50 protein-coding genes (2 of these 50 only partly in view) are annotated in these 56,390 nt (G+C 71.8%); 25 read left to right on the top strand and 25 right to left on the bottom strand.

Going from position 1 to position 56,390, the window contains the following annotated elements; translation table 11 throughout:
• The 4 genes from OG607_RS37245 to OG607_RS37230 form a co-directional block, all read right to left on the bottom strand.
• A protein-coding gene (locus tag OG607_RS37245; RefSeq protein WP_405733239.1) for a pirin family protein crosses the window boundary here: on the bottom strand, positions 1-933 show its 5' portion. The gene continues 36 nt to the left of window position 1, outside the view; 933 of the gene's 969 nt are visible here — the first part of the coding sequence; its start codon is at positions 931-933; its stop codon lies beyond the left edge, outside the window.
• A 41-nt stretch (positions 934-974) separates the two neighbouring features.
• A complete protein-coding gene (locus tag OG607_RS37240) occupies positions 975-1,151 on the bottom strand; it encodes a hypothetical protein (RefSeq protein WP_329319791.1) in 177 nt (58 codons plus the stop codon).
• A gap of 88 nt (positions 1,152-1,239) precedes the next feature.
• Complete coding sequence (locus OG607_RS37235) at positions 1,240-2,991, bottom strand: acyclic terpene utilization AtuA family protein (protein ID WP_405733235.1); 1,752 nt, start codon at positions 2,989-2,991, stop codon at positions 1,240-1,242.
• Between the two features lie 75 nt (positions 2,992-3,066).
• Positions 3,067-4,422, bottom strand: coding sequence for an NAD(P)/FAD-dependent oxidoreductase (locus OG607_RS37230; RefSeq protein ID WP_405733232.1), 1,356 nt, complete (start codon positions 4,420-4,422; stop codon positions 3,067-3,069).
• Positions 4,423-4,579: 157 nt separating this feature from the next.
• Here OG607_RS37230 and OG607_RS37225 point away from each other — a divergent pair, with 157 nt between their 5' ends.
• From OG607_RS37225 to OG607_RS37210, 4 genes are read left to right on the top strand one after another with little or no spacing between them, the layout of a single operon-like run.
• A complete protein-coding gene (locus tag OG607_RS37225; RefSeq protein WP_405733229.1) occupies positions 4,580-5,629 on the top strand; it encodes a DUF3533 domain-containing protein in 1,050 nt (349 codons plus the stop codon).
• Between the two features lie 23 nt (positions 5,630-5,652).
• Positions 5,653-6,177, top strand: a complete 525-nt coding sequence (locus OG607_RS37220) for an NUDIX hydrolase (protein ID WP_405733227.1) — start codon at positions 5,653-5,655, stop codon at positions 6,175-6,177.
• A complete protein-coding gene (locus OG607_RS37215) occupies positions 6,174-6,566 on the top strand; it encodes a YidH family protein (RefSeq protein ID WP_405733224.1) in 393 nt (130 codons plus the stop codon). The genes OG607_RS37220 and OG607_RS37215 overlap by 4 nt, the downstream gene beginning before the upstream one ends.
• Positions 6,566-6,889, top strand: a complete 324-nt coding sequence (locus OG607_RS37210) for a DUF202 domain-containing protein (protein WP_405733222.1) — start codon at positions 6,566-6,568, stop codon at positions 6,887-6,889. The genes OG607_RS37215 and OG607_RS37210 overlap by 1 nt, the downstream gene beginning before the upstream one ends.
• Here the strand turns inward: OG607_RS37210 and OG607_RS37205 are convergent.
• The 3 genes from OG607_RS37205 to OG607_RS37195 all read right to left on the bottom strand — a co-directional run bounded on the left by OG607_RS37205 (position 6,878) and on the right by OG607_RS37195 (position 10,520).
• Positions 6,878-7,918 carry a HoxN/HupN/NixA family nickel/cobalt transporter gene (locus OG607_RS37205; protein ID WP_405737300.1) on the bottom strand — a complete coding sequence of 347 codons (1,041 nt, stop codon included), beginning with the start codon at positions 7,916-7,918 and terminating at the stop codon, positions 6,878-6,880. The two genes, OG607_RS37210 and OG607_RS37205, sit on opposite strands and share 12 nt — an antisense overlap.
• Before the next feature lie 147 nt (positions 7,919-8,065).
• The gene (locus tag OG607_RS37200; RefSeq protein ID WP_405733219.1) at positions 8,066-8,992 is read right to left on the bottom strand and encodes an NADP-dependent oxidoreductase; all 927 of its coding nucleotides are present in this window, start codon (positions 8,990-8,992) and stop codon (positions 8,066-8,068) included.
• A 10-nt stretch (positions 8,993-9,002) separates the two neighbouring features.
• Entirely contained in the window at positions 9,003-10,520 is a 1,518-nt protein-coding gene (locus tag OG607_RS37195) for an MFS transporter (RefSeq protein WP_405733216.1), read from the bottom strand.
• Positions 10,521-10,651: 131 nt separating this feature from the next.
• On the opposite strand from OG607_RS37195, the gene OG607_RS37190 reads away from it, so the two are divergent.
• The 3 genes from OG607_RS37190 (at position 10,652) to OG607_RS37180 (ending at position 13,049) form a co-directional block, all read left to right on the top strand.
• Positions 10,652-11,116, top strand: coding sequence for a MarR family winged helix-turn-helix transcriptional regulator (locus OG607_RS37190; RefSeq protein ID WP_405733213.1), 465 nt, complete (start codon positions 10,652-10,654; stop codon positions 11,114-11,116).
• Positions 11,117-11,591: 475 nt separating this feature from the next.
• Positions 11,592-12,098: an AAA family ATPase gene (locus OG607_RS37185; RefSeq protein WP_405733211.1), complete on the top strand. Its 507-nt coding sequence runs from the start codon at positions 11,592-11,594 to the stop codon at positions 12,096-12,098.
• Positions 12,099-12,131: 33 nt separating this feature from the next.
• The gene (locus OG607_RS37180; RefSeq protein WP_405733208.1) at positions 12,132-13,049 is read left to right on the top strand and encodes an MBL fold metallo-hydrolase; all 918 of its coding nucleotides are present in this window, start codon (positions 12,132-12,134) and stop codon (positions 13,047-13,049) included.
• Positions 13,050-13,069: 20 nt separating this feature from the next.
• On the opposite strand, the gene OG607_RS37175 is transcribed toward OG607_RS37180, so the two are convergent.
• Positions 13,070-14,377 carry a glucarate dehydratase family protein gene (locus OG607_RS37175; RefSeq protein WP_405733206.1) on the bottom strand — a complete coding sequence of 436 codons (1,308 nt, stop codon included), beginning with the start codon at positions 14,375-14,377 and terminating at the stop codon, positions 13,070-13,072.
• A 151-nt stretch (positions 14,378-14,528) separates the two neighbouring features.
• Between OG607_RS37175 and OG607_RS37170 the strand changes: the two genes are divergently transcribed.
• The 3 genes from OG607_RS37170 to OG607_RS37160 all read left to right on the top strand — a co-directional run bounded on the left by OG607_RS37170 (position 14,529) and on the right by OG607_RS37160 (position 18,011).
• Positions 14,529-15,584 (top strand): phosphotransferase family protein, encoded by a 1,056-nt coding sequence (locus tag OG607_RS37170; protein WP_405733203.1) that lies wholly within the window; start codon positions 14,529-14,531, stop codon positions 15,582-15,584.
• Between the two features lie 7 nt (positions 15,585-15,591).
• A complete protein-coding gene (locus OG607_RS37165; protein WP_405733200.1) occupies positions 15,592-16,803 on the top strand; it encodes an acyl-CoA dehydrogenase family protein in 1,212 nt (403 codons plus the stop codon).
• Positions 16,804-17,186: 383 nt separating this feature from the next.
• A complete protein-coding gene (locus tag OG607_RS37160; protein ID WP_405733197.1) occupies positions 17,187-18,011 on the top strand; it encodes an SAM-dependent methyltransferase in 825 nt (274 codons plus the stop codon).
• A 7-nt stretch (positions 18,012-18,018) separates the two neighbouring features.
• Here OG607_RS37160 and OG607_RS37155 read toward each other — a convergent pair whose 3' ends face one another.
• From OG607_RS37155 to OG607_RS37145, 3 genes are all read right to left on the bottom strand, one after another.
• Entirely contained in the window at positions 18,019-19,005 is a 987-nt protein-coding gene (locus OG607_RS37155; RefSeq protein ID WP_405733194.1) for an NADPH:quinone oxidoreductase family protein, read from the bottom strand.
• Between the two features lie 19 nt (positions 19,006-19,024).
• Positions 19,025-19,624, bottom strand: coding sequence for a TetR/AcrR family transcriptional regulator (locus OG607_RS37150; protein ID WP_405733191.1), 600 nt, complete (start codon positions 19,622-19,624; stop codon positions 19,025-19,027).
• A 393-nt stretch (positions 19,625-20,017) separates the two neighbouring features.
• On the bottom strand, positions 20,018-20,776 hold the full coding sequence (locus OG607_RS37145; protein ID WP_405733188.1) for an SDR family oxidoreductase: 759 nt from the start codon (positions 20,774-20,776) through the stop codon (positions 20,018-20,020).
• A 190-nt stretch (positions 20,777-20,966) separates the two neighbouring features.
• Here OG607_RS37145 and OG607_RS37140 point away from each other — a divergent pair, with 190 nt between their 5' ends.
• Positions 20,967-22,226: a serine-threonine protein kinase gene (locus OG607_RS37140; RefSeq protein WP_405733185.1), complete on the top strand. Its 1,260-nt coding sequence runs from the start codon at positions 20,967-20,969 to the stop codon at positions 22,224-22,226.
• 12 nt (positions 22,227-22,238) lie between these two features.
• Here OG607_RS37140 and OG607_RS37135 read toward each other — a convergent pair whose 3' ends face one another.
• Both OG607_RS37135 and OG607_RS37130 read right to left on the bottom strand, forming a co-directional pair.
• Entirely contained in the window at positions 22,239-23,804 is a 1,566-nt protein-coding gene (locus OG607_RS37135) for a DUF4132 domain-containing protein (protein WP_405733182.1), read from the bottom strand.
• 136 nt (positions 23,805-23,940) lie between these two features.
• Positions 23,941-26,709, bottom strand: coding sequence for a penicillin acylase family protein (locus tag OG607_RS37130; protein WP_405733179.1), 2,769 nt, complete (start codon positions 26,707-26,709; stop codon positions 23,941-23,943).
• Between the two features lie 189 nt (positions 26,710-26,898).
• Between OG607_RS37130 and OG607_RS37125 the strand changes: the two genes are divergently transcribed.
• Positions 26,899-27,504: a hypothetical protein gene (locus OG607_RS37125; protein WP_405733176.1), complete on the top strand. Its 606-nt coding sequence runs from the start codon at positions 26,899-26,901 to the stop codon at positions 27,502-27,504.
• Between the two features lie 89 nt (positions 27,505-27,593).
• Complete coding sequence (locus tag OG607_RS37120; RefSeq protein WP_405733173.1) at positions 27,594-29,033, top strand: amidase; 1,440 nt, start codon at positions 27,594-27,596, stop codon at positions 29,031-29,033.
• Here OG607_RS37120 and soxR read toward each other — a convergent pair.
• Positions 29,022-29,492, bottom strand: coding sequence for a redox-sensitive transcriptional activator SoxR (gene soxR, locus OG607_RS37115; protein WP_405733170.1), 471 nt, complete (start codon positions 29,490-29,492; stop codon positions 29,022-29,024). The genes OG607_RS37120 and soxR overlap by 12 nt on opposite strands.
• 82 nt (positions 29,493-29,574) lie before the next feature.
• On the opposite strand from soxR, the gene OG607_RS37110 reads away from it, so the two are divergent.
• On the top strand, positions 29,575-30,036 hold the full coding sequence (locus OG607_RS37110) for a MaoC family dehydratase (protein WP_405733167.1): 462 nt from the start codon (positions 29,575-29,577) through the stop codon (positions 30,034-30,036).
• A gap of 29 nt (positions 30,037-30,065) precedes the next feature.
• On the opposite strand, the gene OG607_RS37105 is transcribed toward OG607_RS37110, so the two are convergent.
• Complete coding sequence (locus OG607_RS37105) at positions 30,066-30,695, bottom strand: TetR/AcrR family transcriptional regulator (RefSeq protein WP_405733164.1); 630 nt, start codon at positions 30,693-30,695, stop codon at positions 30,066-30,068.
• 51 nt (positions 30,696-30,746) lie between these two features.
• Positions 30,747-31,901, bottom strand: a complete 1,155-nt coding sequence (locus tag OG607_RS37100) for an acyl-CoA dehydrogenase family protein (protein ID WP_405733161.1) — start codon at positions 31,899-31,901, stop codon at positions 30,747-30,749.
• 69 nt (positions 31,902-31,970) lie between these two features.
• Here OG607_RS37100 and OG607_RS37095 point away from each other — a divergent pair, with 69 nt between their 5' ends.
• Positions 31,971-32,615 carry a TetR/AcrR family transcriptional regulator gene (locus OG607_RS37095; protein ID WP_405733158.1) on the top strand — a complete coding sequence of 215 codons (645 nt, stop codon included), beginning with the start codon at positions 31,971-31,973 and terminating at the stop codon, positions 32,613-32,615.
• Between the two features lie 596 nt (positions 32,616-33,211).
• Here OG607_RS37095 and OG607_RS37090 read toward each other — a convergent pair.
• The 5 genes from OG607_RS37090 to OG607_RS37070 all read right to left on the bottom strand — a co-directional run bounded on the left by OG607_RS37090 (position 33,212) and on the right by OG607_RS37070 (position 40,407).
• Positions 33,212-34,294 carry a Zn-dependent alcohol dehydrogenase gene (locus tag OG607_RS37090; RefSeq protein ID WP_405733155.1) on the bottom strand — a complete coding sequence of 361 codons (1,083 nt, stop codon included), beginning with the start codon at positions 34,292-34,294 and terminating at the stop codon, positions 33,212-33,214.
• A 126-nt stretch (positions 34,295-34,420) separates the two neighbouring features.
• Positions 34,421-35,815, bottom strand: coding sequence for an aldehyde dehydrogenase family protein (locus OG607_RS37085; protein WP_405733152.1), 1,395 nt, complete (start codon positions 35,813-35,815; stop codon positions 34,421-34,423).
• Between the two features lie 69 nt (positions 35,816-35,884).
• On the bottom strand, positions 35,885-37,348 hold the full coding sequence (locus OG607_RS37080) for a phosphatidylinositol-specific phospholipase C domain-containing protein (protein WP_405733149.1): 1,464 nt from the start codon (positions 37,346-37,348) through the stop codon (positions 35,885-35,887).
• Between the two features lie 104 nt (positions 37,349-37,452).
• Positions 37,453-39,684: a molybdopterin oxidoreductase family protein gene (locus tag OG607_RS37075; RefSeq protein WP_405733147.1), complete on the bottom strand. Its 2,232-nt coding sequence runs from the start codon at positions 39,682-39,684 to the stop codon at positions 37,453-37,455.
• 66 nt (positions 39,685-39,750) lie between these two features.
• Complete coding sequence (locus OG607_RS37070; RefSeq protein WP_405733144.1) at positions 39,751-40,407, bottom strand: TetR/AcrR family transcriptional regulator; 657 nt, start codon at positions 40,405-40,407, stop codon at positions 39,751-39,753.
• A 42-nt stretch (positions 40,408-40,449) separates the two neighbouring features.
• On the opposite strand from OG607_RS37070, the gene hmgA reads away from it, so the two are divergent.
• Genes hmgA through OG607_RS37055 form a run of 3 tightly spaced genes read left to right on the top strand, consistent with a single transcriptional unit; the run spans position 40,450 to position 43,619 of the window.
• Positions 40,450-41,733, top strand: coding sequence for a homogentisate 1,2-dioxygenase (gene hmgA, locus OG607_RS37065; RefSeq protein WP_405733141.1), 1,284 nt, complete (start codon positions 40,450-40,452; stop codon positions 41,731-41,733).
• Entirely contained in the window at positions 41,711-42,469 is a 759-nt protein-coding gene (locus OG607_RS37060) for a GntR family transcriptional regulator (RefSeq protein ID WP_405733138.1), read from the top strand. The genes hmgA and OG607_RS37060 overlap by 23 nt, the downstream gene beginning before the upstream one ends.
• Positions 42,470-42,482: 13 nt before the next feature.
• The gene (locus tag OG607_RS37055; protein WP_405733135.1) at positions 42,483-43,619 is read left to right on the top strand and encodes a type ISP restriction/modification enzyme; all 1,137 of its coding nucleotides are present in this window, start codon (positions 42,483-42,485) and stop codon (positions 43,617-43,619) included.
• 623 nt (positions 43,620-44,242) lie between these two features.
• Here OG607_RS37055 and OG607_RS37050 read toward each other — a convergent pair.
• The 3 genes from OG607_RS37050 to OG607_RS37040 all read right to left on the bottom strand — a co-directional run bounded on the left by OG607_RS37050 (position 44,243) and on the right by OG607_RS37040 (position 45,968).
• Positions 44,243-44,506, bottom strand: coding sequence for a hypothetical protein (locus OG607_RS37050; RefSeq protein WP_405733132.1), 264 nt, complete (start codon positions 44,504-44,506; stop codon positions 44,243-44,245).
• An 89-nt stretch (positions 44,507-44,595) separates the two neighbouring features.
• On the bottom strand, positions 44,596-45,417 hold the full coding sequence (locus tag OG607_RS37045; protein WP_405733129.1) for an anti-sigma factor: 822 nt from the start codon (positions 45,415-45,417) through the stop codon (positions 44,596-44,598).
• On the bottom strand, positions 45,414-45,968 hold the full coding sequence (locus OG607_RS37040) for a sigma-70 family RNA polymerase sigma factor (protein ID WP_329322335.1): 555 nt from the start codon (positions 45,966-45,968) through the stop codon (positions 45,414-45,416). Before OG607_RS37040 ends, OG607_RS37045 begins: the two co-directional genes overlap by 4 nt.
• A 198-nt stretch (positions 45,969-46,166) precedes the next feature.
• Between OG607_RS37040 and OG607_RS37035 the strand changes: the two genes are divergently transcribed.
• The 4 genes from OG607_RS37035 (at position 46,167) to OG607_RS37020 (ending at position 52,865) form a co-directional block, all read left to right on the top strand.
• Positions 46,167-47,720 (top strand): DUF4331 domain-containing protein, encoded by a 1,554-nt coding sequence (locus OG607_RS37035; protein ID WP_405733126.1) that lies wholly within the window; start codon positions 46,167-46,169, stop codon positions 47,718-47,720.
• Positions 47,721-47,994: 274 nt separating this feature from the next.
• On the top strand, positions 47,995-49,293 hold the full coding sequence (locus tag OG607_RS37030; RefSeq protein WP_405737298.1) for a tetratricopeptide repeat protein: 1,299 nt from the start codon (positions 47,995-47,997) through the stop codon (positions 49,291-49,293).
• 160 nt (positions 49,294-49,453) lie between these two features.
• Positions 49,454-51,124, top strand: coding sequence for a nickel transporter (locus OG607_RS37025; protein WP_405733124.1), 1,671 nt, complete (start codon positions 49,454-49,456; stop codon positions 51,122-51,124).
• Positions 51,125-51,236: 112 nt separating this feature from the next.
• Positions 51,237-52,865, top strand: a complete 1,629-nt coding sequence (locus OG607_RS37020) for a serine/threonine-protein kinase (protein WP_405733121.1) — start codon at positions 51,237-51,239, stop codon at positions 52,863-52,865.
• 28 nt (positions 52,866-52,893) lie between these two features.
• Here OG607_RS37020 and OG607_RS37015 read toward each other — a convergent pair whose 3' ends face one another.
• Positions 52,894-53,685: an SGNH/GDSL hydrolase family protein gene (locus OG607_RS37015; protein ID WP_405733118.1), complete on the bottom strand. Its 792-nt coding sequence runs from the start codon at positions 53,683-53,685 to the stop codon at positions 52,894-52,896.
• A gap of 278 nt (positions 53,686-53,963) precedes the next feature.
• Here OG607_RS37015 and OG607_RS37010 point away from each other — a divergent pair, with 278 nt between their 5' ends.
• The 3 genes from OG607_RS37010 to OG607_RS37000 all read left to right on the top strand — a co-directional run.
• Positions 53,964-55,172: a S8 family peptidase gene (locus OG607_RS37010; protein ID WP_405733116.1), complete on the top strand. Its 1,209-nt coding sequence runs from the start codon at positions 53,964-53,966 to the stop codon at positions 55,170-55,172.
• 222 nt (positions 55,173-55,394) lie between these two features.
• Entirely contained in the window at positions 55,395-55,715 is a 321-nt protein-coding gene (locus tag OG607_RS37005) for a hypothetical protein (protein ID WP_405733113.1), read from the top strand.
• Between the two features lie 50 nt (positions 55,716-55,765).
• Positions 55,766-56,390, top strand: partial view of a GNAT family N-acetyltransferase gene (locus tag OG607_RS37000; RefSeq protein WP_405737295.1) — the 5' portion only. It continues 473 nt past the right edge of the window; only the first 625 of its 1,098 coding nucleotides appear in the window; the start codon lies at positions 55,766-55,768; its stop codon lies beyond the right edge, outside the window.

Raw genomic sequence — 56,390 nt, 5'->3', positions numbered from 1 at the left:
CGGGAGTTCGGGAGCGGGGATCGGCGGGCCGTCGTAGCCGTGCACCTCACCGAAGCGGTCGCCGGTCATCCAGGCTTCGCGGGCCTGGGCGATGTCCTCGTTGGTGCGGCCGACGAAGTTCCACCACATGACGATGCGCTCCTCGAAGGGCTCGCCGCCGAGCAGCATCAGCCCGCTGTCGACGTCGGCCCGCAGCGGCAGCTCGGTGCGCCCGCAGCCGAGGTAGAGCATGGAGCCGGCCTCTACGGGCACGCCGTCGACGACGGTGGTGCCGGACATGGCGAGGACCGCGTACTCGAAGTCGCGGTCGAGGGGCAGGCGGGTGTCGGTGCCGGCGGCGAGGGCGAGGTCGGCGCCGACGAGGGGGGTGTAGGCGGTGCCCGGGGAGGCGGCGCCGTCGAGGGAGCCGAGGATGACGGTGGCGCGCAGGCCGTTGCCGCCGTTGAGGACGGGGAGATCGGCGTGGTGCTCGAAGGCGGGGGCGACGTGGCGGTGGGCGTCGGGGAGCGCGACCCAGAGCTGGGCTCCGTGGAGGAGGCGGGCGTGGGGGCGCGGGGATTCCTCGGAGTGCGAGATGGCACGGCCGGAGGTCATGAGGCCGAGCTCCCGGGGCCGTACGGTCTGGAGGCTGCCGAGGCTGTCGCGGTGCAGCACTTCGCCGTCGTGGAGCCAGCTGACGGTCTGCAGGCCCATGTGGGGGTGCGGGGCGACCTGCATGCCGGGCTGGTCGGCGATGTCGTCGGGGCCGTAGTGGTCGACGAAGCACCAGGCGCCGACCATGCGACGGCCGAGGTTGGGCAGGAGGCGGCGTACGACGGTGCTCTCGCCGAGCGGGACGACGCGGCCGGTGAGGAGCTCGTGGACGGGCTGCGCGGAGATGTCGCCGCGACCGCCGCAGACGGTCGGCGTGGGCTTGAGGTCGAGGTTGCTCATAGGCCCGACGGTACGCCTGCGGTGCGCGGACGCGCCTGTGCTCAGGAGACGGCCGGGTGGACTCCGTGGATCATGTCGCAGGCCTCGCTGACGTAGCGCTCACGGTCGCCGAGGTGCAGGTCGGGGAAATACTTCTTGAGGCCTTCGACGGCCTGCTGCTCGGATTCGTGGCAGTCGCGCACGAGGAATATCGCCTTGCGGAGAATGTCGTTGTCCATGAATTCAGGTTAGGCAGCCGGGAGGTCACTTAAGCCTGCTCCAGGGCCTCATGACCGAAGTAGGGACGGCTTTTTGCCGACCCGATACTCACCGCGCTTTTACCGCGCTCAATAGCGTCGCGGGTATCTCAACAGAGCGTGCCCGGAGGAATTCACCGAGGCTCTTGGCCTGGGGATCGGGCCGGGTCGAGGAGGCCACGCCCTCGCCCAGCAGGCCGTGCACGACGAAGTTCAGCGCCCGCAGATTCGGCAGCTCGTAGCGGCTGACGGACAGTTTGGCGGCCTCGGGCAGCAGCTCGCGCAGCATCGCGACGTCCAGGCTGTCCCGGAGCCAGGCGTACGCGTCGTCGGTGCGGGCCCACAGGCCGACGTTGGCGTCACCGCCCTTGTCGCCGGAGCGGGCGCCGATGAGGCGGCCGAGCGGGGCCCGGACGGTGGGCCCCGCGAACGGCCCCGCGAAGGGACCGGCGAAGGGACCGTCCTGCGGTGCGGGGGAAGGCTGGGCCGGGATCACCGGCGGCCGGGGAGGCGACGACGGCCGGAGGACGGCGAGGCGCTCGCCGTCCGGGAGTACGGCCTCGGCCGGGACGGCGTCCGCCGGGACCAGCGTGTGCCGGTAGACCCCGTACTCCTCCGCCTTCGGCGAGAAGTGCTCCAGATACAGCCCGGGGTAGCCGGAGAGCCCGGTGCCGACGACGGTGGTGAAGAAGGCACGGCCGACCTTGTGGGGGTCGGGGTCCTTGACGGTGAGGGTGAGGCGGGCGGCGGTGTCGTTCCAGCGCTCCAGGCGGGTCTCGTACGCCGCGAAGCGGGCGGGGCCGCCGGTGGCGTCCAGCAGGGCCGCCTCCGCGAAGGCGGCCTTGGCCTCGATGTCGAGCCCGGTGAGCATGAAGGTGGCGGAATTGCGGTGGCCGCCGGGGTAGTTGAGGCAGACCTTGAGCGTCTCCGGGGCGGGCTCGCCCCGGGTGCCGCTGACCAGGACCCGGTCGGGGCCGTCCGAGGTCAGTCGTACGGTGTCGAAGCGGGCCACGACATCCGGATTGAGGTAGGCGGGGCTGTCCGTCTCGTACAGCAGCTGGGCGGTGACGGTGTCCACGGTGACGGCGCCGCCGGTGCCCTCGTGCTTGGTGATCACGCAGGAGCCGTCGGCGCGCAGCTCGGCGATGGGGAAGCCGGGGTGGACGGGCCGGTCGAGCTCGGTGAAGAAGGCGTAGTTGCCGCCGGTGGCCTGGGCGCCGCACTCGATGATGTGCCCGGCGGCGACGGCTCCGGCGAGCCGGTCCCAGTCGTCGGCCGCCCAGCCGAAGGCCCAGGCGGCCGGGCCGACGACGAGCGAGGCGTCGGTGACCCGCCCGCAGATCACCACGTCGGCCCCGGCGCCGAGGGCCTGCGCGATGCCCCAGCCGCCGAGGTAGGCGTTGGCGGTGACGGGCTGAGCGCCGTCGGAGGCCGGGAAGTCGCCGATGAGGTCGTGCCCGAGCAGGTTGTCGCCTTCGATGTACGCGATCCGTGGCGACAGCCCCGCGGCGGCCGCGAGTCCGCCCAGTTTGCCCGCCAGCCCGGCCGGGTTGAGCCCGCCCGCGTTGACGACGACCTTGATGCCGCGTTCCAGGCAGGTGCCGAGGACCTCGCGCATCTGGGCGAGGAAGGAGACGGCGTATCCGGCCTCCGGGTCGCGCTGCCTGGCCTTCCAGAGCAGGTACATGGTGAGTTCGGCCAGATAGTCGCCGGTCAGGACGTCGATCGGGCCGCCCTCGACCATCTCGCGGGCGGCGGCGAGGCGGTCGCCGTAGAAGCCGGAGCAGTTGGCGATCCGCAGCACGTCACGCACGACATGCACGTCATGTACGTCACGCCCCGGCCGCCCTGGAGCTGTTCCCACGCCGTCCCACTCCCCCGTCTTCACGTGCCGGTGTCATTCCGACCGTAGCGCCTCGACCCGCTCGCGGGCCTCCTCGGGCTTGAGGTAGATGTCGGTGACCTCGAAGTCCCGTAGCCGGGCGGGGCGCCGGGCCTGGAATCCGGTGCGTACGAAATCGTCCCCGGCGATCGAGTTGAGCATCCAGCCCGCCGCCGTACGGAACCGGGCGGGGAAGGTCCGCAGCGCGCCCAGGTGGTAGCCGCGGGCCACGAGCTGGGCGGGCGGGCCGCTGAGCGGGATGCCCAGCGGCTTGGAGACCGCCTGGGCGCCGCCGAGGTCGACGACCAGACCCAGGTCCTTGTGGACATACGGCTTGAGCGGCTTGCCGCGCAGCGCCGCGACGACGTTCTCGGCGGCGGCCTTGCCCTGGCGCATGGCGTGCTGGGCGGTGGGCGGGCAGAAAGCGCCACCGCCCTTGGCCACGTCGGGGACGGCGGCGGAGTCGCCGAGGGCGTAGACCCCGTCGGCGCCGGCCACGCGCATCTCGGCGTCGACCAGGAGCCGGCCCCGCACGGTCTCGCTGCCGAGGGTGGCGACCAGCGGGCTGGCGGCCACACCGGCGGTCCAGATCAGCGTGCGGGAGGGCACCTTGCGCCCGTCGGTGAAGGTGACCAGGTCCTCCGCCACCTCCGCCACCGAGACCCCGAGGGAGACCTCGACGCCGCGCTTGCGGACGATCTCCAGGGCCTTGAGGCCGAGCTTGTCGCCGAGTTCGGGCATCAGCTTGGGCGCGATGTCGATCAGGTGCCACTTGATGAGCCCCGGGTCCAGCCTCGGGTAGCGCTTGACGGCGGCTGCGGTGAGCCGCTGCAGGCAGGCGGCGGTCTCGGTGCCCGCATAGCCGCCGCCGACCACCACGAACTGCAGCCGCGAGGCGCGCTCGGCCTCGTCGGTGCTGGCGGCGGCGAGGTCGAGCTGCATGATGACGTGGTCGCGGATGTACGCGGCCTCGGCGAGGGTCTTCATGCCCCGGCCGAAGTCCGTCAGGCCCGGGATGTCGAAGGTGCGGGTGACGCTGCCGGGGGTGAGGACGAGGTAGTCGTAGGACTCCGCGTACTCCTCATCGGTGATCTTCTTGACGACCACCGCCTTCGCGTCCACGTCCACCCCGATCGCCCGGCCGGGGATCACATGCGTACGGCGCAGCATCCGGCGCAGCGGCACGGCCACCGCCTGCGGGGTGAGCACCCCCGCCGCGACATGTGGCAGCAGCGGCAGATAGAGCTGATGGCTCCACGGTGAAACAAGGGTGATCTCGGCCTCGTCAGCCGAGAGCCGCCGCTCCAGACGGTGCGCGCATTCCATGCCCGCGAAGCCGCCGCCCACCACAAGGATCCTGGGTCGATTCATGGCTCGCCTCTCCCATGGGACGTCTGGGGACGCCCTTCGGTCACGCTCGCACACACCGCCGAGCGCCGCGAACGGACCACTACCCCGTGCCGCCGCACCGTATCCGGCCTAGCGTGCGAAGAAGTGGAGCTCGGAAGTGGAGCTCGGGAGGAGACGGATGAGTCACGCCAAGCCTGAGGTGCCCCCGCACGGCTTCGGGGCCGAGTTGCGCGACGCGATCACCTTCCGTGCGTTGGCGCTGGTGCTGGGCGGCCTGCTGATCCAGCTGGCGTTCATCGTCTCCTACCTGGGCGCCTTCCACTCCCCCACCCCGCACCGGATCTCGGTGGCCGTGGTCGCCCCCCAGCCGGCCCGCGCCCAGATCGTGGCCAAGCTCAACGCCCTGTCCGGCGACCCGGTCCGGGCCACCCCGGCGGCCGACGAGGCCACGGCCCGGCGGCAGATCCTGGACCGCACGGTGTACGCGGGCTTCCTCTACAACGCCACCGGTGCGACGGACACCCTGCTGGTGGCCTCGGCGGGCGGCCCGTCGGTCTCCCAGACCGCCTCGCAGATCGCCGTCACGCTGGAGACGGCCCAGTCCCGGAAGGTCACCGTCACCGACATCCGGCCCCCGAACAAGGGCGACGGGCGCGGCATGACCTCGTTCTACCTGGTCCTGGGCTGGGTCATCGGCGGCTACCTCACCGCCACCATCCTCGGCATGGCCGCGGGCGCCCGCCCCGCCAACCGGCACCGCACCTTCATCCGGCTCGCCGTCCTCGCCCTGTACGCCGTCGTCTCCGGCATCGCCGGCGCCGCCATCGTCGGCCCGGTCTTCGACGCCCTGTCCGGCCACTTCTGGCCGCTGGCGGGCATCGGCGCCCTGGTCGTCTTCGCCTCGGCCGCCGTCGCCGTCGCCCTCCAGACCCTCTTCGGCCTCCTCGGCACCGGCCTGTGCATCATCCTCTTCGTGGTCCTGGGCAACCCCAGCTCCGGCGGCGTCTACCCCGCCGCCCTCCTCCCCCGCTTCTGGAGCGCCATCGGCCAGGCCCTCCCCCCGGGCGCGGGCACCACCCTGGTCCGCAACACCGTCTACTTCCACGGCCACGCCACCACCCACGCCTGGTGGGTGCTCGGCGCCTACGCCGTCGGCGGCGCCGTTGTCAGCCTGGTGACGGTGCTGTGGACCGGGCGGCGCCGGGACGGTGCGGCAGTCACGGCCTGACGACGCCGCAATAGTGTGTGCCCATGAACGAGGACGAGGTGCTGGACATCGTCGACGAGCACGACCGGGTCATCGGGCAGTCGCCGCGCGGCGAGGCATACGCCCGCGGGCTGCGGCACCGGTGCGTGTTCATCCACGTACGGGACGGGGCCGGGCGGGTCTTCGTCCACCGGCGCACGGCGGACAAGCTGGTCTTCCCCTCCCTGTACGACATGTTCGTCGGCGGTGTCGTCGGCGCGGGCGAGTCCTACGACGACGCGGCGCTGCGCGAGGCCGAGGAGGAGCTCGGCGTCTCCGGGCTGCCGCAGCCGGTGCCGCTGTTCAGCTTCCTGTACGAGGGCGGGGGCGAGGGGGCCGGGACGTGGTGGTCGCGGGTCTACGAGGTCCGCTGCGAACTGCCCGTGTCCCCGCAGGCGGAGGAGGTCGCCTGGCACGACTTCCTCCCCCAGGAGGAGCTCGACCGGGTCCTGCCGCTGTGGGAGTGGGTCCCGGACGGCCTGGAGGCCTACCGCCGCCTCAGGTCACGGGACAGGGCCCAGGGGCTGTGATCGACATCGCCGGCAGACTGCGGCTCTGGCTCGCGCCTGAGGACGTGCACGCCGAGGGCAGGACCCCCGACTACCGCTTCTCCCTCGCCAACGAGCGCACCTTCCTCGCCTGGCTCCGCACCGCCCTCGCACTGGTCGGCGGCGGCTTCGCCGTCGACCAGTTCCTGCCCCACCTCCACCAGCCGGTCCGGGTCACGCTGGCCGTCCTGCTCCTGGTCGGCGGGGCGATGTGCGCCTTCCGTGCCGTCAACCACTGGGTGCGCTGCGAGCGCGCCATGCGGCGCGGCGAGGATCTGCCGGTGTCCCGGTTCCCGACGCTGCTCGCGCTGCTCGTCGCGGTCATCGCCCTTCTCATGGTCCTCGTCGCCACCCTCGGCTGGGCCGGCTGATGACCTCGCCCACGCCCTCCCCCTCCCGCGACCCCGGGCTCCAGCCCGAGCGCACCCGTCTCGCCTGGCGCCGCACCACGCTCGCGTGCGCGGTGGCGGCGGTGCTGGCCGGACGCGCCGCCCTCCACCGTGGGCTCTCGCCCGGTGCTCTGGTGGCCGTCGCCCTCTGCGCTCTGGCGTGGCTGGGCTTCCTGCTGGTCACGCAGGCACGGATCTCCGGCCTCGGGACGGGGCGGCCCTCCCCCCTGGCCGGTCGTACGGCCGTCGCGGCGGCGGCGTGCGTGGTCGCCCTCGCGGTGTGCGGCGCGGCGCTACTCGCCTAGGGCCTGCGCGCCGCGCAGGCCGGCGTCCCACTTCTCCTCGATGCGGGCGAACTTCCAGACGGCGAGGGCGACGGCCCAGGTCGCGACGAAGAGGCCGACGATCCAGAAGCCGACGGCGTTGAGGTCGACGGAGGACACGGAGTCCCAGAAGGCGCCGGTGAGGGAGAGCTTGTCGGCGAGGATGGAGAGCAGCTCGATGCCGCCGATGATGAGGGCGACGGCGATCGAGAGGCCGGTGATGGTGAGGTTGTAGTAGACCTTCCGCACCGGCTTGGAGAAGGCCCAGCCGTAGGCGAAGTTCATGAAGGAACCGTCGATCGTGTCGAGCAGGGACATGCCGGCGGCGAAGAGGACGGGCAGGCAGAGGATCGCGTACCAGGGCAGGCCGGAGGCGACGGAGCCGGCGGCCAGCACCAGGAGGCTGATCTCGGTGACGGTGTCGAAGCCTAGGCCGAAGAGGAAGCCGAGGGGGTACATCTGCCAGGGCTTGCGGATGGCGCGGGTGGCGCGGCCGAGGATGCGGTTCATGAAGCCGCGGTTGTTGAGGTGCTGTTCGAGCTGGGCCTCGTCGTAGTTGCCGCGGCGCATGTCGCGGAAGACCTTGGTGAGGCCGACGAGGATCACGGCGTTGATGGCGGCGATCAGCAGCAGGAAGGCCCCGGAGACGGCGGTGCCGATGAGGCCGCCGACCTGGTGGAGGCGGGAGTCGTCGTCGGACAGGCCGGTGCCGACGGACTTGATGCCCAGCGCGAGGAGGAAGGTGAGCCCGAAGACCACCGACGAGTGGCCGAGGGAGAACCAGAAGCCCACGGAGAGCGGACGCTTGCCGTCCCCCATGAGCTTGCGGGTGGTGTTGTCGATGGCGGCGATGTGGTCGGCGTCGAAGGCGTGGCGCAGACCGAGGGTGTAGGCGGTGAGGCCGGTGCCGAAGCCGAAGGCGCCGGACGCGGTGCGGTAGTGGCCGGGCACGACGAGGAGGGTGAGGATGCCGAAGCCGACGACGTGCAGCAGCAGGACGAAGCCGGCCATGCCGCCGAGGCCGGTCCATTCGCGGCGGGTGAGGGCGGCGGCTCGTGTGGAGCGTTCTGCGGTCAGGGCCACGGGTGGGGTCCTCGATGAGCTAGGGGGTCGTTATTGCATATCGTACGCAATAACGCCCCCCTGGCAGGTCAATGGTTAGTCAACGGTGACGATGATCTTGCCCCGGGTGTGGCCATCGGCGCTGAGCCGCTGCGCGTCGGCCGCCTTCTCCAGCGGGAAGGTCGCCGCCACCTCCACCCCTATTACGCCGCGCTCGGCGAGTTCACTCAGCGCGGCGAGGTCGGACGCGTCCGGGCGGACCCAGAAGTAGCGGCCGCCGAGGCCCAGGACGGCCGGGTCGGCGATGGAGACCAGGCGGCCGCCGCTGGCGAGCAGGTCGGGCGAGACGGTGAGGGCATCGCCGCCGACGAGGTCCAGGACGGCGTCCACACCGTCGGGGGCGAGCGCGGCGACCCGGTCGGCGAGGCCTTCGCCGTACGTGACGGGCTCGGCGCCCAGCGAGCGCAGGTAGCCGTGATTGCGCTCGCTCGCGGTGCCGATGACTCGGGCACCGAGATGCGCGGCGATCTGGACGGCCAGCGAACCGACCCCGCCGGCGGCGGCGTGCACCAGGACGGTCTCGCCCTCGCCGAGGCGGATGGCCTTGACCAGGGCCTGGTAGGCGGTCAGCCCCGCGAGGGGAAGGCCTGCGGCCTGCTCGAAGGTGAGGTTGGCGGGCTTGCGCGCCATCGTGCGGACGGGGGCGGCCACGTACTCGGCGAAGGTGCCCCGGGACAGGAAGTCCTCGCGGACGTAGGCGATGACCTCGTCGCCCTCCTGGTACTCCACGGCGTCCACACCGGGGCGTACGACCACACCGGAGACGTCCCAGCCCGGGATGACGGGGAACACGGACTCCAGCAGCCCGTCGAGATAGCCGAGCTGGGCCTTCCAGTCCACGGGGTTGACGGCGGCCGCCCTGACCTTGATCAGGACCGCGTCCGGGCCGACCTTGGGCTCGGGCAGGTCCCCGTACTCCAGGACCTCGGGTCCACCGTATGTGCGGTAGCTGACTGCCTTCATGTCACTTTCCTTAAGCGCTGACGGTCTCGGACTCGGACTCGGGCTCGGGCTCGGTCTCGGTCTTCGTAACAGCCTCGGCCGCCGCAGCCGGTTCCGCCACCGTACGGGCGGGGGTCCGCAGGCCGAGCCAGGCGACCAGCGCCACGAGCCCGAGCGCCACGCCCGCGATGACAAAGCTCAGCGTGAACTGCGACTCGGCGGGCAGCCCCGCGTACGCCGCCGGCACGTTCTCCACGCTCTTGGAGGCCAGGACCGTGGTGATGACCGCCGTGCCGATCGCGCTGCCGGTGGAGCGGGAGATGGAGTTGATGCCGTTGGCGATGCCGCTCTGGTGGTGCGGCACGCTCGCCATGATCACGGCCGGCATGGCCGCGTAACCGAAGCTGATCGCCACGCCGATGAGCATCCCCGCACCGATCACCGACACCGTGTGCGAATGGTCGGCGGCGATCCACGCGAAGCCGGCCACACCGAACGCCGAGGCGAGCGCCAGCACGACGCGCGGACCGTGGCGGCGGACCAGCTGGCCGCCTGCGGGGGCGGCCAGCAGCGACATCATGGCGCTGGGCAGCAGGTACTCCACGGAAGCGCGCAGGATCGACGCGTCGAAGCCGTAGCCCGTGATCGCGGACGGCATCTGGACGAGATACGAGATGCCGATGAAGGAGGTGAACGAGCCGAAGCCGACCAGCAGCCCGGCGGCGTTCGCGAAGAGCACCGGCCGGTGCACGAACATGCTCATGTCGACGAGCGGCTCGCGCACCTTGCGCTCGACCAGCACCCACACCGCCGCCATGACGACCGCCCCGGCGAAGGAGCCGACCGTACGGGTGGAGGACCAGCCCCACTCATGGCCCTGCGTGATCGGCAGGAGCAGCAGCACCAGCGTCGCGGCCAGGCTCAGCGCGCCGAGGACGTCGGTGCGGCCGCCGCTCTTCTGACGGGTGGCCGGGACCAGGAACACGACCGCGAGAAGGGCCAGGACGGCCAGGATCGTGGCCATCCAGAACGCACTGCGGTAGTCCGGGTTGTCCCCCGCCGTCAGCAGACCCACAGCGACCAGCGCCAGGCCGCTGCCGAACGCCAGCGTGCCGCTGACCAGCGCCATCGCCCCGGGCAGCTTCGCCGGGCGGATCTCCTCGCGCAGCACGGACAGCGCCAGCGGGAAGATCGCGGTCGCCGCGCCCTGCAGCACCCGGCCGACGATCAGCCACAGGAGGGAGTGGGTGGTGGCGGCGAGCACGGAACCCGCGACCATCACGACCAGCACGGCCACCAGCGTCGGCTTCTTGCCGTGCTGGTCGCCGAAACGGCCGAGCAGCGGTGTGAAGACGGCGGCGGACAGCAGCGTCGCGGTGGTGACCCAGCTGGCGTTGGCCGTGGTGGTGCCGAGGCTGGTCTGGATCAGCGTGAGGATCGGCACGACCAGGGTCTGCATCATCGCGACGACCATGGCGGCCAGGCTCAGCGCGAAGACGATGACCGTCTCGTTCCTGGGCTTGTCGACGGGCTTGTCGAGCGTGTTCATGAGGGCCTTCAGCTACTTGACGACATTGATGCTTGAAGGTGTCAAGCAACCTGGATGACGGTAGACCTCGATAGTTAAGGTCGTCAAGTTAATGATTCATGTCCTCAAGCTTTTGTGAGTACACTCTCACCATGAGCGCCTCCGCCCCTGCGTCCGCCTCCGCGTCCGCCCCGACCCGGGCCGACCTCCTCGCGCTGCTCGCTGCCATCACCACCGCCCAGTGGCAGGACTTCGCCGCCGCCGCCTCCCGGCACGGCCTCACCGCCATGCAGGCCAAGGTCCTCGCCCAGCTCGACGGCGGCCCCCTCCCCATGCGCGCCATCGCCGAACGGCTCGTCTGCGACGCGTCGAACATCACCGGCATCGTCGACCGGCTCGAAGCGCACGGCTTCGTCCGCCGCGAGGTCAGCGCGGCCGACCGCCGGGTCAAGAACGTCGTCACGACGGATTCCGGCCGCGACACGATTCGCCACGTCCGGGCGGAGATGCGGGCCACGCACGGCGCGCTCGACACGCTGGACGAGGCGGAGCGGGCCTCTCTCTACGGCATGCTCGACCGGATGCGGCCGGTCATGGAGTCGCGCGGCCAGCTCTGATTTTTTTGCGCAGTCCTCGCGGGCGGGGGTTTCCCCCACCCCGCCCCTTCCCGAAACCGGGTGCAAGCCCCCGGACCCCCGAACGCCCTTCGGGCGTGTCCTCAAACGCCGGACGGGCTGAAGTGAACGTCTCCGGCCGGGAGGGGACACGCCGGGGTTCTCCCGCAGCGCGACGAGCGAGGATCCCGGGCACGGACAAGCAAGGTGCCGGAGTCGCGAGCGCCGAGGAGAGATCCCCGGTGGTGGCACCGACCCCCAGGCCAACCCAGCCCGTCCGGCGCTTGAGGACGGAACCCCCAACCCCGACCGACGGCACCGCAACGGCACCGGGTGCAGGCGGCACCGCCCGCGCGGCCCGTCCGGCGCTTGAGGACGGAACCCCCAACCCCGACCGGGGGCACCGCAACGACACCGGGCAAAAGACCGCCGTGGTAGCCGCTAGGCTACGCCGCTCAGGCTCTAGGACGGCGTAGGCATGTTTCTGATCACCGGAATCCCCGCTTCCGGAAAATCCACCGTGGCACGGGAGTTGGCAGGGCGGCTGCCGCGTTCCGCGCACGTGAACGGGGACGCGTTCCGGCGGATGGTGGTCGGCGGGCGCGCGGATATGAGCCCTGAGGGCGACGCCGAGGCGTTAAGACAGTTGCGGCTCCGGCATGAGATCGCCGTGGCGACAGCGGACGCGTACGCCACGGCGGGCTTCGTGCCGGTGCTGCAGGACGTGATTCTGGGCGATGAGCTGGCGCGGACGATTTCGATGATCCGGACCCGGCCGCTGCATGTGATCGTGCTGGCGCCGAGCGCCCGGGCCGTCGCGGAGCGGGAGGCGGCGCGGCCGAAGACGGCGTACGGGGTGTGGACGCCGGAGGAGCTGGACCGGTCGCTGCGGCAGGGGACTCCGAGGTTCGGGCTGTGGCTGGACACCACGGAGCTGACGCCGGCGGAGACGGTCGACGAGATACTGAGGCACGCGGGAGCCTGAACGATACGGAATGCGGAATGATACGTTCCTGCCGTGCCGGACAATGAGCCCTATCTGACCGAACTCGCCCCGGGTGTGCACGCGTACGTGCAGCCGGACGGCGGCTGGTGCCTGAGCAATGCCGGATTCGTCAGCGACGGCGCGAGCACGCTGCTGGTGGACACCGCCGCGACCGAGCGGCGCGCACGCCGGCTGCGGGACGCGCTGCTCGCGACGGGCGCGCCGATGCCGGCGTATGTGGTGAACACCCATCACCACGGCGACCACACGTACGGCAACAGCCTGTTCGCCGCCGGAGCGGAGATCATCGGCCATGCGGCGAGCGAGAAGGCGCAGCTGGCCACCGGCCACGAACTGCACGCCATCTGGCCCGAGGTGGACTACGGGGAGGTGCCGGTGACGCCGCCGACGCTCACGTACGAGGACAGCATGGAGCTGGAGGCCGGCGGCACGCAGGTGCGGCTGATCCACCCGGGGCCGGCTCACTCGGTCGGGGACACCATCGTCTGGCTGCCGGAGCGGCGGATCGTCTTCACGGGGGACCTGGTCTTCAACGGCGGGGCGCCGTTCGTCGCGGTGGGCTCGCTGAGCGGTTCGCTGCGGGCGCTGGGCGTGCTGCGGGAGCTGGACGCGGAGGTCGTGGTGCCGGGGCACGGCAAGGTGTGCGATCCGGAGGTGTTCGACACCGTGGAGAGCTATCTGCACTACGTGACCGTGCTCGCCGCCGAGGGCCGCGCGGCCGGGCGTACGCCGCTGGAGACGGCGCGGGCCGCCGATCCGGCCGAGGCCGGATTCGGCGGGCTGCGCGAGCCGGAGCGGCTGGTGGCGAATCTGCACCGGGCGTACGCGGAGATGGACGGGCTACCGCCGGGCGCGCCGCTGGACCTGGCGGTGGTGTACGGGGACCTGGTCGCGTTCAACGGCGGCCGGTACCCGGTCTGCCACGCCTGAGAGCCTGAGGGAACGGGAGTTCACCAGCGGGGGGAGGCCCAGCCGGGTTCGGCGAGGCGGATCGCGGCGGCGTCGTCGCGGTTGCGCATGGCGCCGTCGTCGTCAAGCCAGCGCCGGTGCAGCGCCCGCAGGGCCTCCCGGTCGAGGTCGACGCCCAGGCCGGGGGCGTCGGAGACCGTGAGGCGTCCGGCGTGGAACCGGTGGGGGCGGGTGATGACGTCCTCGGTCTGCCAGGGGTAGTGGGAGTCGCAGGCGTAGTCGAGGTTGGGGACGGTCGCTGCGACCTGGGTCATGGCGGCGAGGCTGATGCCCAGGTGGGTGTTGGAGTGCATCGACAGGCCGACACCGAAGGCGCGGCAGATCGCGGCGAGTTCGCGGGTGGCCCGCAGTCCTCCCCAGTAGTGGTGGTCGGACAGGACGACCTGGACGGCGCCGGTGGTGAAGGCCTCGGCGATCTCGGGGACGGTCGTCACGCACATGTTGGTGGCCAGCGGGACATCGGTCCGCGCGGCGACCTCGGCCATGCGGGCGGTGGAGTCGGTCGGGTCCTCCAGGTATTCGAGTACGTCGCCGAGCTGCCCGGCGACGCACAGGGAGGTCTCCACGGACCAGGCGCCGTTGGGGTCCAGGCGGAGCGGCTGCCCCGGGAAGGCCTCGGCGAGGGCCCGGACGGCGGCGATCTCCTCGTCGGGCGGGAAGACGCCGCCCTTGAGCTTGAAGGAGCGGAAGCCGTGCTCGGCGGCCAGGCGCCGGGCCTGGGCGACCACCCCGGCGGGGTCGAGGGCCGCGCCCCAGTCGTCCTTGGGCGCGCCGGGGGCCGGGTGGGCGGCCCAGCGGTAGAAGAGGTAGGCGCTGAAGTCGACGGTGTCGCGGACCTTGCCGCCGAGCAGGGCGTGCACGGGCAGGCCCAGCGATCTGCCGAGGGCGTCCAGGCAGGCGACCTCGAAGCCGGAGATGACCGAAAGCCGCAGCTTGTCGGCGGTCTGGACGCCGCGCAGGCCGCCCGCGTCGAGGGAGTCGGACACGCCGTCGGGGCCGGGGTCGCCGCAGACCAGGGCCGCCAGGCCGGGGAGCGCGTTGAGGTCGTCGGCCCGGCAGCCGACGAGGGCGTCGGCGAGCGGCTTGGCGAGGTCGAGGTAGCGGGTGTCGCCGTAGGTCTCGCCGATGCCGGTGACGCCGTCGCGGGTGACGACCTCGATGATCAGGCGGGGCGTGTAGGGCTGGTGCACGCCCTGGGTGTTGAGCAGCGGCGCGTCGGCGATGAGGATGGGGGTGAGCCGCACTTCGGCGATGGTGAGGTCCCTGTCCCTGTCCCTGAGCGCTGTCACGGGAGCACCGTCCTGTTCATGTATGTGATTTTTGTGCGCCTACCAGAACGGACCTTAGGTTCCGGTCGAAGTGAGCGTCAAGAACTGGACTACATACCGACTGGTCGGCATGATGGCCTGGTCAGGCATCGAACAGTGGCGAGGAGCGTTGATGAGCGGGACGGACAATCCACCCGGGCTGGACCTCGGACGGCTGCGCGATCATCTCGACCGCGAGCGCCCAGGCCTGGTCAGGGGGGAGCTGAACGCCGAGCTGATCGAGGGCGGGCGGTCCAACCTGACCTATGCCGTCACCGACGGCGCCTCCCGGTGGGTCGTACGCCGCCCTCCGCTCGGCCACGTCCTGGCCACCGCCCATGACATGGCCCGCGAGCACCGCGTCATCAGCGCCCTGCACGACACCCCGGTCCCGGTGCCCGGCACCGTGCTGCTGTGCGAGGACGACGCGGTCATCGGGGCGCCCTTCTACGTCATGGAGTACGTGGACGGGATTCCGTACCGCTTCGCCGACGAGCTGGCCGCGATCGGGCCCGAGCGGACCCGGAATGTCGTGCTCGGGCTGGTGGACGCGCTGGTCGCGCTGCACGCCGTGGAGCCGGAGCGGGTGGGCCTGGGCGACTTCGGGCGGCCCGAGGGCTTCCTGGAGCGGCAGTTGCGCCGCTGGGGCAAGCAACTGGCCGCGTCGCGCAGCCGCGAGCTGCCGGGCATCGACAAGCTGCACGAGGCACTGGCGGGCGCGCTGCCGCGCTCCGGCCCGGCGGCCGTCGTGCACGGCGACTACCGGCTGGACAATGCGCTGGTCGGGCGGGAGGACGACCGGATCAAGGCCATCCTCGACTGGGAGATGTCCACCCTCGGCGATCCGCTCACCGACCTCGGGCTGCTGGTGATGTACAGCGAGCGCGAGGCCCCCGCCGACTCCCCCGTGCCGACCGCCGGCGCCGCCCCCGGCCACCCGACCGCGAGCGAGGTCATCGCGCGCTACGCCGAGGGATCGGGCCGCGATGTGTCCGCCATCGGCTGGTACACCGCCTTCGCCTACTTCAAGCTCGCGGTCATCGCCGAGGGCATCCACTACCGCTACACGCTCGGGCAGACCGTCGGCGCCGGCTTCGACCGCATCGGCGGCCTCGTCCCCGGCCTCGTCGAGCGCGGTCTGAACACCCTTGGCGCCCCTGGCGCCCTTGGCACCTCTCAGGAAGGCTGAGCCGCACATGGACTTCTCCTACGACGCCCGCACCGAGGAACTGCGCGAGCAGCTGCTCGCCTTCATGGACGAGTGCGTCTACCCGTCCGAGCCCGTCTTCGCGCGGCAGCGCGAGGAGGCGGTGGGCGACGCTGTCTGGAGCGCGCCGCCGGTGGTGGAGGAGCTCAAGCGGGAGGCCAGGCGGCGGGGGCTGTGGAATCTGTTCCTGCCCAGCCGGGGGCCCCAGCTGACCAATCTGCAGTACGCGCCGCTCGCCGAGATCAGCGGGCGCAGCCTCCACCTCGCGCCGCCCGCGCTCAACTGTGCCGCGCCCGACACCGGCAACATGGAGGTGCTCAACGACTTCGGCACCGAGCAGCAGAAGAAGACCTGGCTGGAGCCGCTGCTCGATGGGAGGATCCGCTCGGCCTTCGCGATGACCGAGCCTGATGTCGCCTCGTCGGACGCGACCAACATCGCGACCCGGATCGAGCGGGACGGCGACGAGTATGTGATCAACGGGCGGAAGTGGTACATCTCCGGGGCCATGAACCCGAAGTGCCGGATCTTCATCGTCATGGGGAAGTCCGACCCGGGCGCGGAACGGCACCGCCAGCAGAGCATGATCCTCGTGCCGAGGGATGCGGTTGGTGTTGATGTGCGGCGCGGCATGCGGGTGTTCGGCTACGACGACGGCGACCACGGCGGCCACGCGGAGGTCGTCTTCGACAACGTCCGGGTGCCCGTGGAGAACCTTGTGGGCGAGGAGGGCGGCGGCTTCGCCATCGCCCAGGCCCGGCTGGGTCCTGGGCGCATCCACCACTGCATGCGGCTCATCGGCATGGCCGAGCGGGCCCTTGAGCTGATGTGCCGCCGGGCGGTCGGGCGGATCGCCTTCGGCAAGTCGCTCGCCGAGCAGGGCGTGGTGGGGGAATGGATCGCCGAGGCCCGGGTCGAGATCGAGCAGCTGCGGCTGCTGGTGCTGAAGACTGCGTGGCTGATGGACACGGTCGGCAACCGGGGCGCCCACACCGAGATCCAGGCCATCAAGATCGCCACCCCGGAGAAGGTCTGCCGCATCCTCGACCGCGCCATCCAGCTCCACGGCGGCGGCGGGGTCGGCCAGGACTTCCCCCTCGCCGAGCTGTACGCCGCCGCGCGGACGCTGCGGCTGGCCGACGGCCCGGACGAGGTTCACAAGCGGTCGCTGGCGCGGCGGGAGCTCAAGCGGTACGTGTAGCTGCCGCGGCCGCTGCGGTTGTCGGTGCCGGTCCGGGGCCTCCGGGGTGGAGGTCCTGGACCGACATATTTACGTGCGTGACGGGTCGACCGCTGTCCTGCCCGGCATGCCGCACACAAATATGCGGAGCGTCCAGAACCCCCACCCCTGCGACCCCGGCCCTCCCGTCCGTCGGTGGCTTTCCCACCGTCGTTCGTCGGTGGCTTTCCCACCGTCGTGAGTCGGTGGCTTTCCCGGCGTCGTGGGTCGGTGGTCTCCCCGCCGTCGTGGGTCGGCGGACGGAGGACGCCGCACGTCGGCGCGTCAACTGCCGTGGGAGACTGTCGCTCTGAAAGACGCTCAGCGCGCAGCGTCCGGCGCGGAACGACGGAGACGGAACACCCATGGCTTCCAGCAACGCCGGGATACCGGCCGAGGACATCGACACCAGCAGGCCGCATCCGGCGCGGATGTACGACTATTTTCTCGGCGGGAAAGACAACTACGAGGTCGACCGGATCGCGGCCCACCGGTTCATGGAGGCGGCGCCGGAGGTCCGGACGAGCGTGCGGGCCAACCGTTCGTTTCTGCACCGGGCGGTGCGGGACCTGGTGGCGGACTGCGGGATCCGCCAGATCCTGGACATCGGCACGGGGATTCCGACCCAGCCGAACGTGCACGAGATCGCGCAGGCCATCGCGCCGGAGACGCGGGTGGCGTACATCGACAACGACCCGATCGTGAACGCGTACGCGAGTGTGTTCCTGACGCGCGCCGGGAACACCTCGATCGCTCTGGCCGATCTTCGCGACCCGGCCGCGATTCTGGAGCACCCGGCCGTCCGCGACACCATCGACTTCGACCGGCCGGTGGCGCTGCTGCTGGTGGCGATCCTCCACTTCGTCACAGAAGCCGAGGATCCCGCAGCCATCATGGCCACATTCCGGGACGCCCTTCCGGCCGGTTCGTACCTCGTCCTCTCCCATGTGACAGGCGATTTCCACGATGCCGAGCGCGCCAAGGGCGGGCGCGAAGCCACAGCCGTCTACCAGAGCGCCACGGCCACGATGAACGCCCGCACTCGGGAGCAGGTGATGGAGTTCTTCGGCGACTTCACGCTGCTCGACCCGGGTCTGGTCCAGGTGCCGACCTGGCGGCCCGACGGGCCGCTGCCGGCCGACTGGGAACTGGTGGGCATGTACGGCGGGGTGGCACGCAAGGAGGCGTAGGGCGGGTTCAGGCGCCGGGGAGGATGACGACGCGGCCGGTGGTGAGGCCGTCGGCGACGCGCTGGACGGCGTCGGCGGCGCCGGCGAGGGGGACGCGTTCGCTGACGAGGGGCTTGACCAGGCCTTCGGCGGCGAGGCGGGTGAGGGTGTCGTGGCACTCGCGGACGGCGGCGGGGTCGTGGGTGTTGTACAGGCCCCAGTGGAGGCCGAGGATCGAGTAGTTCTTGACGAGGGCGTGGTTGAGGCCGGGGGCGGGGATGGTGCCGCTGGTGAAGCCGACGATGACGATGCGGCCCTCGAAGGCGACGCACTTGGTGGACTTGGTGTAGGCGTCGCCGCCGACGGGGTCGAAGACGACGTCGGCGCCGCGGCCGCCGGTGGCTTCCTTGACGGCGGCGACGAAGTCCTCGGTGTGGCGGTCGACGACGAGGTCGGCGCCGAGTTCGCGGGCGGCCTTGGCCTTTTCGGGGCCGCCGACGACGCCGATGACGGTGGCGCCGGTGGCCTTGCCGATCTGGATGGCGGCGCTGCCGACGCCACCGGCGGCGGCGTGGACGAGGAGGGTTTCGCCGGGCCTGAGGGCGGCGCGGCGGTGGAGGCCGAAGACGGCGGTCTGGTAGCCGATGTGGAGGGCGGCGGCCTCGGCGTCGTCGAGGGCCTCGGGGGCCGGGAGGACGCCGGCGGCGGGGACGACGGCGAGTTCGGCGAAGGCCCCGGCGGGGAGGGCGGCGGGGGTGATGACGCGAGACCCGACGTCCAGGGTCACGCCCTCGCCCAGGGCGACCACCTCGCCGCACAGCTCCACGCCCGGGGTGAAGGGCAGCGGTGGGCGGATCTGGTAGTGGCCGCGGCAGAGCAGGGCGTCGGGGAAGTTGACATTGGCGGCGCGCACGCGCACCAGCACCTCGCCGGGGCCGGGCTGGGGGTCGGGGACCTCGTCGAGGCGCATGGCCTCGCGCGGCTCACCGTTCTCGTGGACACGCCATGCCTTCACGGGGGGCTCCAGGGGGTGTTCAGGGCTGCCGTACGGAGTGCAGCAGCAGGTCTGCGAAATCGTTGGCCACCTGCTCGGCGCTGAGCGGCCCGTCGTGGCGGTACCAGGTGCCGAGGTGGTGGACGGAGCCGAAGAAGTAGTCCACGACGAGATCCGGGTGGATGCCTGCGCGGAAGACGCCCTCGCTGACGCCCTCCTCGACCAGTGCGCGGAACTTCTCGTGGTAGCGGCGGCGGTCCGCGCGGACCGCCTTCTGCTTCTCGGGGGTGAGCTGGTGCATCGAGCGGAAGAAGATCTTGGTGTCGTCGAGGTTGGCGATGCTGGTGACGACGACGTCGGCGGCGGCCTCGAAGAGGCGGTCCGTCGCGGGGGCGGGCTTGCCGGCGATGGCTTCGAGGCGCTGCATCTGGAGCCGCAGCACGCGCCCGTAGATCTCGTGCAGCAGATCGTCCTTGCTGCCGAAGTAGTGGTAGAGCGCGCCCTTGGTCACGCCGGCCGCTTCGACGATCTCCTGGACGGAAGTGCGGTCGTAGCCGCGTTCGGCGAAGAGCCGGGTGGCCTCGGCGAGCAGGCGCTGCGGGACGGCCGTCGCCGCTCTGGGGGTGGTGGTCCGTGCCATGACGGTCAGCATACCGGGCGGTATGTGGCCTGGGCCCTTCTGATGGATCTCCGTGGGGGAAGGAGCGGTGTCTGGTGCCTGCGGTGGCAAGGCGGAGGAAGGAAGCGACGCGGAGCGTCGTTGACCGACGACAACGCCGCCAGCGCTGGTGCCAGGCGCCGCGACGCCACGGCCACGCCGCGCCAGCGGCACATCGGACGCAGCCATCAGAAGGGCCCTAGGGCCTGTCCGGGCGATCACGGGCGGTCCAGGCGTCGTCTGGTGCGGTGCATCGCAAGGCGCCGGAATGCCCGCAGGGTGGTTTCCTTTGGGCGTTTCGGCAACGCGGCGAGGTGCCGTGCCAGGCGGCGAAGGGGCCGTTCATGATCGCCCGGACAGGCCCTAGTCCGCCGGTCACCCCTCCAGTTGCCGCTGGACGCGGTTCATCCCGCCGATCCAGCGGTCGGGATCGGTGGCGCGGGCCACGTAGTAGTCGGCGGCCTCGGGGTGCGGGAGGATCAGGAACCGCTCGTCGGCGATGCCCTGGAGGACGGCCTCGGCCACGTCCTCGGGCTCGATGGCGTTGGGGGCCAGGACGAGCTCGCCGGCCTGGCCGGCCGAGCGCATCATGTCGGTGCGTACGCCCTGGGGGCAGACGGCGTGGACATGGATGCCGCGGTGGCGGTAGGTGACGGCGAGCCACTCGGCGAAGGCGAGGGCGCCGTGCTTGGTGACGGAGTAGGGGGCGTCGCCGACCATGGTGAGCAGGCCGGCGGCGGAGACGGTGGCGATGAAGCGGCCCTCGCCGCGCTCCAGCCACTCGGGGAGCAGCTCGCGGCTCGCGCGGACATGCGACATGACGTTGACGTCCCAGACGCGCTCCCAGACGGCGTCCTCGGCCTCGACACCGGCCATGCTGCCGATGCCGGCGTTGGCGCAGAAGATGTCGATCCGCCCGCCCAGCGCCTCGCGGGCAGCCGCCACGACACCCGAGGCGTCACCGGGAATGGCGGTGCCGCCGATCTCGTCGGCGACGGCCTTGGCGGCGCCCTCGTCGATGTCGTTGACCACGACCCGGGCGCCTTCTGCGGCGAAGCGGCGGGCGAGGGCCGCTCCGATGCCGTTTCCCGCACCGGTGACGACCACCCCGGCGTCTCGCAGCGCTGCCACCATCGTGTCCACTCCCTTGTGTCCCTCGTGTCGGCTCTCCCGGCATACTAAGCGGTTGGTCATGCCACTGGAAAGGGCATCGCCCGGTACGACGGAAAATGCGCATGTGCGGCGTATAGCCGGAACAACCCCCCGTTGGGATGATGCGACCCAATCCGAGCGGACCAGGGGGACGGTTATGTCGGATATAAGCGTGAAGCCGTATTGGGAACTGACGTTCGACGCCGACGGGGACGTCGACATCATCCAGCTCAGCGCCCTCACCGCGGGGCTCTCCGCGCGGGACGTCACCGATCTCGTGCTCTTCTCGCACGGCTGGAACAGCGACCGGTCCGGGGCGACCCGGCTGTACGACCGCTTCTTCAAGCCCATTCCCGCACTGCTGCAGGGCGCCTCCGCCAAGGCCAGGATCGGCTACGTCGGCGTGCTGTGGCCGTCCATGCGCTTCTCCGACGAGCCGATTCCCGACTTCGAGCCCTCCGCCGTGGCGGCGGACGCCGGGCCGCCGCTTCTCGACGCGCCGACCCAGGCCGCCCTGGCCCAGGTCTTCCCCGGCCACGAGGGCGTAGTGCCGCAGCTGGCCGCCCTCCTGCGGGAACGGCCGGACGGCGACGCGCCCATCGCGGAGTTCGTACGGCTGGTGCGCGAGCTCACCGGCATCAGCGGCCCGGCGGCGGACGCCACGGACGACGCGCCGGGCGTCGTGCCGGCGATGCTCACCGACGACCCCGTCGGCGTCTGCGAGGTCTTCGCGGACGCCCTGGGCGACGGACCCGCGCTCCTCGGCGGCCTGGACAAGCGGATCTGGAACGGCGCCCACGAAGTGCTGCGCCAGGCCACGTACTACGCCATGAAACGCCGCGCCGGCACCGTCGGCGAGCACGGCCTCGGCCCGGCCCTGGGAGAGCTCGCCGCCGTCCGGCCCGCGCTGCGCATCCACCTGGTCGGCCACAGCTTCGGCGGCCGCCTCGTCTCCTTCGCCCTGCGCGGCCTGCCGGGCGGCGTGCGCAACGTGAAGTCGGTGACCCTGCTGCAGGGTGCCTTCTCGCACTACGCGTTCGCCGAGCAGCTGCCGCACGACAAGTCCCACAGCGGCGCCCTGCGCGACGCCCAGCGGCAGGTCGACGGGCCCGTGGTCTGCTGCTACTCCAGCCATGACGAGGCGCTCGGGACGCTGTACCCGCTCGCCTCCAAGCTGGCCGACGACAGCCGGAGCATCTTCGAACTCGGCGACCGCTGGGGGGCCATGGGCCATGACGGCATCCAGGCGGTCGACGCCTGCGAGCGGCTGTCGCTGGACGAAGCGCTGGCCGGGAGGTTCCCTGCGGGCGGGTGCGTGAGCGTCGACGCGTCGGCGGTCGTGAAGACCGGCGGGCCGCCGTCGGGTGCGCACAGCGACATCTGCCATGCCGAGCTGGCGCAGGTGGTGCTGCGGGCGGGGCGGTTGGTGTAGGGCGCCGGTCAGTCAGACCTGCCGCACCGGCTGGCTGATCCGGCGCTCGGTCAGGGCGGCGCGCCAGGCGACGGCCTCCTGGGCGTCGGACAGGCCCGCGTTCCACAGGCGCACCGTCGTGTCGTCGGTGAGCTCGTGGAGACGGCCGTCGATGCCGCGCAGCACCCAGGGGCCGGACCGCCGGCGGCGTACGGGAAGGCCGGTCACCGAGCCGGTGGGGCTGTCGGCCTGCCAGACGAGGGCGCGGGACAGGGGGCTCAGGACGGGGTCGTCGAGGTGGACGGCGTACCAGCGGGCGGCGGGGGTGCCGGGGTCGGCCTCCAGCAGCTCGGCGAGGGTGCCGAGATGGGCGTCGAGGTGGGCACGCAGGTCGGCGAGGTGCAGGCGCAGGGCGGCGTAGAGCCCCGGGAAGTACTGGCGGACATCGGCGGGGACGTCCTTGAGGAACCGGCGGCTGTCGCCATAGAAGCGGCGGAACCGCAGGGCCGAGGTACCCCGCGAACTGATCTGGAAGACGGCCGTGTAGTCGCCGACCCGGACCGACCGCCCCAGCGGGCCCAGGCTGTCGAGCAGGTCACGGACGGCGACGAATTCGGCCCCGGTGCCGGGCTTGCGTTCGTAGGTCCGCAGGACCGACAGGGCCGCGTGGACGAAGTGGCCGGAGCCGGACGGGCGTTCGTGCGAGGCCGTACGGAGGTGAAAGGCGAGGGTCCGGTCGAGCTGCGTCATGGCGTATGTGGTTCCGGTGAGCGGGGCCGCCCATGCCAGTGCGGCCAGCAGTGCGTCGCTGGTTGACGACAACGGCTCCAGGTGCCGGTCGTCCCGCCACCGGCAGTCGTCCGGCGCGCCGCGCCCGGCTGCCAGGAGGGTGCCCACGGCGTCCCGGGCCGTGACGCCGACCGACAGCAGCTCCCGCATGGAGCCGCGCCATTCGGGCGTCGGCCGTGCGGTCTCCAGGCGCGCGCAGAGCCGCAGCAGGCGCAGGACGGGCTCCTCGTACAGCGTCGCGCCGAGCCCGCAGCGGGCCGAGGCCAGGAAGCCGTCGGGGATCGGCGGCAGCAGCGGGTCGAGGGGGACGGCGGGCAGCAGCGCCCGCACCCGCCAGGCCAGGCCGTTTCGGGTGTCGGCAGCCCGGCAGCCCAGGCAGACCGCCAGCAGGGTGCGCAGATACGGCTCGAAGGAGCCGCGGTCGGCGGGATCGAGCTCTTCGAAGGCGGCCAGCGGCAGTTGGACGGACTCCGGGACGATATACGCGTCCGGGTGGACCGGGTCGATGCCTTCCAGTGCCAGCGCGAAGAGCTGATGCGTCTCAGCGGGCCGCCAGCCGCAGTGCGTCATGCACAGTGCCCGCATGACCGGCTGTTCGATGTCCCGGAAGGTGAGGCCGGTACGTTCCAGCTGGATCCGCAGGGCGATCCGTCTGCGGTCCTCCTCGGACAGCCCCTCGATCAGGGCCGTGCTGCGTCCGGCGCGCGGGAACCGGGCGTTGGTGCGCGCGTCCAGGCGGGACGCCTTGGCCAGCGCACGGCCGAGGGCGGCCGGCGCGACCGGATCGGCCGTCCATCCGTTCACGGTCATCCTGGGAAACTCCCGGTTCGCCCGTACCCGGCTCCACCAGCGCATGCGTCACCACCCCCGCCCCGGTTCTACCCTGCCGACGGTCCCGGTGACCAGATGGATGGCGTCCACCCGGTCACCGGTTCCGGTCCAACTGCTAGCGGTGCGACGTGAACTCGACGACCTGCTGGTACGTCGGGCGGTTCTGCCAGGTGATGTTGTAGTGCTTGATGCCGCCCAGCGTGCGCTGGACGATCGAGTCGGCGCACCACTGGTCGCCGGCCGAGCAGAGGTCGTCGCCCGGGTAGACCTGGGCGGCGGTCTTGGCGACGGCCGTGCTCAGGGTGCTGAGCAGGATGCTGCGGCAGGCGGTCAGGACTCCGCTGCCGCAGTAGGTGCTGCCGAGGCCGCCGCTGACGCTCTGGCCGAGGACGGTACGGATGTCCTTGTCGACATAGCTCCACCAGCCGTACTGGAAGGAGCTGCCGGCGTGCGCGCCGGTCGGGCCGTGGGCCGCGGAGGGTGCCTCGTCGATGGAGAGGTTCGCGGTGAAGGCGGTGTACAGGTCGCTGCCCAGCCCCGGTTCGAACTCGGCCTCGACCAGCAGGGGCCACCAGGCGTCCAGGATGCGGATCGCGGTGGCGTTGGCGTACGTCTTCGAACCCGAGGAGGTCTCCTTGCGCTTGCCGCCTGCCGTGACCCAGTCGGTGAGCTGGGTGACGGCGGTGGCGAGGGTGGAGTCGGTGACGGTCGAGGTCTTGATGACCTTCAGCAGATTGGGCAGGACGTCCTCGGCCCGCAGGTCGGTGACGGAGGCGTCGGCCATGGCCTGGATGAGCTTGACGCGGGTCACGCCGCCGGCGGCGACCAGCGTCTTGACGCGGTCCTCCAGCAGGTCGCCGCGGTGGACCGAGCCGTCACCCCAGCTCGCGGCCGCGTAGTCCTTGGCGACCTTGTTGTTCCAGGAGATGTAGTAGTCCTGGTCCACGGAATGCGGGTGCGCGGAGGCCGGGGTGTAGTCGGAGACGTTGGTCGTCGGGTTCCAGTTGGTCCACTCGTACGCGGACTGCGCCCAGACCGGGAACTCCGCGTCGACGCCGCTCGCGCGCACCGGGTTGTTGCCGCTGTTGTAGTACGCGGTGTGGCTGGAGTCGGCGTAGAACCAGTTGAAGGTGTAGTTGATGTGCGAGGCGGCCGACTGGAAGGTGGCCGGGCTGCTCACGTAGTCCGGGTCGTTGAGCATCTGGAAGCCGATGATCGAATCGGCCTCGTGCATGTAGGAGCTGCGCAGGGTGGTGTACGCGACCTTCTTGCCACCGACCGTGGCCCGGTATTCCACGGGGCCGTACTTGGTGCGGTAGACCTGCATCCGGTAGGAGCCGGCGGCGGTGCCGTCAGCGGTGGTGGGGACCCAGGAGTTGGTCTGCTCGACCTTGTCCATGGCGGTGCAGGTGCCGTGGTAGAGGTAGTGGTAGTCGTCGGTGCAGAGCTCGACGGCGTAGGAGTCGATGACGTCCTGGCCCGAGGTCGTGGCGCTCCAGGCGTAGTCCTGGCCGCGGCCCAGTTCGACGTACATGCTCAAGCCCGCGAAGGAGGCGCCGCGGGCGCTGATGCCGGGGCCCTCGATCTCCTGGAGCATGAGCAGCTGTGGCGCGAAGTAGCCGGTCTGCGGGCCGAAGACGGCGATGGGGTGGCCGCTGGTGGTCTTGGTGCCGCTGACCACGAGGGCGTTGGACATGCCGCGCTTGGCGGAGGACAGCACCGTGGACGCGGCCGTGGCGGAGGCGGTGCTCGCCGTGGCGGTGGCGGCGCTGCCGGTGCGGTCGTAGACCAGCGGTTCCTCGGTGACGGTGCCGGTGTCGGGGAGTGCCTCGCCGACCGGGGTGGCGGGCTTGGTGGCGTACGGGAAGCTCTCGCCGTTGTGGAGGGTGAGGGCGGCCTCGGGGTCGTTGCGCTCGCGGAAGGCCTCCCAGACGGCGGTGCCCTGGGTGACGCCGTACTGCGCCTGGGCGGCGAGCAGGGAGAGGGCGTTGTTGACCTCACCGCCGCCGCCGGATCCGAAGAGGGCGCCGATGACGGCCGCGAGGGCGACCAGGTCGGTGAGCTTGAAGTGGTCGATGGTCCCGGCGTTGGTGACGGAGTCCTTGTGGCCGGTCAGGACGTACTCGCCGGGGAAGTAGCGGCCGCTGTCGGAGGCGTCGATGTAGGCGTTGACCCCGGCGATGTAGGCGGTGGCGTCGGCGAGGGCCTGGGTGCCGCGGGTGCCGTTGTTGTTCTGGATGTAGTCGACCTGGGCCTGCAGATCGGCCTCGGTGTACGGGGCGTTGCGCCAGAACTCCTGCTCCAGGCCCTGGTTGGAGGCGGCGCCGCCGGCGAACGGGGTCAGCTGGCCGCGTCCGACGTGCCGGAAGACGTCCATGAGCCACAGCCGGTCCTCGGCAGCGGCGTAACCGGCGCCGAACTCGGTGCCGTAGCGGGTGGTGCCGGTGATGTGCGGGATGCCCCGGGTCTTGTCGCGGACGATCGACACGTCGGTGCGGCCGGCGGGCGCCTCGGTGGAGGCGATGTTGCTCGAAGCGACCCCGAGGGAGGCGTCGTTGAAGAAGCTGCTGATGGTGGACGCGGTCAGGCCCGAGTAGCCGGAGGGCAGGTTGCCGTAGGGGCCGAGCTGGTCCTCGGCGTGGTCGGGCTGGGAGCCGAAGGCCTGGTTGAGGATGATCTGTGCGAGGGTCGCGTTGCCGTTCTCGCCGGGCGGCAGGATGTCGGAACACTGCGACTGGCAATAGTCGGTGACGGTGGCCGCGTTGGCCACCTGCGGGAGGGGCGCGATGACGGTCGCGCCGAGGGCGATGACGGCGGCTCCGGTGATGAGCCTGACCGTTCTGAGCTTCCTGAGCTTCCTGAGCTTGCCGAGACGCAGACGCATAGCTGCTCCTGTCGAAGGCCAACGCGATTCACGTTACTGGTGGTTATGACCCGCCAGTAAGGTGAACATGCGTCACCTTTTGATGAAGCTCACAGCCGCTCGATGAGTTCGGGGCGGGGATGGATCCGTATCGCGGTTCGTTACGTCCATTCCATAGCGTTGCGAAACCGATGACGGAGGTGGCATGCGATGGCCAAATTCCGAAGTCTCGCGAGACAGGTGCGCGACCCACGGCGCACCCCCACCCAACGGCGCACCTACCTGCGCCGATGCCTCGAACGATTCGCCCCTTACGGCCACCGGGCCACCTGGGACCACCTGGCCTCCCGGGCCGGCTTCGGCCCCCAGGACCGCGAGCCGGATCCCGCCCGGCTGGTCGCGGCCCTTGAGGAACTCGAAGAAGCGCGAGATGTCTGGTTCGCGTACGAAGCGGAGTTCGCCGCCCGCCGCAAGCGTGAGAAGTTCTACGGCGTCCGCCAGCCGGGCGCCCTCGACGACTGGCACCGCCTCACCTGGGGCGGCAACGGCGTCGCCTGGTGCGACGACCCCTCCGTCCACCCCTCCGACCGGCTCGCGGACGTCCTGGCCCGCATCATCACCGCGATCCGCTCCGACCCCGGCACAGTGTGCCCCGTGTGCGCGGACTCCCGCATCCACTGGCGCGCCGGCCTCGCCCATCTGCCGGCCGCCGGGCCGGTCTGCGCGGGCTGCGGCATCGTCGTGCCCGAGCCCGTACTCACACCGCAGGCGCTCCTGGAGGCGCGGGTCCAGGACCGGTACGCGATGCGGTGCTGAAGATGAAGTCAACGCTGGCCGTTACCGTTCAGTAGTGCGAGGATGCCGGGCGACCGGCAAGACGTACGCGCGGACGGGCGGTAGGTGCGATGGCTCAGTTGCACGATCTGACGGCAGTGGAGCAGGCGGAGGCGGTCCGGAAGGGGACCGTCTCGCCGATCGAGCTGACGGAGCATTACCTGGGGCGCATCGAGCGGCTGAACGAGACGGTCGGGGCGTTCGTGACCGTGACGCCGGAGATCGCGCGGAAGCAGGCGGCGGAGGCCGAGGCCGAGGCGCTGGCGGCGCGGCGGGACGGGCGGGAGGCGGAGCTTTCGCCGCTGCATGGGGTACCGGTGCCGGTGAAGGACCTGTACTTCACGGCGGGGGTCCGCACGACGCTCGGCTCGGCGGTCTACGCCGACCACGTGCCGGACACGGACGACCATGTCGTGACGCTGCTGCGCGAGGCGGGCACCGTCATGCTGGGCAAGACCAACACCCCGGAGTTCGGGCTGCCCTGCTACACCGAGAACAGCGTGGCGCCCCCGGCCCGCACCCCCTGGGACCTCGACCGGTCGGCGGGCGGCTCCAGCGGCGGGGCGGCGGCGGCCGTGGCGTCCGGCCTGTCGCCGGTGGCGCACGCGAGCGACGGGGGCGGGTCGATCCGGATCCCGGCGTCCGTGTGCGGGCTGTTCGGGATCAAGCCGAGCCGGGGCCGGGTGCCGCAGGGGCCCGTCACCCACGACATCACCGGCCTGAGCACCGGCGGCCCGCTGGCCCGCACCGTCGCGGACGCCGCCGCGCTCCTGGACGTCCTGGCCGGCACGGTGCCCGGCGCGCCCTACGCCGCGCCCTCCCTCCCGCCGGGCGAGACCTTCGCCTCGTACGCGGGCCGGGAGCCCGGCACGCTGCGCGTGGTCGGGCTGCCGCAGCCGCCGGTGCCGGGGGTGGAGCTGCACCCGGACTGCCGGGCGGCGTACGACGGGGCGGTGGAGCTGCTGCGCGGGCTCGGCCACGAGGTCGACGAGATCGAGCTGCCGGTGGACGAGAGCCTGCGCGACGCGTTCACCCGGGTCTGGGCCGTGATGTCCACGTCGTACCCGGTCGGCCCGGACCAGGAGGAGCTGCTGATCCCGCTCACCCGGTATCTGCGGGCGGAGGGCGCCAAGGTCTCCGGTCCGGCCTTCGCCGAGGCGCTGTACGCGTTCCGCGCGCTGGGCGAACTGATCGCCGCCGCGCTCCACTCCACGTACGACGTGGTCCTGACCCCGACCCTGGCCCAGCCCCCGGCTCTCATCGGCGGGCTGCGCAACGACGCCGACCCGGCCGCCGAGTTCGCGGCGCTGGCCGCCTTCACCCCGTACACGCCGATCTTCAACGCCACCGGGCAGCCGGCCGTCAACGTACCGCTGCACTGGACGGACGCCGGCCTGCCGGTCGGCGTGATGTTCGGCGGCCGCTACGGCGACGAGGCGACCCTCATCTCGCTCTCCGCGCAGCTGGAGGCGGCGAGCCCGTGGGCCGGCCGCAGACCGTCAGCGTGGTGAGCAGTCGTTGGTGAGGAAGCGGCGGGCGCCCGGGCCCTGTTCGCCCAGGCGGTCGCCGGGGTTGGCCAGGGCGCAGCGCTGGAGCGACAGGCAGCCGCAGCCGATGCAGTCGTCGAGGTTGTCGCGCAGCTGGCTGAGCTGCGCGATCCGGGCGTCGAGTTCCGCGCGCCACCGCGCGGAGAGCCCGGCCCAGTCCTCGGGGGTCGGCGTGCGGCCGTCGGGAAGTCCGTCGAGGGCCTCGCGGATGATGGCCAGCGGCATGCCGACCCGCTGGGCAGCGCGGATGAAGGCGACGCGGCGCAGGGCGTCACGGCTGTAGCGGCGCTGGTTGCCCGCGGTGCGGGTGCTGCTGATCAGGCCCTTGGACTCGTAGAAGTGCAGGGCGGAGACGGCCGCGCCGCTGCGCTCGCTGAGCATGCCGACGGTCAGCTGCCGGTGTTCGATCGGAATGGCGGACATCCTCCGTACTTTACGAGGCGCTTTGCCGGGCGACTATGCTGAGCAAGCGCTTAGACACCTGGGACACGCCTCGGAGGCACACATGACGCAGGGCAGGACCTTCGCTTCGCTGGACGAGCTGCGGGCCGCGGTCGGCGAGGAACTCGGCACGTCGGACTGGCTGGAGGTCGACCAGAAGCGGATCGACCTGTTCGCCGAGGCGACCGGGGACCACCAGTGGATCCACGTGGACCCGGAGAAGGCCGCGACCGGGCCCTTCGGCACGACCATCGCGCACGGCTACCTGACGCTGTCGCTCATCCCCCAGTTCACCTTCACCCTGCTCAAGGTCGAGGGCGTGAAGATGGGCGTCAACTACGGCGTCAACAAGGTCCGCTTCCCCTCCCCCGTCCCGGTCGGCTCGCGACTGCGGGCGTCCTCGCGTCTCGCCGAGGTCACCGAGGTCCCGGGCGGAGCGCAGATCGTCACGGTCGTCACGATCGAGCGCGAGGGCGGCGACAAGCCGGTGTGCGTGGCGGAGACCGTCGCGCGCTACTACGTCTGACCGAACCACGTCCGACGGACGGGCCGTCGTCACCGGGAACCGACCATGCGCAGGACGAGATCGGCGTACAGCGCGCCGATCTCGTCGGGCGTACGCCGGCCACCCGGGTTGAACCAGCGAGCCACGTCGATGCACAGCGACAGCACGGCGAGCGTCGTGCCCGACACGTCCGGCACATCGAAGTCCCCGGCCTTCACCCCGTCCTGGATGACCGACCGGATGGCCGCCTCACTCCGCCTGCGCAGCCCGACGATCTCCGTGTAGTGCTCGGCGCTCAGCGCACCCAGCTCGTACTGCACCACCCGGCCGGTGGTGTGGTGCTCGGCATGCCAGATCACGAAGGCCCGCACCGCCCCGGCCAGCCGCTCGGCCGGGCTGCCGCCGCCGTTCGCGGCGTCCTGGAGCAGACCGAGGGAAAGCCGGTGACCGACGCCGCTGATCTGGTAGAGCAGCTCTTCCTTGGTCTTGTAGTGGATGTAGAGCGCGGCCGGGCTCATCCCGGCCCGGCCCGCGATGTCCCGGGTCGTGGTCGCGTGATAGCCGCGCTCCGCGAACGCCTCGACAGCGGCCATCACCAGCCGCCGCGCGGCGTCAGGGGTGATGCCGGTCCATGTCCCGGCCTCTGTTTCGGTCCCGGCCTGCTCGGCATCCGCGTTCATGGCGGATACCTTACAACGAGACTGAGCAAGCGCTTAGTACCCGTCGGTCGGTCAGAACGCGGAGACCCCGGTCAGGGACCGGCCGATCAGCAGCTTCTGGATCTGGCTGGTGCCCTCGTACAGCGTCATGACGCGGGCGTCCCGCACCAGCTTCCCGACCGGGTATTCATCGACATATCCATAGCCGCCGAACACCTGCAGCGCGTTGTTCGCGCTGCGCACCGCCGCCTCGCTCGCGTACAGCTTCGCCACCGACGACTCCGTCGCGAACGGCAGCCCGCGGTCGATCAGATCGGCCACCCGCCAGGTCAGCAGCCTCGCCGCGGCCACGTCCACCGCGATGTCCGCTATCAGCTCCTGCACCAGCTGGTGCCCCGCGATCGGCTTCCCGAACTGCTCCCGCTCGCCCGCGTACCGCACCGCCGCGTCCAACGCGGCCTGCGCAATGCCGACGCAACCGGCCGCCACCGACATCCGGCCCTTCGCCAGCGCCGACATGGCGACCGAGAAGCCCTTGCCCTCCGGCGCGATCATCGCGGAATCCGGCACGCGCACGCCGTCCAGCACCAGCTCGGCCGTGGCCTGCCCGCGCAGGCCCAGCTTGCCGTGGACGGCGCGGCGGGTCAGGCCCGGGCTGTCGGCGGGGACCAGGAACGCGCTGACGCCCTTGTGGCCAGGGGTGCCGGGGTCCGTGCGCGCGAACAGGAGCACGACATCCGCCCAGGTGCCGTTGGTGATGAACATCTTCGTGCCGCTGATGACGTAGTCACCCCCGTCCCGGACCGCCCGCGTCGTCAGATTCCCGGCGTCCGACCCCGTCCCCGGCTCGGTGAGCGCGAAGCTGCCGACGGCCTCGCCGGAGCAGAGCCGGGGCAGCCACTCGCGCTTCTGCTCCTCGCTCCCCCACGCCGCGATCGACTTCGCCACCAGCCCGAGCGACACGGACACGATTCCGCGCACGGAGGAGTCGCCCCGGCCGAGCTCCTCGGTCACCAGGCAGTACGCGAGGTGGTCACCGGCCGACCCGCCGTATTCCTCCGGAACGGTCAGCCCGAGGAAGCCGAGCGCTCCCAGTTTCTTCACGATGCCCCGGTCCACGCTTTCGGCCCGGTCCCAGGCGGCGGCGTTCGGGGCGACCTCGCGGTCGGCGAACTCGGCGGCGAGGCGGCGGACCGCGGTCTGCTCCTCGGACAGTTCGAGATCCATCGGCCCGGTCACGTCCTTCGCTAAATTAGCAGTGCTAGTTTTTGGCGCGCAGCCTCTACTATGTGCCGCATGGCCCGCCCCCGCAAGCCCCTCCTCAGCCGCGAGCGCATCGTCTCGGCAGCCCTCGCGCTGATCGACGCGGACGGGCTCCAGGCGGTCTCCACGCGCCGGCTCGCGGCGCGGCTGGGGGTCAGCGGTCCCTCCCTCTACAACCACTTCCGCACCATGGACGACATCCTCGACGCCGCTGCGGACTCCGTCGTGGCGGAGGTCGACCTCTCGATGTTCTCCGACGGCGCGGGTGTGGATTGGCCTGCCGCGCTGCTCGCCTGGGCCCGCTCCTACCGCGCCGCCCTCGCCGCCCACCCCAACATCGTCCCCTTCCTCGCCCAGGGCCCCGGCCGCCGCCCCGCCGGGCTCCGCATGGCCGACGCGGTCTTCGGCGGCATGGTCGGCGCGGGCTGGCCCCCCGCCCACGCCACCCGCATCGGCGCCCTCATGCGGTATTTCGTCGCCGGCTCGGCTCTCGGGTCCTTCGCCCGGGGGTTCGTCGACGACGCGGCCGCCTACGACCCGGCGGACTACCCGCACCTTGGGCAGGCCCACCTCCTCGCCGCCGCGCAGCCGCAGGTCGACGAGGGCGCGTTCGAGACGGGGCTGAGGGCGCTGGTGGACGGGCTGGCTCTGCAGTACGGGGCGCTGGCCGCGGGCTGACCCGGCGGTTTCGGTGCCGTTTGCCATGGCTGGCGGTCCGTCCTCAAGCGCCGGACGGGCCGCGCGGACGGTGCCGCCTGCACCCGGTGCCGTTGCGGTGCCGTTGCCAGGGGTTCCGGTTCCGTCCTCAAACGCCGGACGGGCTGGGTTGGCCTGGGGTCGGTGCCACCACCGGGGCCTCTCTCCTCGGCGCTCGCGACTCTGGCGCCTTCATGTCCGTGCCCGGGATCCTCGCTCGTCGCCTGCGGGAGAACCCCGGCGTGTCCCCTCCCGGCCGGACGGAGAGTCAGCCCGTCCGGGCTGAAGGCCCCGTACCCCCACCGGCTGGTGGTCGCGTACGGGCCGAAGGGGACGGTGGAGGGATGCGCCCGGAAGCGACGAGCGAGGATCCCGGGCACGAATCGGGTCGACCCAAGTCGCGAGCGCTGAGGACGCAGTCCCGGCAGGCGGCCCCGACCCCACGACAACAGCAGGCGCACACCGGCCAACCCAGCCCGTCCGGCGCTTGAGGACACGCCCGAAGGGCGTTCAGGGGGTCCGGGGGCAAGCCCCCGGCGGGTCCGGGCAGAGCCCGGGCGCGGGCGGTGCGCAACGGGCTAGAACACAACCAACGCCCGGCCGCCGCGCCCCGCCCGCATCGCGTCGAACGCGCTGGGGATCCCGTCGAGCCCGATCCGGTCGGTGACCATGACCGACAGGTCCAAGCGCCCGGCACGCACATGCTCGGCCAGGACCGGCAGGTCCTTCGCGGGGTCGGAGTTGCCGTAGACGCAGCCGGAGAGCGTGCGGCCGAAGTAGAAGATCTCCAGGGCGGAGAAGGCGACCTGGTCGTCCTTGCCGCCGATGCCGACGACGGTCGTGCGGCCGCCGCGCCGGGTGGCGGACCAGGCCGTGCGGATGGTGTCGGCACGGCCGACGCACTCGATGGCCACGTCGGTACCGTGGCCACCGGTCAGCTTGCGGATCTGCTTCGCGGTGTCCGAGGACGCTACGACGAAATCGGTCGCCCCGGCCGCACGGGCGAGCTCCTCCTTCGCCGGGGAGACGTCGACCGCGACGACCGTGCCCGCGCCGGCGATCCGCGCGGACTGCAGGACCGACAGGCCGACGCCGCCCACGCCGAAGACGGCCACGGACTCACCGGGCCGCACGGCTGCCGCGTGGTGAACGGCGCCGTAGCCGGTGAGGACGGCGCAGCCGAGGAGGGCGGCCTCGGCGAGGGGGACGCCTTCCGGGAGGGGGAGGACGGCGGCGGCGGAGACGACGGTTTCTTCGGCGAAGACGGCGGTGCCGAGGCCGGGGTAGAGCTCGGTGCCGTCGGAGGCGAGCCGGGCGTAGGGGGCGAGGGCGGCGGCGCCCGCGTTCGCGCAGAGCCAGGGCTCGGCGAGGCCGCAGAAGTGACAGTCGCCGCAGGAGGGCGCCCAGTTGAGGACGACGCGGTCGCCGACGGCGACGCCCGTGACCGCGTCGCCCACGGCGACCACCGTGCCGGCGCCTTCGTGGCCGAGGACGGCGGGGACGGGCTGGCGGAGGGTGCCGGTGGCGAGGGAGAGGTCGGAGTGGCAGACACCGGCCGCGGCGAGGCGGACCTTGACCTGTCCGGGGCCGGGGTCGGGGAGGTCGATGTCGGTGACGACGAGCGGGGCGTTGACGGCGGACAGTACGGCGGCGCGGGTCACGTCGGGATCCCTCTCATTGGCCGGAACAGGTCAGGACAGGTCAGAACAGGTCAGCACGATCGGCCGGCTCACACAGCGCGGCCCGCCGCGCCCCCCGCGCGGGTCACGTCGGGATCCCTCTCGGACTCAGAACTGGAGCGATTTGGTGTGAAGGTACTCGGCCAGGCCGTGCGCACCGAGTTCCCGCCCGATCCCGGACTGCTTGTAGCCGCCGAAGGGCGCCAGCGGGTTGAAGCGGCCCCCGTTGATGTCCACCTGGCCGGTGTCCATGCGCCGGGCGAAGGCCACGGCCTCGTCGGTGTCGCCGGCCCAGACCGCCCCCGCCAGCCCGTACACCGTGCCGTTGGCGATGCGGAGGGCGTCGGCCTCGTCCTCGTAGGGGAGGATCGACAGCACCGGGCCGAAGATCTCCTCCTGGGCGATCGTCATGTGGGGCGTGACGTCCGCGAAGACGGTCGGGCTGACGTAGTAGCCCTTGTCCAGGGGTGCTTGCGCGCCGCCCGCGACGATACGGGCGCCCTCCTTCACCCCCCGCTCGATGTAGCCGCGTACGCGGTCCCGCTGCTTCGCGCTGACCAGCGGTCCGATCCGCTCGCCGGGTACGTACTTCGCGGCGGCGGCCGCGGCGAGGGCCACGGCCTCCTCGTACTGGTCCTCGTGGACGAGCATCCGGGTCCACGCGCTGCACGTCTGGCCGGAGTTGGACATGACGTTGGCGACCCCGACGTTGACGGCGCGGCCCAGATCCGCGCTCGGCAGGATGACGTTGGCCGACTTCCCGCCCAGCTCCAGCGCCACCCGCTTGACAGCCGCGCCCACGGTCGCCGCGATGAGCCTTCCCACGGCCGTCGACCCGGTGAACGACAGCATGTCGATCCCCGGGTGCTCCACCAGTGCCTGCCCCGCGACCGGCCCGAGGCCGGTCACGAGGTTGAACACTCCGGGCGGGAAGCCCGCCTCATGGACGGCCTCGGCGAAGAGCTGGGCCACCAGCGGGGTGTCCTCGGCGGGCTTGAGGACGACCGTGCAGCCTGCGGCGAGGGCCGGGGCGACCTTGGCCACGATCTGGTGCAGCGGGTAGTTCCAGGGCGTGATCGCCCCGACGACGCCCACGGGCTCCTGGTAGACGGTCGAGTTGCCTACCTTCTCCTCGAAGGCGTAGGTGCCGAGCAGGTCGGCGTACGAGCCCGCCACGGCGATCGGCAGGTCGGCGTGCACGGCCTGGCTGAACGGCAGCGGCGCGCCGAGTTCCGCCGTGACCGTCTGCGCGATCTCGTCCCGGCGGGCGGCGAGCGCGTCGCGCAGGTCGGTGATCCGGGCGGCGCGCTCGGCGGGCGCGGTCGCGGCCCACTGGGGGAACGCGGCCCGGGCCGCACGCACGGCGGCGTCCACGTCGTCGCGCGTGCCGGCGGGGACCGTGCCGATCAGCTGCTCGTCGGCCGGGTTGACGACCTCGATGTGGTCGGGCGTGGTGGCGGGGCGCCAGGCGCGGTCGATGTACATGCCGTTGTGGGGCTTCACGTCGTCCTCCCGGAGGGGCGGGTGGGGTGCGGGTCCGTGAGCCCCAAACTAGCACCGGTAGTTTTCCGGTCAGGGCAGGGGCCAGACCTGGGCGGCCGTGTTGTTGCAGGTCCAGATCTGCAACTGGGTGAGATCGGTCGTGGTGGAGTTCGGGTCGTCGAGGCAGAGCCCTGACTGGGCGCCGATGAGGGCGCCGGACTCCACGGCGGTCCAGCGCTGGTTGGCGCCGCCGTTGCAGGTCCAGAGCTGGACTTTGGTGCCCTTGGCGGTGGCGGCGCCGGCGACGTCCAGGCAGAGGCCGTTGATGCGCAGGGTGCCGTCGGGTTCGGGGGTCCAGATCTGGGCGGCGGTGCCGTTGCAGGTGTAGAGGTCGACGACGGTGCCGTTGGTGTTGCCGTTGCCGTTCGCGTCGAGGCACTTGCCGGCGATGCCGGATTTTATGACGCCGGTGAAGGTGACGCCGGGGTTGCGGTTGATGACGGCGGTGACGACGGCGTAGCCGGGGAAGTCCATCTTGACGATGCCGGTGCGCGGGGCGTTGCCGGCGTTGAGGTAGTCCAGGAGGCGCTGGTTCTCGCCGGTGCCGCCGGAGTAGCCGCCGGCCATGTCGGCGGGGTTGGCACCGAAGGGGGAGCAGTTGGCGGAGAGGTAGGAGGTGTAGAGGGCGCCGGAGGTGTCGTTGCTGGCGTTGACGAGGTTGGCCTGGATCTCGCTCCACTTGGTGGCGAGGTCGCACTGGGAGTAGTCGTTCTCGACGTACTGGGACCAGTTGCCGGTGGTCATCTGGGTGAGGCCGTAGCCGGCGTAGATGCCCCCGAAGGGGCCGGTGAAGTCGGTGAGGACGATGTGGCCGCGGGCCTGGCCGAGGGTGGGCATGGCGGCGGCGGTCGTGCCGGTGACGGTGGGGGCGTAGAAGAGGCCGGGGTATTTGGCGAGGTAGGTCTTGAAGATGGCGATGCGGTCGGCCTGGGTGGTGGTCGCCGGGTCGTCGGCGCAGTGGCCGATGGAGGAGCTGCCGCTGCCGCCCTCGGAGGAGTTGGCGTCGCACTCGCTGTGCAGGTCCATCGCGATGGTCTCGGTGGGGTGGGCGGTGAGGAAGCTCTGCGCCTTGGTGAGTACGTCGTCGAAGTTGGCGTTCTGGTAGATGTTCGTGTGGTGGATCACGAAGGCGCCGCTGCTGACGCGCACCCGGATGTCGATGGCGCGGATTCCGGCGCTGAGCTGGGTGGTGAGGGTGGCCGCGCTGTCGCCCTGGTTCTCCTGCGTCTCGTAGGACGCGGGCAGCAGGCTGCCGCCGTGGATGGCAAGAGTGTCATGGGTGCCGGGCAGCGACATCGCGCCCAGGCTGGTCGCGGCGGGCACCTGGCCCATCCAGTCGGTGCGGGTCTGCGCGGTCAGGTTGTTGAAGGCACTGGACCAGGTGCTGGGCTGGGCGTGCGCCGGGCCGGAGGACGCGAGTACGGCGGCCAGGGCGGCCACGAGCGCGGCGCCGATTCTGAGGCGTCGGCGAGGGCCCGAGGAGGGGGAGGGCATGGGTGGTTCCTTCGGTGGGGGGACGGCGGGACAGCTTTGAGCATGTCCCTGCCATCCTCACCGTACTCGCGGTTACACGGCGCCCTTTTCGCCTACCTCTTCGCCTACCTCGCGGCGGCGACCTGAACCGGGAAGCCGTTCAGCACGGCCGTCCCCGACAGGGGGTCGAGCCGGGTCCCGTCGAGCAGTTGGTTGACGTTGACGCCGGGGGTGCGGGAGGCCACACCGAGCCGGGTGCCGGACTGGCCGTGGCCCCAGCCGTGCGGGAGGGAGACGACGCCGGGGCGGACGGAGTCGGTGATCTCGACGGGCACTTCGACCTCGCCGCCGTCACCCTTGACGCGGGCGAGGGCGGAGTCGGCGAGGCCGAGTCGGGAGGCGTCGGCGGGATGGATCTGGAGGGTGCAGGTGTTGGTGCCGCCGGTGAGGGCGGGGACGTTGTGCATCCAGCTGTTGTTGGAGCGCAGATGGCGGCGGCCGATGAGGACGAAGCCGTCGACGGTGCGGCCGAGGGAGCGCAGCAGGCGCGGGACGTCCGCCGTGACCGGGGCCGGGGCGAGCTCGACCTTACCGGAGGCGGTGCGCAGGGCTTCGGGGATGCGGGGCTTGAGGGCGCCCAGGTCGATGCCGTGCGGGGCGGCCTTGAGGCTCGCGAGAGTGAGGCCGTCCGGGTTGGCGCCGAAGGCGTCGCCGTACGGGCCGAGGCGGAGCATCAGGTCGAGGCGGCGCTCGTAGCCGGTGTCGCCGGTGATCAGTGCGGCCAGTTCGGAGGGCTCGCGTCCGGCGACCGGGGAGCCGGGGTCGGCGGTCTCCTTGGCGAGGGTGGCGGAGATGACCTGCTCGTCGACCATGGCCGGGTCGGCGTCGGGTCCGGCGCCGTAGAGCATCATCACCAGCCGCGCGAGAATCTCGGGCTCGCCGGGGTGGCCGTCGGGAAGGGGGACGGCGGGCGGGGAGTAGCGGGCGTTGTCGCGTACGGAGAAGTTGCCGAAGGCGAAGTCGAAGTGGGCGCCCTGGGAGGGCGGGGGCGGCGGGAGGACGACGTCGGCGTGCCGGGAGGTCTCGTTGAGGTAGGGGTCGACGCTGACCATGAAGTCGATGTCCTCGAGCGCGCGGGAGAGGCGTTCGCCGTCGGGGGCGGACAGGACCGGGTTGCCGGCGATGGTCAGCAGGGCGCGGACCCGGCCGGCGCCCGGGGTGTCGATCTCCTCGGCGAGGGCGGCGGTGGGCAGCTCGGAGACGGTCTCGGGGTAGCCGGAGACCCGGCTGCGCCAGCGGCCGGTGACGAAGCCCCGGCCGGGCTTGGGGGGACGGGGTGCCCGGGCGGTGGGCGCCAGCGGGAACATCACGCCGCCCGGCCGGTCCAGGTTGCCGGTGAGGGTGTTGACGACGTCGATGAGCCAGCTGCTGAGGGTGCCGAATTCGACGGTCGTGCTGCCGATGCGGCCGTAGACGGCGGCGGAGGGCGCGGCGGCGATCTCCCGGGCGAGGGCGCGGATGTCGTCGGCGGGTACGTCGCAGTGGGCGGCGACCGCTTCGGGGCTGAAGCCGGCGGCGAGGGTGCGGACCTCGTCGACGCCGGTGACGTGCTCCGCCAGGCCGCCCAGGTCCACCAGGTTCTCCGCGAAGAGCACCTGCACGATCGCGAAGAGCAGCGCCCCGTCCGTGCCCGGCCGGGGCGCGATGTGGCGGTCGGCCAGTTCGGCGGTGCGGGTGCGCTTGGGGTCGATGACGGTGAGCCGGCCGCCGCGCTTGCGCAGGGCCTTGAGCTTGCCGGGGAAGTCGGCGGCGGTGGCCAGGCTGCCGTTGGAGACCAGGGGGTTGGCACCGATGATGACCAGGTGGTCGGTGCGGTCCAGGTCGGGGACGGGGATCGCGAAGGCGTGGCCGAACATGTAGCCGCAGGCGACCTGCTTGGGCATCTGGTCCAGCGTGCTGGCGGCGTAGATGTTGCGGGTGCCCAGCGCCTTGATGATCAGCGGCGGGTAGAGGCCGCCGGCGACCGTGTGGACGTTGGGATTGCCGAGGTAGACGGCGACCGATTCCCCGCCGTGCTCCTGGATCACCGCGCCGAGGCCGGCCGCCACGGCCGCGTACGCCTCCGCCCAGGTCGCCTCGACGAGCTTGCCGGCGCGGCGGACCAGGGGGCCGGTGAGGCGGTCGGGGTCGGAGTCGAGCTCGCCGAAGGTGGCGCCCTTGGGGCAGATGAAGCCCTTGCTGAAGACGTCCTCGCGGTCGCCGCGGGTGCGGGTGACCCGGCCGCCGTCCTCGATGGTCAGGGTGAGACCGCAGGTGGCCTCGCACAGGGGGCAGATACGTAGGGCGGTGTGGCTCATCGGCTCTCCTGGGGAGCGGCGACCTCGGCGTCGTGAGACCCACCATACCGACCGGTACGGATGCTGTCAGGCGTCCAGGATCCGGGCGAGATATGCGTTCAGCAGTTCCTTGGTCTCGGTGATGACCAGCGGGTCCCCCGCCGGGTCCGTACGGAAGGCGAGCTGGAGCAGGGCGTCGGCGGCCTCGACGCCGACCACGAAGGTCAGGGCCAGCTGCTGGTCGTCGGGGTCGAGGGAGAGGTGGCGCGCGATCAGGACGTGCAGGCGCTCGGCGACGCGGTGGTTGGCGGCACCCTGGGCGCCGGGGACGGGGATGCCGAAGTCGACGAGGGCGAAGCCGGGGACGGTGCGCTTCATGGCGGCGTACTCGTCGACGAGCAGGGCGATGGCCGGCCGCCAGCCGGCGCCGCCGGTGGCGACGAGCCGGGCGGAGACCCTGCGGACGTACTCGTCGAGATTGCGGAGGGCCAGGGCGTCGGCCATGTCCCGCTTGTTGGAGAAGAAACGGTAGACGGAGCCGATGGGAACGCCCGCACGAATGGCGACGGTGCGGGTGCTCAGCTCCTCGTATCCGGCTTCGTCGAGGAGTTCGGCGGCGGCGTCGAGGATACGGCCGAGGCGCTCGGCGCTGCGTCGCTGGACAGGGGCACGGCGGAGTCCGGTGGTGGCTGGCACCGCCCCATCATATTGACGTCCGCCGGACTCATTCCTATGGTCAAGCATAGGAATGAGCAGGAACCGGCCCGGCGACCCAGGGAGCCCGCAATGCCCAAGGAACTCCCCTACTCCCCCGGCTTCGGCAACGAACACCTCAGCGAGGCCGTCCCGGGCGCCCTCCCCACCGGCCGGAACTCGCCGCAGCGCGCACCCATGGGCCTGTACGCCGAGCAGCTCAGCGGCACCGCCTTCACCGAGCCCCGGCACGTCAACCGCCGCACCTGGCTCTACCGGATCCGCCCTTCCGCCGCACACCCGCCATTCCGCCGCATCGGGAACGGCCGCATGCGCAGCGCGCCTTTCCAGGACCTCGAACCCGATCCCAACCGGCTGCGCTGGGGCCCCCAGCCGCTGCCGGACTCCCCCACCGACTTCGTCGAGGGACTGACGACGATCGGCGGCAACGGAGACGTCATGCGCAGGCAGGGAATCGGCATCCACTGCTACGCCGCCAACCGCTCCATGGACGACCGGGTCTTCTCCAGCGCCGACGGCGAACTGCTCATCGTCCCCGAGCAGGGCGCACTGCTGCTCCGCACCGAGCTCGGCCTGCTCGACGTCGAGCCCGGGCACATCGCGATCGTCCCGCGCGGCATGCGCATGCGCGTCGAGCTGCGCCAGGACACCGCCCGGGGCTACGTCTGCGAGAACTACGGCCCGCCCCTGCGCCTGCCCGAGCTCGGCACCATCGGCGCCAACGGCCTCGCCAGTCCCCGGGACTTCCTGGCCCCGGTGGCCGCGTACGAGGACCGGGACGGCGAGCCCGTCGAGGTGATCAACAAGTTCGGCGGCAACCTGTGGGCGGCCACCTACGACCACTCGCCGCTCGATGTCGTCGCCTGGCACGGCACACACGTCCCGTACGTCTACGACCTGCGCCGCTTCAATGTGCTCGGCACGATCAGCCACGACCACCCGGATCCGTCGATCTTCACCGTGCTGACCGCCCCGGACGTCGACTTCGCCGTCTTCGCCCCGCGCTGGCTGGTCGGCGAGGACACCTTCCGGCCGCCGTACTTCCACCGCAACGTGATGAGCGAGTTCATGGGCCTCATCGAGGGCGCCTACGACGCGAAGGCCTCCGGCGAAGGGGGCTTCGTCCCGGGCGGCGCCTCCCTGCACAACATGATGTCGGCCCACGGGCCCGACCGGACCACCTTCGAGGCGGCCTCCGCCGCCGAACTGCGGCCGCAGAAGATCGACGACGGGCTGGCGTTCATGTTCGAGACGCGCTGGCCGGTCGTACCGACCGCGTACGCGATGGGCGCCGCGCACCTGCAGCCCGGCTACGACGACGTATGGAGTGGCCTTGAGCGGCTTTTTCGCCCCTGACTCCCTGGTCCTGAACCGCAAACTGCCGCTGTGGTACCAGGTCTCGCAGTCCCTGCGCGCCTCCATACTCGGCCGCCCCGCCAGCGCGCCCCTGCGGCTGCCCACCGAGGACACCCTCGCCGGGCACTACGGGGTCAGCGTCCTGACCATGCGCCAGGCCCTCAAGGAGCTCGAGACCGAGGGCCTGATCAGCCGGCACCGGCGGCATGGCACCTTCATCGAACCGGCCGCCCTGCGCGGTGCCCCCGTACGCCTGCTCGGCTCCGTCGACGCGATCGTCGCCCAGCAGTCCGGCGAGCGTGCGACCCTGCTGGGCCCCGGGCCGGCGACCGTCCCCGTTCCCGCCGAGCTGGCCGAGCACTTCCCCGGCACTGCCGAGGTCGTCCGCTACCGGCGGCTGCGCTTCGACGAGGCCGGCGAGCCGGTCAACTGGGCGGAGAACCACGTACTCCCCGAGCTGGCCGACCGGATCGACGTCACGGACCTGGAGTCCTGGCCGATGGTGAAGGTCCTGCGGGACCGCGTCGGCGTACGGATCAGCCGCATCACCGACACCGTCGAGGCCCGGCTCGCCCAGCCGGAGACCGCGGCCCTGCTGCGGGTTCCGCTGCTGAGCCCGATCCTGCACTACACGGGCATCGTCTACGACGAGTCCGGGCGGGTGGTGGATGTGGCGCGGATCCGCTACCGCGGGGACCGCTTCTCCTTCACGGTCACGATGGAAGCGCCCGGCTAGGGCCTGGCCTAACATGCGGGTGGTGGGGAACCCGTCATCGCTGCCGCTGAGCCTGGCCGACATCATGCCGTGGGCCGTCCCGCCGCTCCGGCTCGGGCGCGGCTGGATCGTCGCCCCCGAAGCCGCCACGCTCCGCGCCCGCTGGGACCGCCTCGTCCGCGCCGAACCCGGCGAGCGCGATGCGCTCTTCGAGCCGACCCGCTCGCGCTCCCTGCGCAGCGCCGTCGCCCAGCTCCCCGGCCATCCCGCCCCGGCCGGGCGGCTCCTGTCGGAGTCCGGGCCCTGCCCCGAGCCCGTACGGGTGGCTGCCGGCGGGCCCTTCGACCGGCAGTGGCTGATACCCGACCCCCGCCTGATCGACGCGGCCCGGCCCGAGCTCTGGCGTGTCGCCGACGACACCCGGCAGCTCTACGCGATCGAGCAGCCCGAGGGCTTCGCCTACACCGCGCTTCTCCCTGCCGGGCTCCCGGGGCGGATCCGGCCGCTCTACCGGCGCCCGGGCGGCCTCGACCCCAATCTCGCGCCCGGCCTGCTCGATCACCTCAGCCGACGGCTCGGGGTGCCGGTGGCTCCGGAGGACGTACTGGCCTGGACGGCCGTCTTCGGGGTGGCCGACGTCGTACTGACAGCGGATCCCGGGTTGTGGGCAGAGGGTGTGGCCCTCGGCCGCAATGTCCTGTGGCTCCACACGTACGGCGCGCGCTGCGGCACCGGCCAGCCGCGGATGCCGGGCGGCCAACGGCCCTACGTCCGGGCCGCGATCCCCGACCGACCGGCTTCCGCCGACTACGACCCCGAGGAACAGGCCCTCCGCCTCGGCACCGGCGTCGTCTCCCCCGTTCCGCCGTCCGCCTGGCCCGCCCTCGAATCCTGGTGCGGGCGGCGCCTCGCGCCGGACTGGCCGGGCCCTCCGGGCTGGCCGCGCTCCCGGACGTCGGAGCTGCTTGAACTTGTCACCGTGGTCGCCCTCCTCGACGCGCTCACCGCCCAGCGCGGCGCGCTTGCCGCGCGGGCCTGCGGCGCCGAGCCCATCGGCGCCGACGAGCTCCGGGCGGCGGGCGTCCTGCCCGTCCCGGGCGCTGCGCGGCGGCCCGCGTCCGTCCTGGACTTCCACGAGGAGGGGCCCGACGGGCAGTTCGCCCTCCTCTGACCTTCCGGGGGGCGCCCCCGGACCCCTGAACGCCCTTCGGGCGTGTCCTCAAGCGCCGGACGGGCTGGGTTGGCCGTTGTGCGCCTGCTGTTGTCGTGCGGTCGGGGCCGCCTGCCGGGACTGCGTCCTCAGCGCTCGCGACTCGGGTCGACCTGGTTCGTGCCCGGGATCCTCGCTCGTCGCTTCCGGGCGCATCCCTCCACCGTCCCCTTCGGCCGGTTCGCGGCCACCGGCCGGCGGGGGTACGGGTCCTCAGGCCCGGACGGGCTGAAGATGCCCGTCCGGCCGGGCGGGGGCGGTGGAGGGGTTCTCCCGCAGGCGACGAGCGAGGATCCCGGACGCGGACAAGCAAGTACCAGAGTCGCGAGCGCCGAGGAGAGAGACCCCGGCAGGCGCCCCCAACCCCACGGCCAACCCAGCCCGTCCGGCGATTGAGGACGGAACCCCCAACCACGGCCGGGGGCACCGAAACCGCACCGGTGCAGGCGGCACCGTCCGCGCGGCTGACGCAAGCATGACAGGTCCGGACGATCACACCGACGCGCCGACGCGGGACGCGGCGCGGTGCCGGGACGGTGGGATCGTCCGAACCTGTCAGAAAGCGGAGCGGAGGGCGTCGGGGGTCAGCGGCGGCTGCCGAAGATGGAGCGGCGCAGCCGCCGCAGGGGCGCGAAGAGCGAGACGCGGGCACCGCGGCTGGCCTTGGTGCGCGTGTGGTCGCGGGCGGTGAGCTCGCGCATCAGCAGCGTGGCTTCCTCCGTCTCGCGCTGCGGCAGGGCGGGGCCGGCCAGTATCGCGAGATGACGGTCGACACGCGCGCTGGACGCACTGCTTCCGCAGTTGATGGCAGGCACTCGTGGCCTGCTCCGCATTGCTATCTGTTCCATGACACTCCCCACCCGTTCGAGGGCACCCGGCACTGGGCACAGTAACCCTATCGCCTGGCGCCGTCACCCGCGCATCTCCTGCCCCGGATTCACCTCTGAGTCAAGGCTGTTGACGCGATATTGCCCGTTTCCCGCACCACCAGGGCGAGTTGGGCGACGGGCGTGGTAGTCGGACTCTTGGATCCGCCATCCGGCTCAAGGGTCACCGCAAATGCCGTGGATCGGGCATTCAGTGCGGTAGCGACCACCGGACCGCCACCGTCGGGCAGCAGGCCGGCGGAGCGGACCGAGGAGGACGACTCGCCCATCAGCCACAGCTGGTAGACCTTCCCGGCCGGCGCGGCGGGCAGTCCGTGGGTGGTGACCACCGCCCGGTGCAGGGAGGTGGAGACGACCGCCGTGATGCCCCGGCCCTGCGCGTCGGTGCCGGTGCGGGCGGCGGCGTCGGGAGCGGCGAGCACCTGGTTGACGGCGGCGGCGGCCGTGCGCTCGCGGTCCAGTTCGGCGCTCGTACGCTGGTACAGCACGCCCAGCATGACGGCGGCCCCGAGGCAGAAGGCGGCCGCGACGGCGGTCAGCCGGAGCCTGGGCCTGACGCCGCGCGACCTGGGACGGGCGGCGGCGGGACGGGCCGCAGCCCGTACGTCAGCAGGGCGCGCGGCGGGGCGGGCCCCCGCCGTGGCCTGTTCCTGGGCGGTCATGCGCGCCACCGTCAGCACCCGGGCCCGCATCTGCGGTGGCGCGGGGGCGGCGGCGGCACGGCCGAGCCGTACGGTGTCGATGCTGAGCATCCGCACCTCGTAGGCGCAGGGCTCACAGCGGTTCAGGTGCCGCTCGAAGCGGCGTAGTTCCTTCGGCTCCAGCGCGTCGAGCGCGTAGGCCGCGGCCAGTTCATGGATCCGGCGCCTCATGCCGCGCTCCCCAGGCATTCGCGCAGCCGGGTGAGGCCGTCGCGCATCCGTGTCTTGACGGTGCCGAGCGGTACGGACAGACGGTTCGCGACCTCGCGATAGGTGTAGCCGTCGTAGTACGCCAGCGTGACCGACTGCCGTTGCAGATCGGTGAGCCGCTCCAGACAGCGGAGCAGCCATTCTCGTTCGAGGGTGCCTTCGACCGCTTCGGTGACCTGGTCGAAGGCGGGGCCGTCGGACTGCCGCCCGACCTTCAGCTCCCGTTCGGTGGCCGCGCGCGCCGACCGCACGCGGTCGACGGCCCTGCGGTGGGCGAAGGTCAGTATCCAGGAGAGGGCGGTGCCGCGCTCCGGGTCGAAACGGGGGGCGCTGCGCCAGACGTCGAGCAGGGCTTCCTGCGCGACCTCCTCGGATTGCGCCGGGTCCCGCAGCACCCGTCGCACCAGCCCGTACACGGGTCCTGACACCAGGTTGTACAGCTCCTCAAAGGCTTGATGATCGCCACGACCTACCAACGGCAGCAGCCGGTCGGCCTCTTGGCTGTCCCTGATGTCCTTGCGAACCACGTGCACTCCGTCTCCTCCCTTTGCGGCGTGGTCATTGTCCCGACAACAGCCATTCGGAGCGAGGTATCTGAACGGATTGCTCAACTCGCTGAACTTCTTACCAATCCGCCGACGTATGGCTTCCGAACAACCTCGTGAGCGCTTCGCCACAGGGCGGGCACCTCAAGCCGAAGGACCGACGCGATGACCGCAGACATCAGGAGCAAGCTCAACCCGTTGCTCGGAGGACGGAGGAGGGTTGCCCTGTTCACCGCGGGCGCGCTGGCCGCCGGGGGGATCGCGACGGCGGGTGTCGCCGCCCTCCAGCCCGGGACGGCAGCCGCCTCCAGCCACCGCGAGGCCCCGCTGATCTCGGGGCAGCCGCAGTTCGACAACACGGACCTGTACGCGTTCCAGAGCCCGGACAAGAAGGACACGACCACGATCGTGGCCAACTACATCCCCTTCGAGGACCCGGCGGGCGGGCCGAACTTCTACCAGTTCTCCGACCAGGCCCAGTACGACATCCACATCGACAACGACGGCGACGCGCGGGACGACTACATCTACCGCTGGACCTTCAAGACCCACATCCGCAACAAGAAGTCGTTCCTGTACAACACCGGCGTGGTCACCAGCCTCGACGACCCGGACCTCAACGTCTTCCAGACGTACGACGTCGACCTGTTCAAGCTGAAGAAGGGCTACGTCGAGAAGAAGACCCGGATCGCCAAGAACATCACGGCCGCCCCCTCCAACGTCGGCAAGGCGTCGATGCCCTACTACTCGACGCTGCGCAAGCAGGCCATCAAGGGCATCAGCGGCGAGAGCTCCGTCTTCGCGGGCCAGGCCGACGACCCGTTCTTCGCGGACCTGCGGGTCTTCGACCTGCTGTACGGCGGCGACCTGTCCGAGGTCGGCGACGACACCCTCAAGGGCTACAACGTCAACACCCTGGCCATCCAGGTGCCGACGAAGTACATCCGCGAGTCCTCGAAGCAGCCGATCATCGGCATCCACGCGACCACCCAGCGGCTCAACTCCAGCGGGCACTACGTCCAGGTCTCGCGGCTCGGCAACCCGCTGGTCAACGAGGTCGTCAACCCGCTCAAGGACAAGGACAAGTTCAACGCGTCCGACCCCTATGACGACGGGCAGTTCCTGAAGAACGTCACCAACCCCGAGCTGCCGAAGCTCATCGAGGGCATCTTCAAGATCAAGGCGCCCTCCGAGCCCCGCAAGGACCTGGTGTCGGTCTTCCTGACCGGCGTCAAGGGCCTCAACCAGCCGCCGTACGTGCGCGCTGCGGAGGAACTGCGGCTCAACACCTCGATCAAGCCCACTGCCAAGCCGAAGCGGCTCGGCGTCCTGGACGGCGACAACCAGGGCTTCCCCAACGGGCGGCGGCTGACGGACGACGTGCTGGACATCTCGCTCCAGGCCGTCGAGGGCGAGCTGGTCGGCAGCCCGAACGACCTCGGTGACGCGGTGGACGCCAACGACAAGTCGTTCGAGAAGCACTTCCCCTACGTGGCGAACCCGGCCGCCGGCTCGGACGGGCCGCTGGCGAAGGGCGTCAGCACCAAGTCCGGCACCAACGTGCTCAACGGCGGCGCCGGGCTCATCTCCGGCGACGACAACACCGTGCTCATCGCCTCCGGAATCTCCGGCGCGGCCGGTGTGGCGCTCATCGCCGGCGGACTGGTGTGGTGGCGTTCGCGCCGCAGCCCGCGCGGCCGCCGCGCGCTGCGCTACTGACCGCCTGTCCCTGACCCTCACGGGTCCTTGACCCGGCGGCGGCCGTGGAAACCCTGACTCCCCCCACCACGGCCGCCGCCCTCCCCGACGGCTCGGCCGCCCCCGCTCCCCCCGGGCGGCCGGGCCGCCTGCCCGGCAGCCCGAGCCACCGAACTTCCGAACTCCTGAAACCCGAAAGGCGTACGCGATGCCCGCCTCCGCGCAGACCGTGACGGCAGAGCCCGTGACCGAGACACCCCGGCCCCGATGGCGCCGCAGGCTCGGCACCGCCGCCATGGTCGTGGCACTCGCGGTGGCGCTCACCGCCGGGGCGATCGCGATCGGCGACAGCGGGGAGCCCTCGGGCGCCACCCACGTCGTGACCGCCGCCGACGCCCCGCTGGAGCGGCTGGCCAACGCCGACATCGCGGACGTCATCGCCGCCCTCCAGGCACACCTGCGCGCGGAACCCAAGGACGCGGCCGGCTGGTCGACCCTCGGCGCCGCCTACGTGGAGCAGGCCCGCACCAATGGCGACCCGACCCGCTATCCCCAGGCCGAGGAGGCGTTCGACCGCTCCATGACGATCCAGCGCAACGACAACGACGCCGCCCTCGCCGGCCGCGCCGCCCTCGCCGCCGCCCGCCACGACTTCCCCACGGCCCTGCGCAACGCCGACCGCGCCCTCGCCATCAACCCCTACAGCGAGCGCGCCCTGGCCATCCGCATCGACGCCCTCGTCGAACTCGGCCGCTACGACGACGCCTTCGGCGCCGCGAAGCACGCCGACGCCCTGAAGCCCGGCATCCCGATCTTCACCCGGTACGCCTACGTCCTCGAACTGCGCGGCGACCCCGCCGGCGCCCGGCGCGTCCTCGAACAGGCCCTCGGCTCCGCCGTCTCCCCCGGCGACATCGCCTACGTCACCACCGCGCTCGGCCAGCTCGCCTGGACCCAGGGCCAGTACGCCACCGCGATGCAGCGCTTCAACGCCGCGCTGAAGTCCTCGCCCTCCTACATTCCCGCCCTCGACGGCCGCGGCCGCACCTACGCCGCCCAGGGCGACCTCGACGACGCCGCCAAGGACCTGGCCGAGGTCGTACGCCGCTACCCGCTTCCCTCGCAGCTCGCCGCCCTCGGCGAGGTCTACGAGGCCAAGGGCGACCGCAAGCGCGCCCTGCAGCAGTACCGGGTCGTCACCACCTGGATCGAGCTCGCCCGTGCGAACGGTGTCGCCACCGACCTCGACACCGCCCTCGTCGCCGCCGACCACGGCGACCGCGAGGAGGCCCTCAACGCCGCCCGCGCCGAATGGCAGCGCCGCCACAGCGTCCACACAGCCGACGCCCTCGCCTGGGCCCTGCACGTCAACGGCCACGACAAGGAAGCCCTCGGCTACGCGAAGGCCGCTGCCGCGCCCGGCTACCGCAACGCGCTCTTCATGTACCACCGCGGCATGATCGAGCGCGCGCTCGGCGACCGCACGGCGGCTCGCACCTCGCTCAGCGCGGCCCTGAAGCTCAACCCCGGCTTCTCGCCCACCTCTTCCCGTACCGCGAAGGCCGCGCTCGCCGCGCTGGACGGTGCGAAGTGAGGGCGGCCACCATCCAGCCCGTCCGGCGTTTGAGGACACGCCCGCAGGGCGTTCGGGGTCCAGGGGCGGAGCCCCTGGTTCGGGAAGGGGCGGGGTGGGGGGCACTCATCGCCCACCGGACCCGCAGCCGCCAGCACACCGCAACCAAGGGGGACCGGCCATGACCAGCCGCAGGACAACCGTCGCCAAGGCCGCCGCCGTGCTGGTCGCGGCCGTGGCCGCCGTGGTGCTGCCCGCCGCGACCGCGCAGGCGCATCCGCTCGGCAACTTCACGGTCAACCGCTACGACGGCCTCGTCGCGGCGGCGAGCCAGCTCCGCGTGGACCACGTGGAGGACCTCGCGGAGATCCCGGCCGCGCAGGCGAAGCCGGACATCGACAAGGACGAGAACGACAAGCTCGCGCCGGCCGAGTTGAAGGCCTGGGCGGGCAGCCGCTGCGCCGCGGCGGCGCAGGGCGCGCGGCTGACGGTCAACGGCACGGCCGAGCCGCTCACGGTGAAGTCCGCGAGCGCCTCCGTACGCCCGGGGCAGGCGAGCCTGCCGACGCTGCGCGTGGAGTGCCGGCTGACGGCGGCGCTGCCGAGCAACGCGGCGGCCGCGATCGCGTTCCGCCCGGCGGACATCGGCACGGGCCCGGGCTGGCGGGAGATCACCGCACGCGGCGACCGGCGGACGCTGACCCGCTCGGACGCGCCGGAGGAGTCGGTCTCGCACCGGCTGACGTCGTATCCGAAGGACCTGCTGTCATCGCCGGCGAACGAGCGCACGGCGGCGCTGAGCACCAAGCCGGGCGGACCGGCCCTGTCGGCCTCTTCCGATGACGCACCGGCAGCCGCGTCCGTGCTGCCGCGCGGCACGGACCGCTGGACGCAGGCGCTCACGGGGCTCGTGGCCCGCCACGACCTGACCCTCGGCTTCGCCGCGCTGGCGTTCGGCGCGGCGCTGGTGCTGGGCGCGATGCACGCGCTCGCGCCGGGGCACGGCAAGACACTGATGGCCGCGGCGGCAGCGGCGGGCGGCCGCAGCTCGCGACGCGACATGTTCGCGCTGGGCGCGTCGGTGACTGTTACGCACACGATGGGCGTGTTCGCGCTGGGCCTGCTGGTGACGGCGGGTTCGGCGGCGGCACCGTCGGTGATCGGCTGGCTCGGCATCGCGAGCGGCCTGCTGGTGACCTTCGCGGGGGCGACGCTGCTGCGCCGGGCGTGGCGGCTGCGCGGACAGCACGGACACAGCCACGACCACGGGCACGGGCACGGGCACGACCACGGGCACAGCCACGACCATGGCCACGGGCATTCGCACGGCACCGGTCACACCCACCAGGAGCCCGAACACGGCCACGGGCACGACCACGCGCTGACCGCCGCCCCCACAGCCGTACTCGTCGCCGAACGGCCCGAGCCCGAGCCCGAGGCCGAAACACACCCGCACCCGCACCCCCACCCGCACCCCCACCACCATCACCACCACCCCACCGCCCGCCCGACGCTGCGCGGCACGATCCTGCTCGGCTTCGCCGGCGGCATGGTGCCGAGTCCGTCGGCCGTGGTCGTGCTCGTGGGGGCGGCGGCACTGGGGCAGGCGTGGTTCGGGTTCCTGCTGGTGCTGGCGTACGGGGCGGGGCTGGCGCTGACGCTGACGGCGGCGGGGTTCGCGGTCGTACGGCTCGGGAAGCTGGCGGGGCGGGCGCAGATGTTGAACAGCGGCACACGCGCCGGCCGGCTGGCGGCGATCGCGCAGCGCGTGGCGCCGCTGGGGACGGCGGGCATCGTGCTCGCGCTGGGCTGCGGGCTGGTGCTCAGGGGCGCGATCGCCATGCTGGGCTGATCCACCGGCAACCGGACAGCCCCCAAGACGATTCAGGACTAATGGGGCCGTTGAGGGGGAAGTTCGGTCATGCTGGGCGGCGACACCGGCGACGGGATGGGGGAGTTCGCCAATGACGGAACGAGTCGTGGCAGGGCGCTACCGGCTGCTGAGCGAGCTGGGCCGTGGCGGCATGGGCGTGGTGTGGCGGGCCCGCGACGAGGTTCTGGGCCGCGAGGTCGCGGTGAAGGAGGTACGCGCTCCGGCCGGGCTCGACGAGGCCTCCGTACGGCAGTTGTACGCGCGCCTTGAGCAGGAAGGCCGGGCGGCGGCCCGGGTGGACCACCCGAACGTGGTCACCGTGTACGACGTGGCGATGGCGGAGGGCCATCCCTGGATCGTGATGGAGCTCGTACGCGGCCTGGCCCTCTCCGACGTCCTGGAGGCCGACGGGCCGGTGTCCCCGCGCCGGGCCGCCGAGATCGGCGGCCGGGTGCTGGCGGCCCTGCGGGTCGCGCACGAACGCGGGGTGCTGCACCGGGATGTGAAGCCCGGCAACGTGCTGATCGGCAATGACGGCCGCATCGTGCTCACCGACTTCGGCATCGCCGCCATCGAGGGCACGTCCGCCATCACCCGTACCGGGGAGGTCGTCGGCTCGCCCGAATACCTGTCCCCGGAGCGGGCGCTGGGACGGGCGGCGGGGCCGGAGTCGGACCTGTGGTCGCTGGGGGTGCTGCTGTACACGGCGGTGGAGGGCGGTTCGCCGTTCCGCCGCACGACGGCGCTGAGCACACTGCGGGCGGTCGTGGACGAGCCGCTGCCCGCGCCGCAGCGGGCCGGACCGCTGGCGCCGGTGATCGAGGGGCTGTTGCGCAAGGAACCGGCCGAGCGGCTGGACGGCGCCGATGCCCAGCGGATGCTGGACGCGGTGGCTGCGGGCCGGACCCCGTACACGCCGACGATCGCCGGGCCGCCCTCGCCGTCGTTGTCGCCGTCGCCGCCCGCCACGGCCCCGTACGCGGCACCGACGGCGCCGACACCCTTCCCCTCCACGGTCACCGACCGTGTCCCGCATCCACGCCGGGCCGCCGTCGCCATCGCCGCCGGTGCTCTCGCGCTCGCCCTGGCGGCGGGCGGGGTCGCCTGGGCGCTGCTCGACGACGGGGGCGGCGGCTCGACGGACAACGGCAACAGCGCCACTTCCAGCGGCGGCGGTGTGACGTCCTCCGGGTCCTCCGGGGCCTCCGAAGGCTCGACCGCCGGCAGCAGCACCACAGCCGGAACGGCCGGCTCGTCGTCCGCCGGCACCACCGCCGGAAGCAGCAGCGCCGGTACGACCGGCTCGGCCTCCTCACCGGCCGCGCTCACGGTCACCGTCGAGGTCTCGGCCGTACGCAACGCCTACACCGGCACGTGCCCGCCCCCGGAGGCGAACGCCCCGTCCTTCTCCGCCGTCATCACGGTCAGCCGCACCCCGGCCACCGTCACCTACCACTGGCGCACCGCCAACGGCGGCAGTTCCGACCCCGAGTGGAAGACCGTCGGCTTCCCCCACGGCGGCGCGAGGAGCCGGACCGTCACCCACACCGAGCTCTCCTACCCGGCGGATTACGGCACCGCCGCCGACTGGATCGCCGTGGACGTCAAGGAGCCGGCGTCCCTCCAGTCCAACCGCGTGCCGTTCACGGTGACCTGCGAGTCACCGTCTCCCAGCGATGGCGGTACGACCGGCGGAACGACCGGCTCCCCGACGGCCTGACGGCCTGTCGGCCTGGTGGCCCGGCGGGCTACGCCGCTGCCGTGAACACCGGCAGGTAGCCGCCGGACTGGCCTGCGGCGGTGGGGTGGTAGGACTCGTAGATCGGCAGCGTCACGCTGTGCAGCCAAGCCGAGCCGGAGCACAGCTCGTGGCCGGTGAAGGTGCCGCGTACGTCACCGAATGTGAAGCCGTGGTCGGCGGCGCGCTTGGCGGTGATGGTGTCGAGGAGGTCGGCGGCGGCGTTGATGGCGGAGCGCTTGGTCTCGCTGAGGCCGATGCAGAGGGTGCCGAGCTTGTAGAAGTGGGGGTAACCGAGAACCACCACACGGGCGTTGGGCGCCTTCGCGGCGATGGCGTTGTAGACGGCGTCGAGGCGGGCGGGGAGGGTGTCGGTGGCGTAGGCGCGGGCGGTGTTGATGCGGCTGACGCAGGTGGCGGTGGTGGAGGTGACGCAGGTGGTCATGACGTCGGAGAAGCCGGCGTCGTTGCCGCCAACGCTGATGCTGACCAGACCGGTGGCGCTGGTGAGCGAGCCGAGCTGATTGTTGATCACGTCGGTCGTCTTCGCACCGGAACAGGCCGCGAAAGAGAACCCGGACGGAGTATGCGCGGCAGCCCAGAGCTGGGGGTACGCCTTGCTGCTGCGGTAGCAGGTGCCGCTGGCGCTGTCGTAGCTTCCGCTGCCGACGCCGGCGGAGTACGAGTCGCCGAGGGCCGCGTAGACGGGGCCCGCGGCGTGTGCCGAACCCGCACCGATCAGGGCGAGAGTGGCGGTAAGGAACAGCGCGGATGCGGCTGACAGGAATCGGGACAGTCTCATGAAACCTCCCTTAGCAGGATCTCTGCCGCATCTGTCGTACCAAGCGGTAACCGATTCGGGAAGTGTGCATGCCAAATTTCAAGAACATGACAGGGCTATGACATCCACTCAAGACCCTTGTCCTATGGGGGTGGTTGGGCGAATCTTTAGCAAGCCAAGGGCAAGGGAGAACCAAATCCTGACCCTTGGTCACTTGCGCGACCCCGCGCACAACACCCCCCCACGAGCGCGCACGCACCACACACAGCGCGCCACCGATCGAGGAGGACTCCCTCGCGATGGCAGTGATGCGTACAACCAGGCGGCGCCTTGCCGCAGTTATCGCCGCTACGGCCGCGGCCGCCGCACTCGGCGTCGGCACCACCCTCCCCGCCCACGCGGCGCCGGCGCTGGGCACGGTCCTGCACGCCGGGTCGGCCGACGCGGTGCCGGGCAGCTACATCGTCACCCTGAAGAAGACCGCGGGCTTCAAGTCGACGTCCTCGCAGGGCAAGGCGCTGATATCCGGGTACGGCGGCACGGTGAAGAAGACCTTCAAGACCGCCCTGAACGGCTACGCCGCCAAGCTCACGGCCACCCAGGCCAAGCGGCTGGCCGCCAACCCGTCCGTCGCCTATGTCGAACAGGATCAGGTGGTCCACGCCGACGCGACCCAGTCGAGCGCCCCCTGGGGCCTGGACCGGATCGACCAGGCGAGCCTGCCGCTGAGCGGCACGTACACCTACCCGGACACCGCCGGCAGCGGTGTGACGGCCTACGTGATCGACACGGGCGTGCGCATCACGCACTCCCAGATCAGCGGCCGGGCCAGCTACGGCTACGACTTCATCGACGGCGACAGCACCGCGCAGGACGGCAACGGCCACGGCACTCACGTCGCCACGACCATCGCCGGAACCACCTACGGTGTCGCCAAGGCGGCGAAGATCGTCGCAGTCCGGGTGCTCAACAACAGCGGCTCCGGGACCACGGCGGGCGTCGTCTCGGGCATCGAGTGGGTGACCAACAACCACACGAGCCCGGCCGTCGCCAACATGTCGCTGGGCGGCAGCGCCAGCACCTCGCTCGACACCGCGGTGGCCAACTCGATCGCCTCGGGCGTGACCTACGCGGTCGCGGCGGGCAACTCGTCCGCCAATGCGTCCAGCTACTCCCCCGCCCGGGTCGCCACCGCGATCACCGTCGGCGCGACCACCAGCGCCGACGCCAAGGCCAGCTACTCCAACTACGGCTCGACCCTGGACATCTTCGCCCCGGGCTCGTCGATCCTGGCGGGCTACAACACCAGCGACACGGCCACGGCGACCCTCTCGGGCACGTCGATGGCCACCCCCCACGTCGCCGGTGCCGCGGCCGTCTACCTGGCCGGCCACACCACCGCCACCCCGGCCGCCGTGGCCAGCGCCCTGGTCGCGGGAGCCGCGTCCAGCAAGCTGACCAGCGTCGGCACGGGCTCGCCGAACAAGCTCCTCCAGATCGTGTCGTAACGTCCGGTTCCGCACCACGACAAGCGGCCGTCGTCCTCCCGTGGACGGCGGCCGCTTGATTTCCCGCGTGGGCTGCGCGACGCTGAATCCCTGCATCCGGCGTTTTGGGGGGCAAAGTCGCCAATGCAACCAACGCGCAGACAATCACACAGACAGACGATCGGCAGGGAGTCCATCCCCCTGCTCGCCGGGGCCGCCGTCGGGGTCGGCGGAGTCGGCGCGGTGCTCGCGCTCGCGGACATCGCCTCGCCCGTACGGGCCCCGTTCACCTTTTTCTTCCTGCTCACCGCCCCGGGCGCCGCGCTCGCCGCCGCCCTGCGCAGCCTCGATCCACTGAGCCGGACCGTGATCGCGGCAGCCGGCGCCATCGTGGTGGACCTGCTGGTCGCCCAGGGAATGCTGGCGCTGCACATGTGGTCCGTACGCGGCGGGGTCGCCGTCGTCACAGCGCTGAGCGCGGTCCTGTTCCTGCTGCCGCTCCTGCAGCGGGCGTACAGCCGCAACGGGCCCGACGGGGCCGACGGGGGAAGGCGGGCTCCTTGACGGAGAGAGCGAACATGCGCATGAACAGCGGCAGCGTCCTCAACAACGGCATGCGCATCTCGGTTCACCGCCCGGGCGATCTCACCGCCGCCGACCGGGCGGCCTGGGCCGCGGTGCAGTCCCAGGCCGCCACCATGGGCAGCCCGCAGCTGGACAATCCCTTCCTCGCGCCGGAGTTCACGCTCGCCGTGGGCCGCCATCACCGCGGCGTACGGGTCGCGGTGATGCGCGAGGAGGGTGAGCCGGTCGCGTTCTTCCCCTTCCAGCGCACCGCCGCCGGTGTGGGCCGCGCGGTGGGGCTGGGGCTGTCGGACTGCCAGGGGCTGGTGCACCGGCCGGGCTTCCAGTGGGACGCCCGTGAACTGCTGCGCGCCTGCGGGCTGGCGGTGTGGGAGTTCGACCACCTCGTGGACGGCCAGAAACCGTTCGAGGAGGGCGCCGGTGGCTCGTTCCCGTCGCCCGTCATGGACGTGGAGCACGGCTATGAGGCGTATCTCGGCCAAATTCGCAGCCACTCCCCCAAATTCGTGCGCACCACCCTCGCCAAGGAGCGCAAACTCGGCCGCGACCTCGGCGCGGTCCGCTATGTGCACGACGAGCGGGACCCGGCGGCGCTGCGCACCCTCATGGAGTGGAAGTCCGCCCAGTACCGAAGAACCGGGCGCAGCGACCGCT

Origin of the sequence: Streptomyces sp. NBC_01537 (assembly GCF_045040445.1) — a bacterium.
Taxonomy (GTDB): Bacteria; Actinomycetota; Actinomycetes; order Streptomycetales; family Streptomycetaceae; genus Actinacidiphila.
Note: the sequence above shows the minus strand (reverse complement) of the source record. Positions and strands in the feature narration are given on the sequence as shown.

Excerpts from the sequence above, each read along its gene's own strand:
- OG607_RS37195 (WP_405733216.1), bottom strand. The coding sequence starts at position 10,520 with ATGAACACGCTCGACAAGCCCGTCGACAAGCCCAGGAACGAGACGGTC.
- OG607_RS37030 (WP_405737298.1), top strand. The coding sequence starts at position 47,995 with ATGGTCGTGGCACTCGCGGTGGCGCTCACCGCCGGGGCGATCGCGATC.
- OG607_RS37010 (WP_405733116.1), top strand. The coding sequence starts at position 53,964 with ATGGCAGTGATGCGTACAACCAGGCGGCGCCTTGCCGCAGTTATCGCC.
- OG607_RS37205 (WP_405737300.1), bottom strand. The coding sequence starts at position 7,918 with ATGGCCGGCTTCGTCCTGCTGCTGCACGTCGTCGGCTTCGGCATCCTC.
- OG607_RS37225 (WP_405733229.1), top strand. The coding sequence starts at position 4,580 with ATGAGTCACGCCAAGCCTGAGGTGCCCCCGCACGGCTTCGGGGCCGAG.
- OG607_RS37170 (WP_405733203.1), top strand. The coding sequence starts at position 14,529 with ATGAGCGGGACGGACAATCCACCCGGGCTGGACCTCGGACGGCTGCGC.
- OG607_RS37050 (WP_405733132.1), bottom strand. The coding sequence starts at position 44,506 with ATGGAACAGATAGCAATGCGGAGCAGGCCACGAGTGCCTGCCATCAAC.
- OG607_RS37020 (WP_405733121.1), top strand. The coding sequence starts at position 51,237 with ATGACGGAACGAGTCGTGGCAGGGCGCTACCGGCTGCTGAGCGAGCTG.
- hmgA (WP_405733141.1), top strand. The coding sequence starts at position 40,450 with ATGCCCAAGGAACTCCCCTACTCCCCCGGCTTCGGCAACGAACACCTC.
- OG607_RS37240 (WP_329319791.1), bottom strand. The coding sequence starts at position 1,151 with ATGGACAACGACATTCTCCGCAAGGCGATATTCCTCGTGCGCGACTGC.
- OG607_RS37145 (WP_405733188.1), bottom strand. The coding sequence starts at position 20,776 with ATGGTGGCAGCGCTGCGAGACGCCGGGGTGGTCGTCACCGGTGCGGGA.
- OG607_RS37190 (WP_405733213.1), top strand. The coding sequence starts at position 10,652 with ATGAGCGCCTCCGCCCCTGCGTCCGCCTCCGCGTCCGCCCCGACCCGG.
- OG607_RS37210 (WP_405733222.1), top strand. The coding sequence starts at position 6,566 with ATGACCTCGCCCACGCCCTCCCCCTCCCGCGACCCCGGGCTCCAGCCC.
- OG607_RS37025 (WP_405733124.1), top strand. The coding sequence starts at position 49,454 with ATGACCAGCCGCAGGACAACCGTCGCCAAGGCCGCCGCCGTGCTGGTC.
- OG607_RS37070 (WP_405733144.1), bottom strand. The coding sequence starts at position 40,407 with ATGCTTGACCATAGGAATGAGTCCGGCGGACGTCAATATGATGGGGCG.
- OG607_RS37135 (WP_405733182.1), bottom strand. The coding sequence starts at position 23,804 with ATGACCGTGAACGGATGGACGGCCGATCCGGTCGCGCCGGCCGCCCTC.
- OG607_RS37185 (WP_405733211.1), top strand. The coding sequence starts at position 11,592 with ATGTTTCTGATCACCGGAATCCCCGCTTCCGGAAAATCCACCGTGGCA.
- OG607_RS37100 (WP_405733161.1), bottom strand. The coding sequence starts at position 31,901 with ATGGATCTCGAACTGTCCGAGGAGCAGACCGCGGTCCGCCGCCTCGCC.
- OG607_RS37160 (WP_405733197.1), top strand. The coding sequence starts at position 17,187 with ATGGCTTCCAGCAACGCCGGGATACCGGCCGAGGACATCGACACCAGC.
- OG607_RS37230 (WP_405733232.1), bottom strand. The coding sequence starts at position 4,422 with ATGAATCGACCCAGGATCCTTGTGGTGGGCGGCGGCTTCGCGGGCATG.
- OG607_RS37105 (WP_405733164.1), bottom strand. The coding sequence starts at position 30,695 with ATGAACGCGGATGCCGAGCAGGCCGGGACCGAAACAGAGGCCGGGACA.
- OG607_RS37165 (WP_405733200.1), top strand. The coding sequence starts at position 15,592 with ATGGACTTCTCCTACGACGCCCGCACCGAGGAACTGCGCGAGCAGCTG.
- OG607_RS37130 (WP_405733179.1), bottom strand. The coding sequence starts at position 26,709 with ATGCGTCTGCGTCTCGGCAAGCTCAGGAAGCTCAGGAAGCTCAGAACG.
- soxR (WP_405733170.1), bottom strand. The coding sequence starts at position 29,492 with ATGTCCGCCATTCCGATCGAACACCGGCAGCTGACCGTCGGCATGCTC.
- OG607_RS37220 (WP_405733227.1), top strand. The coding sequence starts at position 5,653 with ATGAACGAGGACGAGGTGCTGGACATCGTCGACGAGCACGACCGGGTC.
- OG607_RS37120 (WP_405733173.1), top strand. The coding sequence starts at position 27,594 with ATGGCTCAGTTGCACGATCTGACGGCAGTGGAGCAGGCGGAGGCGGTC.
- OG607_RS37110 (WP_405733167.1), top strand. The coding sequence starts at position 29,575 with ATGACGCAGGGCAGGACCTTCGCTTCGCTGGACGAGCTGCGGGCCGCG.
- OG607_RS37095 (WP_405733158.1), top strand. The coding sequence starts at position 31,971 with ATGGCCCGCCCCCGCAAGCCCCTCCTCAGCCGCGAGCGCATCGTCTCG.
- OG607_RS37035 (WP_405733126.1), top strand. The coding sequence starts at position 46,167 with ATGACCGCAGACATCAGGAGCAAGCTCAACCCGTTGCTCGGAGGACGG.
- OG607_RS37015 (WP_405733118.1), bottom strand. The coding sequence starts at position 53,685 with ATGAGACTGTCCCGATTCCTGTCAGCCGCATCCGCGCTGTTCCTTACC.
- OG607_RS37075 (WP_405733147.1), bottom strand. The coding sequence starts at position 39,684 with ATGAGCCACACCGCCCTACGTATCTGCCCCCTGTGCGAGGCCACCTGC.
- OG607_RS37150 (WP_405733191.1), bottom strand. The coding sequence starts at position 19,624 with ATGGCACGGACCACCACCCCCAGAGCGGCGACGGCCGTCCCGCAGCGC.
- OG607_RS37080 (WP_405733149.1), bottom strand. The coding sequence starts at position 37,348 with ATGCCCTCCCCCTCCTCGGGCCCTCGCCGACGCCTCAGAATCGGCGCC.
- OG607_RS37045 (WP_405733129.1), bottom strand. The coding sequence starts at position 45,417 with ATGAGGCGCCGGATCCATGAACTGGCCGCGGCCTACGCGCTCGACGCG.
- OG607_RS37125 (WP_405733176.1), top strand. The coding sequence starts at position 26,899 with ATGGCCAAATTCCGAAGTCTCGCGAGACAGGTGCGCGACCCACGGCGC.
- OG607_RS37055 (WP_405733135.1), top strand. The coding sequence starts at position 42,483 with ATGCGGGTGGTGGGGAACCCGTCATCGCTGCCGCTGAGCCTGGCCGAC.
- OG607_RS37200 (WP_405733219.1), bottom strand. The coding sequence starts at position 8,992 with ATGAAGGCAGTCAGCTACCGCACATACGGTGGACCCGAGGTCCTGGAG.